At 61.7% G+C, this 56382-nt stretch carries 54 protein-coding genes (1 of these 54 only partly in view); 31 read left to right on the top strand and 23 right to left on the bottom strand.

Annotated features, from left to right (window positions below; genetic code table 11):
- A protein-coding gene (locus HMPREF2807_RS02180; RefSeq protein ID WP_070510159.1) for a DUF1846 domain-containing protein crosses the window boundary here: on the bottom strand, positions 1-160 show its beginning. The gene continues 1337 nt to the left of window position 1, outside the view; only the first 160 of its 1497 coding nucleotides appear in the window; its start codon is at positions 158-160; its stop codon lies off the left edge, out of view.
- A gap of 77 nt (positions 161-237) precedes the next feature.
- Between HMPREF2807_RS02180 and HMPREF2807_RS02175 the strand changes: the two genes are divergently transcribed.
- Positions 238-1053, top strand: coding sequence for an Fpg/Nei family DNA glycosylase (locus tag HMPREF2807_RS02175; RefSeq protein ID WP_070510156.1), 816 nt, complete (start codon positions 238-240; stop codon positions 1051-1053).
- 10 nt (positions 1054-1063) lie between these two features.
- Positions 1064-2665 carry an NAD(P)H-hydrate epimerase gene (locus HMPREF2807_RS02170; protein ID WP_070510154.1) on the top strand — a complete coding sequence of 534 codons (1602 nt, stop codon included), beginning with the start codon at positions 1064-1066 and terminating at the stop codon, positions 2663-2665.
- Positions 2666-2825: 160 nt separating this feature from the next.
- Here the strand turns inward: HMPREF2807_RS02170 and HMPREF2807_RS02165 are convergent, their stop codons facing one another.
- The 3 genes from HMPREF2807_RS02165 to HMPREF2807_RS02155 form a co-directional block, all read right to left on the bottom strand.
- Positions 2826-3602, bottom strand: coding sequence for a YwaF family protein (locus HMPREF2807_RS02165; RefSeq protein WP_232745370.1), 777 nt, complete (start codon positions 3600-3602; stop codon positions 2826-2828).
- Positions 3603-3703: 101 nt separating this feature from the next.
- Positions 3704-4354, bottom strand: a complete 651-nt coding sequence (locus HMPREF2807_RS02160) for an ABC transporter ATP-binding protein (RefSeq protein WP_070510149.1) — start codon at positions 4352-4354, stop codon at positions 3704-3706.
- On the bottom strand, positions 4354-5349 hold the full coding sequence (locus HMPREF2807_RS02155; protein ID WP_046648780.1) for an ABC transporter permease: 996 nt from the start codon (positions 5347-5349) through the stop codon (positions 4354-4356). Before HMPREF2807_RS02155 ends, HMPREF2807_RS02160 begins: the two co-directional genes overlap by 1 nt.
- Positions 5350-5464: 115 nt before the next feature.
- Between HMPREF2807_RS02155 and HMPREF2807_RS02150 the strand changes: the two genes are divergently transcribed.
- Genes HMPREF2807_RS02150 through HMPREF2807_RS02140 form a run of 3 tightly spaced genes read left to right on the top strand, consistent with a single transcriptional unit; the run spans position 5465 to position 8246 of the window.
- Entirely contained in the window at positions 5465-6670 is a 1206-nt protein-coding gene (locus HMPREF2807_RS02150; protein WP_046648779.1) for a histidine kinase, read from the top strand.
- Positions 6606-7226: a response regulator gene (locus HMPREF2807_RS02145; RefSeq protein ID WP_046648778.1), complete on the top strand. Its 621-nt coding sequence runs from the start codon at positions 6606-6608 to the stop codon at positions 7224-7226. Before HMPREF2807_RS02150 ends, HMPREF2807_RS02145 begins: the two co-directional genes overlap by 65 nt.
- Entirely contained in the window at positions 7227-8246 is a 1020-nt protein-coding gene (locus tag HMPREF2807_RS02140; protein WP_070510146.1) for an NAD(P)-binding domain-containing protein, read from the top strand.
- Between the two features lie 3 nt (positions 8247-8249).
- Here HMPREF2807_RS02140 and HMPREF2807_RS02135 read toward each other — a convergent pair whose 3' ends face one another.
- On the bottom strand, positions 8250-8822 hold the full coding sequence (locus tag HMPREF2807_RS02135) for a VanZ family protein (RefSeq protein ID WP_070510144.1): 573 nt from the start codon (positions 8820-8822) through the stop codon (positions 8250-8252).
- 86 nt (positions 8823-8908) lie between these two features.
- Here HMPREF2807_RS02135 and HMPREF2807_RS02130 point away from each other — a divergent pair, with 86 nt between their 5' ends.
- Entirely contained in the window at positions 8909-9874 is a 966-nt protein-coding gene (locus HMPREF2807_RS02130; protein WP_070510141.1) for an MDR family oxidoreductase, read from the top strand.
- 43 nt (positions 9875-9917) lie between these two features.
- Here the strand turns inward: HMPREF2807_RS02130 and metS are convergent, their stop codons facing one another.
- The 5 genes from metS to HMPREF2807_RS02105 form a co-directional block, all read right to left on the bottom strand.
- A complete protein-coding gene (gene metS, locus HMPREF2807_RS02125; protein WP_046648774.1) occupies positions 9918-10085 on the bottom strand; it encodes a methionine/alanine import NSS transporter subunit MetS in 168 nt (55 codons plus the stop codon).
- Positions 10086-10110: 25 nt separating this feature from the next.
- Complete coding sequence (locus tag HMPREF2807_RS02120; protein ID WP_070510139.1) at positions 10111-11730, bottom strand: sodium-dependent transporter; 1620 nt, start codon at positions 11728-11730, stop codon at positions 10111-10113.
- Between the two features lie 248 nt (positions 11731-11978).
- The gene (locus HMPREF2807_RS02115) at positions 11979-13304 is read right to left on the bottom strand and encodes an MFS transporter (RefSeq protein WP_070510136.1); all 1326 of its coding nucleotides are present in this window, start codon (positions 13302-13304) and stop codon (positions 11979-11981) included.
- Positions 13305-13421: 117 nt separating this feature from the next.
- The gene (locus HMPREF2807_RS02110) at positions 13422-14687 is read right to left on the bottom strand and encodes an AMP-binding protein (protein ID WP_369816132.1); all 1266 of its coding nucleotides are present in this window, start codon (positions 14685-14687) and stop codon (positions 13422-13424) included.
- A gap of 367 nt (positions 14688-15054) precedes the next feature.
- Positions 15055-15675 (bottom strand): TetR/AcrR family transcriptional regulator, encoded by a 621-nt coding sequence (locus tag HMPREF2807_RS02105; protein ID WP_232745371.1) that lies wholly within the window; start codon positions 15673-15675, stop codon positions 15055-15057.
- A gap of 112 nt (positions 15676-15787) precedes the next feature.
- Between HMPREF2807_RS02105 and HMPREF2807_RS02100 the strand changes: the two genes are divergently transcribed.
- The 10 genes from HMPREF2807_RS02100 (at position 15788) to HMPREF2807_RS02055 (ending at position 23946) form a co-directional block, all read left to right on the top strand.
- The gene (locus tag HMPREF2807_RS02100; protein ID WP_070510130.1) at positions 15788-16246 is read left to right on the top strand and encodes a hotdog fold thioesterase; all 459 of its coding nucleotides are present in this window, start codon (positions 15788-15790) and stop codon (positions 16244-16246) included.
- A 111-nt stretch (positions 16247-16357) separates the two neighbouring features.
- The gene (paaA, locus tag HMPREF2807_RS02095) at positions 16358-17344 is read left to right on the top strand and encodes a 1,2-phenylacetyl-CoA epoxidase subunit PaaA (RefSeq protein ID WP_070510126.1); all 987 of its coding nucleotides are present in this window, start codon (positions 16358-16360) and stop codon (positions 17342-17344) included.
- Positions 17345-17391: 47 nt separating this feature from the next.
- Positions 17392-17679 carry a 1,2-phenylacetyl-CoA epoxidase subunit PaaB gene (gene paaB / locus HMPREF2807_RS02090; RefSeq protein WP_046648767.1) on the top strand — a complete coding sequence of 96 codons (288 nt, stop codon included), beginning with the start codon at positions 17392-17394 and terminating at the stop codon, positions 17677-17679.
- Positions 17676-18512 carry a 1,2-phenylacetyl-CoA epoxidase subunit PaaC gene (gene paaC / locus HMPREF2807_RS02085; RefSeq protein ID WP_070510123.1) on the top strand — a complete coding sequence of 279 codons (837 nt, stop codon included), beginning with the start codon at positions 17676-17678 and terminating at the stop codon, positions 18510-18512. Before paaB ends, paaC begins: the two co-directional genes overlap by 4 nt.
- 27 nt (positions 18513-18539) lie before the next feature.
- Complete coding sequence (gene paaD / locus HMPREF2807_RS02080) at positions 18540-19079, top strand: 1,2-phenylacetyl-CoA epoxidase subunit PaaD (protein WP_070510120.1); 540 nt, start codon at positions 18540-18542, stop codon at positions 19077-19079.
- A complete protein-coding gene (paaE, locus tag HMPREF2807_RS02075; RefSeq protein WP_070510117.1) occupies positions 19079-20239 on the top strand; it encodes a 1,2-phenylacetyl-CoA epoxidase subunit PaaE in 1161 nt (386 codons plus the stop codon). Before paaD ends, paaE begins: the two co-directional genes overlap by 1 nt.
- An 11-nt stretch (positions 20240-20250) precedes the next feature.
- Complete coding sequence (locus HMPREF2807_RS02070) at positions 20251-21027, top strand: enoyl-CoA hydratase/isomerase family protein (RefSeq protein ID WP_046648764.1); 777 nt, start codon at positions 20251-20253, stop codon at positions 21025-21027.
- A 74-nt stretch (positions 21028-21101) separates the two neighbouring features.
- Positions 21102-22298 carry a thiolase family protein gene (locus HMPREF2807_RS02065; protein WP_070510114.1) on the top strand — a complete coding sequence of 399 codons (1197 nt, stop codon included), beginning with the start codon at positions 21102-21104 and terminating at the stop codon, positions 22296-22298.
- Positions 22299-23066, top strand: coding sequence for an enoyl-CoA hydratase/isomerase family protein (locus HMPREF2807_RS02060; protein ID WP_070510111.1), 768 nt, complete (start codon positions 22299-22301; stop codon positions 23064-23066).
- Between the two features lie 28 nt (positions 23067-23094).
- Entirely contained in the window at positions 23095-23946 is an 852-nt protein-coding gene (locus HMPREF2807_RS02055; RefSeq protein WP_070510108.1) for a 3-hydroxyacyl-CoA dehydrogenase family protein, read from the top strand.
- Here the strand turns inward: HMPREF2807_RS02055 and HMPREF2807_RS02050 are convergent.
- The 7 genes from HMPREF2807_RS02050 to HMPREF2807_RS02020 form a co-directional block, all read right to left on the bottom strand.
- Entirely contained in the window at positions 23934-24671 is a 738-nt protein-coding gene (locus HMPREF2807_RS02050; RefSeq protein ID WP_070510105.1) for a response regulator, read from the bottom strand. The genes HMPREF2807_RS02055 and HMPREF2807_RS02050 overlap by 13 nt on opposite strands.
- The gene (locus HMPREF2807_RS02045) at positions 24668-27265 is read right to left on the bottom strand and encodes an ATP-binding protein (protein ID WP_070510102.1); all 2598 of its coding nucleotides are present in this window, start codon (positions 27263-27265) and stop codon (positions 24668-24670) included. Before HMPREF2807_RS02045 ends, HMPREF2807_RS02050 begins: the two co-directional genes overlap by 4 nt.
- Before the next feature lie 23 nt (positions 27266-27288).
- Positions 27289-27840, bottom strand: a complete 552-nt coding sequence (locus HMPREF2807_RS02040) for a potassium-transporting ATPase subunit C (RefSeq protein ID WP_039672802.1) — start codon at positions 27838-27840, stop codon at positions 27289-27291.
- A 29-nt stretch (positions 27841-27869) separates the two neighbouring features.
- Entirely contained in the window at positions 27870-29939 is a 2070-nt protein-coding gene (gene kdpB, locus HMPREF2807_RS02035) for a potassium-transporting ATPase subunit KdpB (protein WP_070510099.1), read from the bottom strand.
- On the bottom strand, positions 29936-31648 hold the full coding sequence (gene kdpA / locus HMPREF2807_RS02030) for a potassium-transporting ATPase subunit KdpA (protein ID WP_369816131.1): 1713 nt from the start codon (positions 31646-31648) through the stop codon (positions 29936-29938). Before kdpA ends, kdpB begins: the two co-directional genes overlap by 4 nt.
- The gene (gene kdpF / locus HMPREF2807_RS02025) at positions 31648-31743 is read right to left on the bottom strand and encodes a K(+)-transporting ATPase subunit F (protein ID WP_039672809.1); all 96 of its coding nucleotides are present in this window, start codon (positions 31741-31743) and stop codon (positions 31648-31650) included. The genes kdpA and kdpF overlap by 1 nt, the downstream gene beginning before the upstream one ends.
- Positions 31744-32019: 276 nt before the next feature.
- A complete protein-coding gene (locus HMPREF2807_RS02020) occupies positions 32020-32430 on the bottom strand; it encodes a PaaI family thioesterase (RefSeq protein ID WP_070510093.1) in 411 nt (136 codons plus the stop codon).
- A 102-nt stretch (positions 32431-32532) separates the two neighbouring features.
- Between HMPREF2807_RS02020 and paaZ the strand changes: the two genes are divergently transcribed.
- The 3 genes from paaZ to HMPREF2807_RS02005 are packed head-to-tail and all read left to right on the top strand — an operon-like array spanning position 32533 to position 37683.
- The gene (gene paaZ, locus HMPREF2807_RS02015; RefSeq protein WP_070510090.1) at positions 32533-34611 is read left to right on the top strand and encodes a phenylacetic acid degradation bifunctional protein PaaZ; all 2079 of its coding nucleotides are present in this window, start codon (positions 32533-32535) and stop codon (positions 34609-34611) included.
- Between the two features lie 60 nt (positions 34612-34671).
- The gene (locus HMPREF2807_RS02010; protein WP_070510088.1) at positions 34672-36372 is read left to right on the top strand and encodes an FAD-binding dehydrogenase; all 1701 of its coding nucleotides are present in this window, start codon (positions 34672-34674) and stop codon (positions 36370-36372) included.
- A 27-nt stretch (positions 36373-36399) separates the two neighbouring features.
- Positions 36400-37683, top strand: coding sequence for a hypothetical protein (locus HMPREF2807_RS02005; RefSeq protein ID WP_070510085.1), 1284 nt, complete (start codon positions 36400-36402; stop codon positions 37681-37683).
- 414 nt (positions 37684-38097) lie between these two features.
- Here HMPREF2807_RS02005 and leuS read toward each other — a convergent pair whose 3' ends face one another.
- Positions 38098-40947 carry a leucine--tRNA ligase gene (gene leuS / locus HMPREF2807_RS02000; protein ID WP_070510082.1) on the bottom strand — a complete coding sequence of 950 codons (2850 nt, stop codon included), beginning with the start codon at positions 40945-40947 and terminating at the stop codon, positions 38098-38100.
- 199 nt (positions 40948-41146) lie between these two features.
- Between leuS and HMPREF2807_RS01995 the strand changes: the two genes are divergently transcribed.
- Positions 41147-41419 (top strand): type II toxin-antitoxin system Phd/YefM family antitoxin, encoded by a 273-nt coding sequence (locus tag HMPREF2807_RS01995; protein WP_049154824.1) that lies wholly within the window; start codon positions 41147-41149, stop codon positions 41417-41419.
- Positions 41419-41802 (top strand): type II toxin-antitoxin system VapC family toxin, encoded by a 384-nt coding sequence (locus tag HMPREF2807_RS01990; RefSeq protein ID WP_070510079.1) that lies wholly within the window; start codon positions 41419-41421, stop codon positions 41800-41802. Before HMPREF2807_RS01995 ends, HMPREF2807_RS01990 begins: the two co-directional genes overlap by 1 nt.
- 376 nt (positions 41803-42178) lie before the next feature.
- Here the strand turns inward: HMPREF2807_RS01990 and HMPREF2807_RS01985 are convergent, their stop codons facing one another.
- A complete protein-coding gene (locus tag HMPREF2807_RS01985; protein ID WP_049154826.1) occupies positions 42179-42559 on the bottom strand; it encodes a zinc ribbon domain-containing protein YjdM in 381 nt (126 codons plus the stop codon).
- Between the two features lie 115 nt (positions 42560-42674).
- Between HMPREF2807_RS01985 and HMPREF2807_RS01980 the strand changes: the two genes are divergently transcribed.
- On the top strand, positions 42675-43283 hold the full coding sequence (locus HMPREF2807_RS01980) for a CueP family metal-binding protein (protein WP_070510076.1): 609 nt from the start codon (positions 42675-42677) through the stop codon (positions 43281-43283).
- A gap of 416 nt (positions 43284-43699) precedes the next feature.
- On the opposite strand, the gene HMPREF2807_RS01975 is transcribed toward HMPREF2807_RS01980, so the two are convergent.
- A complete protein-coding gene (locus HMPREF2807_RS01975) occupies positions 43700-44413 on the bottom strand; it encodes a Fic family protein (RefSeq protein ID WP_232751598.1) in 714 nt (237 codons plus the stop codon).
- 20 nt (positions 44414-44433) lie between these two features.
- Entirely contained in the window at positions 44434-45153 is a 720-nt protein-coding gene (locus HMPREF2807_RS13350) for a helix-turn-helix domain-containing protein (protein WP_083306662.1), read from the bottom strand.
- Positions 45154-45268: 115 nt separating this feature from the next.
- On the opposite strand from HMPREF2807_RS13350, the gene HMPREF2807_RS01970 reads away from it, so the two are divergent.
- Positions 45269-47797 carry a hypothetical protein gene (locus HMPREF2807_RS01970; RefSeq protein WP_070510069.1) on the top strand — a complete coding sequence of 843 codons (2529 nt, stop codon included), beginning with the start codon at positions 45269-45271 and terminating at the stop codon, positions 47795-47797.
- 29 nt (positions 47798-47826) lie between these two features.
- Positions 47827-48477: an MOSC domain-containing protein gene (locus HMPREF2807_RS01965; RefSeq protein ID WP_070510066.1), complete on the top strand. Its 651-nt coding sequence runs from the start codon at positions 47827-47829 to the stop codon at positions 48475-48477.
- Here the strand turns inward: HMPREF2807_RS01965 and HMPREF2807_RS01960 are convergent.
- Positions 48452-50011 (bottom strand): ATP-binding protein, encoded by a 1560-nt coding sequence (locus HMPREF2807_RS01960; protein WP_070510063.1) that lies wholly within the window; start codon positions 50009-50011, stop codon positions 48452-48454. The two genes, HMPREF2807_RS01965 and HMPREF2807_RS01960, sit on opposite strands and share 26 nt — an antisense overlap.
- Positions 50012-50365: 354 nt before the next feature.
- On the opposite strand from HMPREF2807_RS01960, the gene HMPREF2807_RS14105 reads away from it, so the two are divergent.
- From HMPREF2807_RS14105 to arfB, 4 genes are all read left to right on the top strand, one after another.
- Positions 50366-50716 (top strand): Fic/DOC family N-terminal domain-containing protein, encoded by a 351-nt coding sequence (locus HMPREF2807_RS14105; protein ID WP_083306660.1) that lies wholly within the window; start codon positions 50366-50368, stop codon positions 50714-50716.
- Positions 50716-51102 (top strand): Fic family protein, encoded by a 387-nt coding sequence (locus HMPREF2807_RS14100; protein WP_083306659.1) that lies wholly within the window; start codon positions 50716-50718, stop codon positions 51100-51102. The genes HMPREF2807_RS14105 and HMPREF2807_RS14100 overlap by 1 nt, the downstream gene beginning before the upstream one ends.
- A gap of 77 nt (positions 51103-51179) precedes the next feature.
- Positions 51180-51689 carry a putative glycolipid-binding domain-containing protein gene (locus tag HMPREF2807_RS01950; RefSeq protein ID WP_232751597.1) on the top strand — a complete coding sequence of 170 codons (510 nt, stop codon included), beginning with the start codon at positions 51180-51182 and terminating at the stop codon, positions 51687-51689.
- A 31-nt stretch (positions 51690-51720) separates the two neighbouring features.
- A complete protein-coding gene (gene arfB, locus HMPREF2807_RS01945; RefSeq protein WP_070510056.1) occupies positions 51721-52164 on the top strand; it encodes an alternative ribosome rescue aminoacyl-tRNA hydrolase ArfB in 444 nt (147 codons plus the stop codon).
- Positions 52165-52218: 54 nt separating this feature from the next.
- Here arfB and HMPREF2807_RS01940 read toward each other — a convergent pair whose 3' ends face one another.
- Complete coding sequence (locus HMPREF2807_RS01940) at positions 52219-52527, bottom strand: HigA family addiction module antitoxin (protein WP_029158886.1); 309 nt, start codon at positions 52525-52527, stop codon at positions 52219-52221.
- 490 nt (positions 52528-53017) lie between these two features.
- Here HMPREF2807_RS01940 and HMPREF2807_RS01935 point away from each other — a divergent pair, with 490 nt between their 5' ends.
- From HMPREF2807_RS01935 to HMPREF2807_RS14325, 3 genes are all read left to right on the top strand, one after another.
- Positions 53018-53377: a Cd(II)/Pb(II)-sensing metalloregulatory transcriptional regulator CmtR gene (locus HMPREF2807_RS01935; RefSeq protein ID WP_070510053.1), complete on the top strand. Its 360-nt coding sequence runs from the start codon at positions 53018-53020 to the stop codon at positions 53375-53377.
- Positions 53374-55266, top strand: coding sequence for a heavy metal translocating P-type ATPase (locus HMPREF2807_RS01930; RefSeq protein ID WP_070510049.1), 1893 nt, complete (start codon positions 53374-53376; stop codon positions 55264-55266). The genes HMPREF2807_RS01935 and HMPREF2807_RS01930 overlap by 4 nt, the downstream gene beginning before the upstream one ends.
- 641 nt (positions 55267-55907) lie before the next feature.
- Positions 55908-56261, top strand: a complete 354-nt coding sequence (locus HMPREF2807_RS14325) for a type IIL restriction-modification enzyme MmeI (protein WP_016423158.1) — start codon at positions 55908-55910, stop codon at positions 56259-56261.
- The last annotated feature ends 121 nt before the right edge of the window (positions 56262-56382 follow it).

Raw genomic sequence — 56382 nt, 5'->3', positions numbered from 1 at the left:
GGGTGAAACCGGGCAGCACGCGGGAGGCGTGCATATCGTCGAAAAGCTTGCCGCCCATTTCGAGATAAAGCTTCCCGCCGATTTCTTTGCGCCGAGCGTTGATGTGCTCCGACTGCAGTTCAATGTATTTTTCACGATCAAAACCGAGCGCGCGCCCCATAGTATTTAGGCCCTTCCGTTCAACGGGTAGTACCCGGAAAGTCTACAGCAGCACGGCCCCCGCGTAGACTTCCTGACATGCCTGAGGGACACGTTATTCACCGCCTTGCCCGCACACTCAATGCGGATTTCCGTAACGAGTCACTGGCCGTGAGCAGCCCCCAAGGCAGGTTCGCTGCGGAGGCCGCGCTTGTCGACGCCTCCCGCCTCTCCCTCGCCGAAGCCTTCGGTAAGCACCTCTTTCTGCACTTCGATGCGGATAACCCGCGCCACGTTATCTATATCCATTTAGGCCTCATTGGCTCCCTGCGCTTTGAGCCTTCTGCCGATGTGTGGGGTCAGATCCGTCTACGCATTGATAACGGCACCACGGCCGCGAATTTGCGCGGCCCGCAGTTCTGCACGCTCATCACGGAGGAGGAATACCAGGCCAAGGTGGCGAAGGTGGGCCAAGACCCGCTGCGCAAGGATGCTGACCCGGATGCCCTATGGGCCCGCGTGCATGCCTCGCGGCGTAGTATCGGCGCGATGCTCATGGACCAGGGCCTCTTTGCTGGTGTGGGCAATATCTACCGCGCAGAAGCCCTATTCCGCCAAGGGCTCTCCCCCTTCATCCCGGGCAACCAGCTCGACCGCGCGGAGTTCGATGCCATCTGGTCGGACCTGGTGGAGCTCATGGACTACGGCGTCGAGCACGGCCGCATCGACACCGTCCGCGAAGCCCATACCCCGAAGGCCATGGGCCGCGAGCCCCGCAAGGATGACCACGGCGGCGAGGTCTACGTCTACCGCCGCGCCGGGCAACCCTGCCACGTGTGCGGCACCGAAATCCGGGAGCAGGTCATGCAGGGCCGCAACCTCTTTTGGTGCCCCACCTGCCAACCCGCGCGCTAGGGTGTGGGTTATGCGCCCTGCTTATACCGTTGCCACTGTTCGTGCCGCTGAGAAGCGCCTGCTGGAACAGCAGTCTCATGAGGATCAGCTCATGAAGCTGGCCGCCGCGGCGGTGGCAGAAACCGCGTGGGTGATGCTGGAGCAACAGCCTGGGACGGTGCTCGTTCTCGCTGGCTCCGGTGGCAACGGCGGGGATGGGCTCTTTGCCGGGGCGGAGCTGGCCTCGCGCGGGGTTACGGTCCATGCCCTGGTTCCGGAACGCTGCCACGAGGAGGCTCTCACTGCGTTCCGTGCCGCCGGTGGCACGGTCCTTCCTGCCGACGCGCTGCCCTCAGGCAGCACGCCCTTAGGCAGCGCGCTGCTTATTGACGCCATCGCCGGCCTCGGCTCCGCCCGGGGCTTAAGCGGCACCGCGCTCTCGCTTTACCGCGAAGCCACCGCTGCCGGGGCTGCAGTCTTAGCCGTCGACATGCCCACCGGCGTCGACGCCGACACGGGAGTGTGTGCTGCGGATGCCGTTAACGCCGATGTCACCGTCACCTTCGGCTCGCCGCGCCTGGGCCACGCGCTGGCCGCCGAATGCGGGCAGGTTGTGGTTTCCGATCTCTTCTTGCCCGGCGCGTCCTCCTTTGCCGAGACCCTCGCCGAACTGGATGAACCAGCGGCCTTCATCGCACACGAGCCCTCCGTTCCGACGGCCTTTGCGTGGCAATCGGGCGAACTCGATCTGCCGGGCGGGCGCGCTTCCCGCCCCTGGCCGGTTGGCTGCACCGGCCCCATCGTTGATCCCACACCAGGCGCGCGCTCGGATAAGTATTCCGGGGGCGTCGTTGCCCTGGCTGCCGGCAGCGATACCTACCCGGGTGCGGGGATCCTCTGCGCCACCGCAGCGGTGCGCGCCACGCCCTCGATGGTGCGCTTCATCGGCGATAACTCGATTACTTCCCTTCTCCCCGAGCTGGTCTGCCATTCCGACGTGGCCTCCTCCGGACAAGCCCAGGCCTGGATCGTGGGCCCCGGCCGCGGTACCGATGCAGCGGCGGCCACCGAACTGCGAAAGGTACTGGCGCAGGGACTTGCCACCGTTCTTGATGCCGACGCCCTCACGCTTCTGGCGCGCAACACCTCCTTGCGCCAGAAAGTCACCGAGCACCCGCTGACCATCCTCACCCCGCATGAAGGCGAGTTCCGCCGCCTCTACGAGGCTGCTTTCGGCTCTGCTCCCGATGCGGCTACCGGCTGGAGCCGTGCCCTCCACGAGCTAGCCAAGGAGCTAAACAGCATCATCCTGCTCAAGGGCCGCCTGACCCGCATCACCGCGCCGGGCCAGCCTTTGTATTCCTTCAACGCCGGTCACTCTTTTGCCGCGACCCCCGGCTCCGGAGACGTGCTCTCCGGTATCCTCGGCGCGGTCATGGCCCAGCTCTTCGCCAGCGCTCCCGCCGCGTCACCTGCCGGGGTCATCGCCGAGGTCCTCCACGCCGGTGCCATCCACGCGCACGCGGCGGCCATCGCGGCCGAAACCCCCGAGGGCTTCGCGCCCTGTTCGGCCTCCCAGATCGCTGCGGCTATCCCGCGGGCCATCGCGCGGCTCCTCAACGCCGAGCGCTAGCTCCTTGGCCCGGCGCTAGCTCCGCCGCTAAGTACGTTTCGATCAAATAGCGCCCAGAAATTTGAAAATCTGGGACCTTGTTTGATCGATCCGTACCTGGCCGCCACCACCTTGGTACGTTTTCGCAACGAAGCCCTAGAATTTCGCGATTTTCGGGCCACTATTTACGAAAACGTACCTTGGCCCGGCGCAGTGTCCCGGACGCGGTACCCACAGACTTGCGCATGAGCCCGCGCGGGCCCACCGCCACCGTGCCGCGGCGCAGCGAGGTGTTCTCCCACGGCCACGTCATCCCGGCCCATGCTGCTGCGACGGCGAGGGTCTCGGCCGCGATGTAGCCCGGCCAGGGTCCCAGCAGGTTGATGATGGAGGGGCTTCCCGGCGCGTGGTTGAGGAAGCCATAGTTGCCGTCGGTCTTCGCGTTGACTGCCATCGCGATAGCCATCCACAGCGGCGTGACCTTCACGGCGAAGCGATAGCCCTTCCACGTCGGCCGGTAACCCAAGCCAAAGGTCAGCGCCAGCGGCACAGCGAGGGCCACGATGTGGAAGAACCAATAGGTGCCAAACCGCAGCCAGCGCGGGGAGAAGTAGTAGATGACGTCCGGGGTGATGATGGCCTGCGGGTTAAGGATGATGCCCCAAAAGTAAGACAGGGTCAGGGCATGCTCATTGCCGGTGATAAGGCCCAGCGCCAGGATCGGACGCAGCACATCGCACAGGTGCAAAGGCAAAGACTCGCGGATATCGAATTGCTTAGGGTCCAGGGAGATGACCGTCCACGCAGTACCCGCCACCAGCAAGGCCCAGCCCACCATCCGCCGGATGAAGGTTTCGCGGGAGGTTCCCTTGATCCTGCGGGCAGCGACGATAAAGACCCCGCAGGCCACCACGGTGATGCTCAACATGAGCGCATGCAGCGCAGTCCACTGCTGCATGCGCGGGTAGTCAGTTGGGCTTACTCGGGGCTTGCGGGGTCGTATCATAACGGGGTATTAATTTACCCCTTTGTATGAACACGTGAGAGATGAGAGGGTTTTTACGCGGCTAGCTCGGAGTATTCGGAGAGCTTTCCGTCCTTGACTTCGACCACAGTGTCGGCATAGTCGAGCAAGCTGCGGTCGTGGGTAATGAACAGGGTTGCGGTATCGAAGTCCTCGGTGACACCGCGCAGGAGCTTGGCAATGTCGCGCGAAAGCTTGGAATCGAGGGCGGAGGTGGGCTCATCCGCAAGCAACACGGAAGGCTGGCCCATGAGTGCGCGGGCAATATTGACGCGCTGGCGCTGGCCGCCAGAAAGCTGGTTCATGCGGCGGTTCCCAAAGCCCTCCAAGCCCACGAAACTGAGCAGCTCATCGGCACGATCCTGGCGCGGCTTGCGGCCCTCCATGTGGTCAATGATGAGCAGCTGTTCGCGCGCGGTCAGGGCGGCCAGCAGGTTGGCCTGCTGGAAGATGAGCCCGCGGGAGCCGGTTCGCTCCACGCTGCCGGAGTCCGGCTCGATGAGGCCGGCGGCTACGGACAGCAGGGTGGACTTGCCGGACCCGGATTCGCCGATGACGGCGGTGAGCTCGCCGGGTTTGACGTCCAAGCTGACGCCGTCGAGTGCAGTGGTGCGGGACTGGCCGTCTGGGTAGGTCACCACGATGTCGCGAAGGGACAGTGCAGGGGAAGAAGCGGTGGTAGTCATTAGGCGTTGCCTCCTAGGGCGTCGAGCGGGTTGATCTTGGAAACGCGGCGGGTGGCCAGGAAAGCACCAGCGATGCCGAGCAGCCAGATACCGAGCGCGGGGACGATGACGGTCATGGCGGAGACCTCGAAGGGCACGGCACCTTGGGCGGCAAGGCCCAGCAACCAGCCGACGAGCGCGCCGACCCCTACGCCAATCGCGAGGATGATGGCAGCCTGCGCGATGGCGTCCTTGAGCAGGTACTTCACGCTGGCGCCAAGGGCACGCAGGATGGACAGGTCACGGGTGCGCTGGATGGTCCAGATGCTCAGGAAAGCGATGGTGACCAGCGCGGAGATTCCGTAGAGGAAGGCCTGCATGGTCAGCAGGGAGCCGCGCTCCGAGCTATAAGCCGGCAGGCCGGACAGGGCCTTGCCCATGGACACGGAGGTGTCGGTCGGCTCGTGGGACAGCACGGCCACACCCACCATGTCTTCGGGGGAATGGGAGACCTTCTGCCAAGTTGCGGTGGAGACCCACACCACCGGGGAGTGGGAATAGTACTCATCCTCAACCACCGCGTTCACGTCCAGGTCCACGCCGCCGAGGGTGCCCCGGGATGGCGCGTTCAGGGCGTCGTCGATGGATTGGCTCAAGACCATGCCCTCCTCCGGAATCACGGTGCTGGAGCCAGGGATCTGGGTACCTTCGGGCAGGCCGAAGACCGCCACGCCGCCGTGGCCCTCAAGCTTGGTCTGCGAAGTACCGAGCGGAATGCCAGAAGCGGGGACATCCTCGGCGAAGATCTCCGACTCGGTGAAGGACGGGTCTTCCGTCGAGAAGGTCACATAAGGAGTCTGCTCCCCGAGTGCCTCGAGTGCGGAAGTATTTTGCTTGGACAGGCCTTGGGTCAGGCCGGACAACATAACGAGCAACAACGTAATTAGAGCCACGACGCCGCCGATCAGGAAGAACCGACCGCGGGCGGTGACTATCTCTCTCAATGCCAGGAACATACTATTAATCCTGCTGTGGCCAGCGCAGAAAGTAATCGAGTAGCCAGTTGAACCTCCACTCAACCAGTTGGTTGATTCCCCCTCGTCCAGCCAGAGGATAAGCTGGAGCGCCGTGATGATGAGCAATAAACTGTGGACCGTGGGACTGCACGCCATGTTTGGCTTTCTCCTCGTCTTCGGCGTGCTCCGCGCGTGGGCCGATGACCGCCTTGACGCCCGCGCTCTCGGCCTCTCCATCGCACTCGCAGTGGTCTACACGGGGTTTGCCATCTTCGGCTCCCGCACCATCACCCGCCCCGTCCCCACCACGCTGTGGCTCGCCGCCCTGTGCCTGCTGTGGATCGGGCTTATGGTGCACGCCCAAGACTTCATGTGGCTCGAGTTCCCGCTGGTCTTCGTCTTTATCCATGCGCTTCCCTTCTGGCCGGGAATCGTCGCCAGCGTGGTGCTGTGGGCCGTCGCCGCCTTCGTCCCCGCATGGATCCACCCGCAATTCTGGACCGCGGCCGCAGCCATCGGGCCGTTCATCGGCACCTGCTTTGCCGTGGGCGTCTACCACGCCGCCCGCCGGGTTCAGGCGGAGGCGGCGCACCACGCGGCCGTCGCCAAGCAACTGCGTGAGACCCAGGAGGAGCTAGCGGCCAGCGAGCACCAAGCCGGGCGCCTCGAGGAGAGGGAGCGGCTCTCCCGCGAGATTCATGACACCGTGGCGCAGGGGCTGTCCTCCATCGTCCTGCTCAGCCGCGCCGCCAAGAACACCTCCGCTCAACAGGATGTCACCGAGCAGCTCGCGCTCATTGAAAAAGTGGCCCAGGACAACCTGGCGGAGGCCCGGCGCTTCGTCAAAGAGCTGGCGGCGCCTGCCTCCTCCATCGACGCGGAACTGCGCACACTTGTGGATGAGCTCCAAGCCCAGGCTAAGGGCCTGGGGCTGCGCACCCGCTTCGGGCTCAAGCTCACCGGCAGTGCCGACGTCCCCACCGAGTTTTCCCACGTCATCCTGCGCGCCGCGCGCGAAGGTCTCACCAATGTCATGAAACACGCCGACGCCGACCGCGCCGTGGTCACTCTGGGCTCTTTCGAGGATGGAATCATCCTCGATGTCGTCGATGACGGCCGCGGCATCGAAGGACCACGGGGCTTCGGGCTGACCGGCCTGGAGCAGCGTGTTCGCAGCGTTGGCGGCAGCGTCCAGGTAGAATCTTCACCCGCCGGCACCGCACTCGCGGTGCGAATCCCAACAGGAAGCAGCAGCAATGGTCAACGTGATGCTCATCGACGATCACCCCGTAGTCCGCGCCGGGCTGCGCGCGATTCTTAACGCCTTCCCCGACATCGTGGTGGTGTTGGAAGGCTCCGATGGCTCGGCCGTCGAAAAGCTGGCGGATGCTGATGTTCCCCATATCGATGTGGTCGTCTGCGATATCCAGATGCCGGACGTCGACGGCATCGCCGCCACTCGGCGCGTGCGCGAGCTCGACGGTCCACCGGTGCTCATTCTCACCACCTATGACACGCAGGCGGATATCCTGGCCGCCGTGGAGGCGGGCGCGCTGGGTTACCTGCTCAAGGACGCCCCCGAGGAAACCCTGCACGCCGCGGTGCTCGACACGGCCGCGGGAAAGCGGACCTTGGCGCCTGAGGTCACCAACCTCTTAGCGGAGCGCTTGGCACAGCCGGAGACTGCACTTTCACCGCGCGAGCTGGAGATCCTGCAGGCGCTGTCAACGGGAGATTCCAACAAGCAGATTGCCCAGCGGCTCTTCATCTCCGAGGCCACGGTCAAGACCCACCTCATCCACGTCTATCAAAAGCTCGGCGTGGAAACCCGCACGGCGGCCGTCTCCGCGGCCCGCGAGCGAAAGCTCATCCAATAGATGCATACCTACGATTGCATCGTGGTGGGTGGCGGCCAATCCGGCCTGGCCACCAGCTATTACTTGCGCCGTCAGAAGCTCGATTTCCTCATCCTCGACGCCAACTCCTCCCCCGGCGGGGCCTGGCAGCACGTGTGGGATTCACTCACGCTCTTTAGCGATGCCCACTCCTCCACGCTGCCCGGCTGGCCCATGCCTTCTTACCCGGGTTTCCCGCCGGCTTCCCATGTGGTGGACTACCTCACCCGCTATGAGCAGCGCTATGACCTGCCGGTCCGGCACGGGGTGGCGGTGGAGCGCGTGCTTGACGACGATCCCCGCTTCCGCCTTCTCACCACTCACGGTGAGTTCCGATCCCGGACCGTCGTGGCGGCGACGGGCACCTGGTCCGCGCCGTTCATCCCCTTCTACCCCGGTGAGTTTCAGGGGCGCCAGTGGCACACGGCAAGCTACCCGGGGCCGAATCCTTTCTTAACCAGCACCAGCAGCGGCCATACCAGCCGTGTGGCCGTTGTCGGCGCGGGCAACTCCGGTGCCCAGATCGCCGCCGAGCTAGCCCTCGCCGGTGTGGACACCACGTGGTTCACCTCGCACCCGCCGCGCTGGATGCCGGATGATGTGGATGGGCGCGTGCTCTTTAGCCGCAACCGTCAGCGCATGCTGGCGAAGCTTCGCGGCGAACCGGACCCAGGCCCCGAAACAGAACTGGGGGATATCGTCATGGTCCCGCCGGTGCTCAAGGCCCGCGATAGTGGGCTGCTGCGCGCCACCGACATGTTTTCCTCGCTCGATGAATTGGACCGCGAAGGCTTCAGCGACCTCATCTGGGCCACCGGCTTCCGCCCAGCGTTGCGCCCGTTCCCCGGGCTGTTGGCAGAAGGAAAGCCCACGGTGGAAGGCTTCTTCCCCGTGGGCTATGGCTCGTGGACTGGTCCGGGCTCGGCCACGATTACCGGTGTGTCACCCTATGCACGGCAGGTGGCGGCGGACGTCGCCAAGCTCGTTCGCTCTTCCCGCTAGGCGCTAGAGCGCAACCATGGCGAGGAGCACCACCGCTGCCAGCGCAAGCAGGAATCCCAGGCGACGCAGAATCTTCATCTGCTCCTCGCGCCCCACGCGCGCCATGAGTGCGGCGCCGAGGACAGAGCCCACGGTGTTGTACAGAAGATCATCAATGTCGCTAAAGCCCAGGGCAAAGATGTACTGGGCGCTTTCTATGCACAGGCTAACCACGAGGCCGATGAGCATCGCCCCGCCCAAGCCCCAGCGGATCCTGGCACGGTTGCGCCCGGCCACGTAAATCGCCGCTCCCAGCGGCATGAAGAGAGCAATATTCCCCAGGAGATCGGTCCACCCGCCGTACCACACGGAGGCGTTCTCAAAACCGCCAAAGAGCTGCAGGTTGACCCTTCGCACCGCGTGCGCGGAACCATCCACCACGCCGGGGATGTCCATGAAGGGCTTGCCCACCGTCGCCAACACCACGACCACTAGGGACAGGGCCGCGACAAGGAGGGAATCACGAAGCAGGTGGCGATACGGATCCGGCGCGGGCCGCAGCCGATTGCGCGAGCGTTGAGCTTCTATCCCAGTCATGCGCCTCACCCTAGTGGTTTTCGCTGGCAATCGGCTGAAGCAGAAGCCAGAAAACACTGCTTCACATCCTCTGTACGATAGTGTCCATGAACACACTGATTGTCACTCGCACGGATTCCGGAGTAACGCACTCATTCCAAGAGCAGCCCCTGCTCGGGGAAGGTGACACGGTCGTGGATGTGCAGTTTTCCTCCCTCAATTACAAAGACGCCATGGCCTTGGAGGGCGATAAAGGTGTCATGCGCATCGATCCGCTCGTCCCCGGCATCGATGTGGTGGGCACCGTGGCGGAGACTTCTGATTCTCGCCTGGACCCCGGCCAGCTTGTCGTCTCCTGCGGCGATGGCCTGGGCGAGTTCCGCCATGGCGGCTATACCACCCGCCAGCGCGTCAACGGTGAAGCCACCATCCCTGTACCCCAGCGTTTCAGCGCGCACGATGCCGCCGCAATTGGTACGGCCGGATACACCGCCGCTATCTGCGTGAACCAGCTGCGCACGCACGGCACGACGAAGGGCCATATCCTCGTCACCGGGGCCACCGGCGGCGTGGGATCCATCGCGGTCCAGCTGCTCAAGTCTTCCGGCTACGAGGTTACCGCCGTCACCGGCCGCGTGGAATCCCAGTCGGAGTACCTCACCTCACTCGGCGCGGATCACGTGCTCGACCGCACAGCGTTGTCTGAGACCGGCCGCCCGCTGCAGAAGGCGCTGTACGACGGCGCCATTGACACCGCCGGTTCCACCGTCTTGGCCAACGTGCTGGCGCAGGTGCGCTGGGGCGGCGTGGTGGCGGCCACCGGTATGGCGGCTGGTCCGGATCTTCCTGCCTCGGTGCTGCCGTTCATCCTGCGCGGCATCGTGCTGGCCGGCGGTAACTCCGTCGATGCACCCCGCGAGGTGCGTGAGGCCGCCTGGCAGCTTCTCGACGAACACCTCGACCTCAACATGCTGAACTCTATTACTGAAACGGTGCCGCTGGCCGATGTCGCCACTGCCGCTCAAGAGCTGCGCGCCGGCTCCCGCCATGGGCGCACGGTCGTCGAGATATAGGCAGGGCAGGTGTGAGCGGGCAGCCTTATACTGCCCGGCCCCTTTAGTGGTGCACGCGGTGCGATAGCGATTCGTCGTCGGTGCCGGGGGCATTACCCAGCTCGCCGGTGAATTCATCGTCGCTGCGCGCCAACCAGATGGAGGACACCACCAGTCCGCCCCAGATGACGACGACGAAGAGGATAAAGAGCAGGATTGCGCTTGTAGTCATTGTTATTCTCCTTTCCTTATAGCCGCTACTTGTCGTCCGTGTTCGGTGCGGCGGCGTTGCCTGCGGCAAGTGGGTTCGGAGTACCGGCCGGGCGGCCGCCCACTGGGACGCCGTAATCAGACGTCTCGATGCCGTCCAGGTACTTGTTTCCGCGGAAGTCCACCAGCGGCATGATGAAGCTGGCGAGCAGAATGACGCCCAGCACGGTCCAGCCATAAAGACCAATCTGGGTGGAGGAGTAGCCCTCATAACCTTCGCGGACAATCGTGATGATCTCGTTGACCAGGAAGTAGACGAGCAGCAGCGGGGTGGCGATGAAGGTCAGGAACTGCCAGAAGCCACCGACCTTGAACTGCGACACGGCGTTGAGGTGCTGCTGGATCTCGCGGCGGCGGCCAGTAACCCAGCCGACGACCACCAGGGCGCAGATGGCACCGAAGACGATGCCCAGGTTGTTGGTGAACTTATCCATGATGTCCAGGGTGACCAGGCCCGAGGAGGTGGAAAACAGGAAGCAGGACAGAACCCCCATCGCGCCGCCGACGGTGATGGCGGAAACGCGGCGAGAGATGTTGAACTTATCTGCCACGGCGGAGACAACGACCTCCATGATGGAAATCAACGAGGTCACACCGGCCAGGAACAGGGAGCCGAAGAAGAGAACTCCGAACAATCCGCCGAGCGGCATGAGGTTGATGATGGTCGGGAAAGCGATGAAGGCCAGACCGATACCAGACTTAGCCACCTCATCCACAGACACACCCTGCTGGGCGGCCATGTAGCCCAGAGTGGCGAAGACTCCGATGCCGGCGAGAACCTCGAAGGAGGAGTTAGCAAAGGCGGTCACCAGACCCGTGTTGGTGAGGTTGGTACGCGGCTTGAGGTAGGAGGCGTAGGTGATCATGATGCCGAAGCCGATGGACAGAGAGAAGAAGATCTGTCCGTAGGCGGCGATCCACACCGATGCGTTGCTCAGCACGGACCAGTCCGGGGTGAAGAAAGCGTTGAGGCCCTCGGCGGCGCCGTCGAGGAAGAAGGCGCGGATGACCAAGATGATGAACATGACGGCCAGGACCGGCAGGAAGATGGAGGTCAGTTTACCGATGCCCTTGTTGATGCTCGTGGCCAGCGTGGCGATGCAGACAACCCATACGAGGATCATGACGCCCAGAATGGCGGGGACGACGTGGCCCGAGTAGGTTGCCTCTGGGTCCGCCTGGAGGAAGTCAACCATGAAATAGTCCGCGGGAGCTTCTCCCCACGCCTGGTTCACGGACTTGATGGTGTAGAGCGCCGCCCACGCAATGATGGCAGCGTAGTAGATGGCAATGAAGAAGTTCACGCCGACTTTGAACCAGCCGATTCCTTCCCAGCGGCTGCTGATACGGCGAAATGCCAGCGGTGCAGAACCGCGGAAGCGGTGACCAATGGCGAGGTCGAACCACAGGATGGGAATACCGGCGGTCAGCAAGGCCACCATGTACGGGATGAGGAAGGCACCGCCACCGTTTTCATAGGCAACGTAGGGGAAGCGCCAGATATTACCCAGGCCGACGGCGGAGCCGATGGCGGCCATGAGGAAGACGAAGCGCGTATTAAAAGTATCGCGTGTAGAGCGAGTCTTATGCGGGGTTGTTGTGGTCATGAGAGAACTTTCTTCTTGAGCAAATATCGCGCACCGCAAGACCGTAGGAATTGTTTATACGGACCGCGTACGGCGAGTATTAGCGAGAAGCTTAGCCTAACTGCCAACCTATAGGTACCGTTTTGAATATTTATTTACCCCCACAACACCACACCCCCTTTAGGGCCTGACCCTCCAACCGGAACAAAAGCCAGCGGAGAAAGGGGTAAGCGCTAAAGGGGGTGGCGAGCGAACAACACTCGAGGCGATTAAACGTGCAGATCGCGGTCCTGGATACCCTTCGGGACGGTGAGCACACCAATGAGGGACACGACCGAAATCGCGATGCCGTAGGCGGCGATGGCCATCGAAGTCTCGTACCGCGTGTACAGCATCTCTGCAATCATCGGGGCAAAGGCACCACCAATGATGGAGCCGAAAGCGTAGCCGATGGACACGCCCGACAGGCGCACCCGCACCGGGAACATCTCCGCGTACATCGCTGACTGCGGGCCATAGGTCGCACCCAGGATGACGCCTAGGAGGAACACGGCCACGCCGAAGAACATGACGTTGCCCGAGTCAACCGCCCAGAACACCGGGGTGATATACAGCGCCAAGACGATGTAGCCGCCAATAAACGTTGTGCGGCGCCCCAACCGGTCAGACAGGTGGCCGAAGTACAGCGTGCCGATAAACCAACCAATCGACGCGATCAGGGCTACCCCAAGGGCCTGGGGGCGGGTATAGCCCACAACCTTCGTGCCATAAGCGGTGAAGTAAGCGATGACGAAGTAGCCAATCGCGTTGTTGGCGGCGAAGATAACTGCGCACTTGATGACGGTTCCCAGGTGCCCCTTGAACAGGACCGCGAGCGGTGCGGTGGACTTTTCCTTCAGTTGCTCCATTTCCGCAAAAGCCGGAGACTCTTCCACCGCCCGGCGGATCAGGTAGCCCAAGAGAATGAGCACGACTGAGGACAGGAACGGGATACGCCAGCCCCAGGCGAGGAACTGCTCCGGAGTCAGGACGGCGGAGAGCACCAGCATAAAGATGGTGGCCAGGAACATGCCGAGGGGTACTCCTACCTGCGGGAACGCACCAAACAGTCCGCGCTTGCCGTGCGGGGCGTGCTCAACGGCCAGCATCGCTGCACCGCCCCATTCACCGCCGGCGGAGAGGCCCTGAAGGATGCGCAAGACCACCAACAAGATAGGTGCTGCCATGCCGATGGAGGCGTACGTCGGCAGCACACCCATCAACATGGTGGCCAGGCCCATGCCGACCAACGTGACCACGAGGACCGGCTTGCGTCCGAGCCGGTCACCCAAGTGGCCGGCCAAAATTGCCCCGAGAGGACGGAAAAGGAAGGAAATACCCAGCGACGCCCAGGCAATGATCTGTGCGAGGGAGGCGCTTTCGTTGGAGACCGGATCGAAGTACTGGGTAGCGAAGATCAGGCCGGCGGCCTGAGCGTAGATGAAGAAGTCGAACCACTCAATGGTGGTGCCGACCATCGAACCGGCGAGCACGCGCTTGTGCTCTGTAGTGATTCCCGGCCCTTGGGCAGGCTGTTGGGTGACTGGTGCAGACATAGTGGGAGTCTTTTCTCTATGGGTGCAGAAGCACGGTGGATACAGTTAAAGCCAGTGAACGAAAGGGGCAATGAGTGAGGCGGGGCGTGCCGAAGAAGCCGAGAACGCTGCAGTGTTTTACTGATCGCGGTTGTCGACGATCCTCTTGGCCTTGCCCTCACCGCAATCGACGTGGTCAGTAATCTCGACGCCAACGGTGACGCCGATGCGCTCCTTAATCTGTTTCTTCAGCCACGCGGCGGAGGCATCGATCTGATCAGGAGTAGCCTCCGAGGAGTGCTCAACCACCAGGGTGAGGTGGTCCATACGGCCACGCTTGCTCAGCACGCACTGGTAGCGCGGGCGAAGCAGGCGGTCCTCGGTGATGATCTCCTCGAACTGCGACGGGAAGCAGTTCACGCCACGCAGGATGATCATGTCATCGTTGCGAGCGGAGATGCGGTCGATGCGGCGCATCGAACGCGCAGTGCCCGGGAGCAGGCGGGTGATGTCGTGGGTGCGGTAACGAATGATCGGGAAGGCCTCCTTGGTGAGGGAGGAGATGACCAACTCGCCGTACTCGCCGTCTGGAACCGGCTGCATGGTCTCCGGATCGATGATCTCTGGGTAGAAGTGGTCCTCCCAGACGGTCAGGCCATCCTTGGTCTCGACACATTCTTGGGCCACGCCAGGGCCCATTACCTCGGAGAGGCCGTAGATATCGGTGGCCGTAATGCCGAAGCCTTCTTCGAGTTCGCGGCGCATTCCCTCGCTCCACGGCTCGGCGCCAAAGACGCCGGCGCGCAGGGAGGATTCGCGCGGATCCAGGCCTTCCTTGCGCATGCGGTCAAGGAGGTTGAGCACGTAAGACGGCGTACCCAGAATTGCGTCCGGCTGGAAGTCCTGCATGATCTGGATCTGGCGCTCCGTCTGACCACCGGAGGTCGGAATCGCCGTGGCTCCTAGGGCCTCAACGCCATAGTGAGCGCCCAGGCCGCCGGTAAAGAGGCCATAGCCGAACGTAATCTGCACCTTATCGCTCTTGCGCAGGCCGCCTGCCCGCAGCGAACGGGCTACGAGCTCGGCCCAAATACGCACGTCATTCTCGGTGTATCCCACGACGGTCGGGCGACCCGTGGTGCCGGAAGAAGCGTGGATGCGGGAGATTTGGTTCTGGCCAACAGCAAACATCCCGAAGGGGTACTCCGCGCGAAGGGTTTCCTTGTCGGTGAACGGGAACAGCGCAAAGTCCGAGAGTTCCTTGAAGTCATCCGGGTGAACGCCCTTCTCATCGAACGCACGGCGGTAGTGCGGGACGTTGTAGTACGCGTGGCGAAGCTCGTTCTTCGCGCGCGCGGTCTGCAGCGCAATGATTTCATCGCGGGAGGCGTACTCAATGCCCATCTGGGGGCCGTGGTGGTCAGAGAAGATATCAAACGTTGCGGTCACGTCATTTGCCTTTCATTTCGAGGAGAGGGGAAATACCACACCCTTTAAGCTCCCTCGAAAGTGCTGCAAGAAGTTGGTTAGCTGGGACAACGCACAAAAGTACGTTAATTACTTACCGTTCGGTTGGGTAAGTCTTGTGACGTACACTACAGGCCGTTGTCGTGATAGACAACACAATTAGTCCAAGTTTTTGAAGCGCAACACATCATCGCAGGCCACGACGGTTTCACCGACAAAAGAAGCCCCCACCCCCATATGGAGCCCCAACGGCGGAGCGAAACGCTCGCCCCCGACTAGCTGATCAACTACTTGCCCATCGCGACTAGCCCGTCGCTTGCGGAGCTAGGCCGCCAAACACAACACTCTCAAAAGCACTGGCCAGCTCCTCGGCACCAAGTCGACCCTCCGGCTCGTACCAATCAGACGTCGAGTTAATCATTCCGAAAATCATGCGGGTCAACAGCGGAGCCTCAATATCGGAGCGAATAGCACCCTCCTCCTGAGCAGCCTCCACCAGCGGAACCACGGAACGCGTCAGCGTACGGCGGCGCTCCAACGCGCTCCGCTCCACCTCGGAGTTTCCACGCAAACGGAGCAAGAGCGCGACAGACTTCGGGTCGGAGCACAGCACCTCAATCGAGCCACGCAACAGCCCGCGCACCCTCTCCCCCGCCGACACATCGGCCGCGGCCATCTCTTCCGCAACCGCTTCCAAACGGCTCAGTGCCTGCACTACCGTGAGCTCCAAAATCTCTTCTTTGGAAGAGATGTGGTGATAGAGCGCGGACTTAGAAATCCCCAATTCGCTCGCCACATTATCCATCGACGTGGCGTCGTAGCCGCGGGCTGTAAAAGCACGGACAGCTGCACGAATGACATCTTCACGGGAGTAGCCGGGGCGGCCACGTGCCGCGCCCTGGACAGTGGATTTCTCATTCTTCACGCAGTCCATTCAAGCAGAGAGCCCCGAGCACCGTTAGACTAGTGAGCCACCACACCCCTTTTCGCTCCCTCGGCAGCACTGCGGAAACCCCTTACCTCAAGGAGGAATTCCCATGAGCACCGAGCACCCCATCCTCGCCCCCGGCGTCGCCGAAAGCCCCGAGTTCACCCACGTGCGCACCATGTTCGACGATGACCGTGCCACCGCGGAGATTGGCGCGAAGATTACCGCGCTAGACGTCGGCAAGTGCGAAGGCCACTTCACCGTCCGCCCGGAGATGTGCAATGGACATGGCACGGCACAGGGTGGCTATTTATACATGTTTGCCGATTCCATCTTCGCCGGCGTTTGCAACTCCGGTGGCGACTTGGCCGTGGCCGCGCACAACTCGATTCACTACATCGCCCCCGCCTTCGAAGGGGATGTCGTTGACGGGGTTGGGGTGACCCGCCAAGCCTGGGGCCGCAACGGCGTTGTCGACGTCACCCTCAGCATCAAGGGTAAGCCCATCGCCGAATTCCGCGGCACATACCGCGTGCCGCCCGCCAAGCCCCAGAACCGCAACAAGTAGGGCGCAGCTCACAAACTTGGTTGACATAGCTCACACATGCCCCATATACTGACCAACCAGTCAGTAAGTATCACCGAGCCGACACTGAGCAGAGAGGGAACGATTCCTCCCATGACCCCATCAGAGAAAACACTCGCCGCCGTCCCGGCCGCGGATGAAGCACAAGCACAGCAGCGCTTCGACGAGCTCATCGCCGAAGACTCCCGCATCGAGCCCACCGACTGGATGCCGGCTGCCTACCGCAAGACCTTGACGCGTCAGATTTCCCAGCACGCGCACTCCGAAATCATCGGCATGCAGCCGGAGGCCAACTGGATCAGCCGCGCGCCTTCGCTCAAGCGCAAGGCCATCCTCATGGCCAAGGTGCAGGATGAGGCCGGCCACGGCCTCTACCTCTACTCCGCTGCGGAGACCTTGGGCACCTCGCGCGACGAACTGGTGCATCAGCTTCTCGACGGCACCGCCAAATACTCCTCCATCTTCAACTACCCGGCGCGCACGTGGGCCGACATCGGAGCCATCGGCTGGTTGGTGGATGGCGCCGCCATCTGCAACCAGGTCCCGCTCTGCCGTGCTTCCTACGCACCCTATGGCCGCGCCATGGTGCGCATCTGTAAGGAAGAGTCCTTCCACCAGCGCCAAGGTTGGGAGATCCTCTACGAGCTGTCCCACGGAACGCCCGAGCAGAAGCAGATGGCGCAGGAAGCCATCAACCGTTTCTACGGACCCGCACTCCAGATGTTCGGCCCGCCGGATGATGACTCCCCCAACTCCAAGCAGTCCATGGCGTGGAACATCAAGCGCTTCTCCAACGACGAACTGCGCCAGCGCTTCGTGGACATGATTGTCCCGCAGGCCGAAGCCCTTGGCCTGCACTTCGAGGACCCGGACCTGAAATGGAACGAAGAGCGCGGCCACTACGACTTCGGCGAGCTCGACTGGTCCGAGTTCAAGGCCGTCATCAAGGGCGAAGGCCCCTGCAACGTGCAGAGGATGCAGCGACGTCGCCAAGCGCATGCCGACGGCGCGTGGGTCCGTGAGGCTGCCGCAGCCTACGCCGAGAAGCACCACTCGGCTGACACCTCGCTTATCGCCTAAGCCCAAGCACACTGCCCAACCAGCCACGACACTTTAAGGAAGATTCCATGTCCAGCTCCACCTGGCCCATGTGGGAGGTCTTCGTACGCTCCTCCCGCGGCCTTTCCCACGTTCACGCCGGCTCGCTCCACGCACCGGATGCCACCATGGCCCTGCGCAATGCCCGTGACCTTTACACCCGCCGCAACGAGGGAACCTCCGTCTGGGTTGTGCCCAGCGAAGCCATTGCCTCCTCCGACCCGGACTCCAAGGGCGGATTCTTCGAATCCCCGCAGGGCAAGAGCTACCGCCACGCCACGTACTACGACAAGTCGGAAGGAGTGCCGCACCTGTGACCGGATTTGCAGCCGCCGATTCTGCGACCAAGCAATCGCAGGGCAACGGCATCACCGCAGAAGACATCGCCGCCTCCGGCGCAGTGGCCCCCGAGGACACGGCTCGCTATGCGCTCATGCTGGGCGATGACGCCCTCATCCTGGCCCAGCGCCTGGGCTGGTGGATTTCCCGCGCGCCGGAGATGGAAGAGGACATCGCACTGGGCAACATCGCCCTCGATCTCATCGGGCACGCCCGCTTCCTACTGACCTACGCCGGTACCGCATGGGGCAAGACCGAGGATGACTTGGCTTACTTCCGTAACGAGGAGGAGTTCCGCTCCGCGCGCTTGGTCGAGCAGGAGAACGGGGACTTCGGCTACACCATCGCCCGCCAGCTGCTCTTCTCCTACTACCAGTACGGGCTCTACACGGCCTTGCTGGAGTCGCAGGATGAAACCATTGCGGCGATCGCGGCGAAGGCCATCAAGGAAGTCGAGTACCACGTCGACCACGCCAACCAGTGGATTCTTCGTCTGGGCCAAGGCACCGAGGAGTCCCACCGCCGAATCACGGAGGGCCTGATGTACATGTGGCCCTACCTTGACGAGCTCTTCGAAGACCTCCCGATCCACGAGAAGCTGGCGGCAGAAGGCATCGCAGTTCTGCCCTCGAGCCTGCGCGCGCAGTTCGATGAGCGCATCGCCTACGTCCTAGACAAGGCAGGTCTGGCCATCCCGGACGTCAAGCAAGCCCGCTCCGGGCAGCGCACCGGGCGTTTCTCCGAGCACCGCGGTTTCATCCTCGCGGAGATGCAGTCCTTGGCGCGCCAACACCCCGGCGCGACCTGGTAAAGACAAGGAAAGGACCAAGGTTTCATCGTGTCCATCACAGATAAATCCCACCCGCTGCGCCCCACGCAGCCTGACGACGCCCACGTGTGGGACGTCGCCGCCGAGGTGCCCGATCCGGAGATCCCCGTGATCTCTATCGCCGACCTTGGAATTCTTCGGGACGCTCGCCTAGATGGCGATACCGCGGTGGCCACGATTACCCCCACCTACTCCGGCTGCCCCGCCATGGAACACATCACGGCGGACATCACCACAGCGCTGACCGATGCCGGCTACGCGAAGGTGCGCGTCGATCTCGTGCTCCACCCGGCGTGGACCACCGACTGGATGACGGAGACCGGCCGGCAAAACCTCAAGGACTACGGCATTGCCCCGCCCAGCGGTAAAACCCGGGCCACGCCGGAAGGTCCTATCCCGCTCACACTCGAACCGCCGCCGGCCATCGAATGCCCCCACTGTGGCTCCCGCCGCACACGTAAGCTTGCCCAATTCGGTTCCACCTCCTGCAAAGCTCTCTACAACTGCCAGGATTGCTTGGAGCCCTTCGACTACTTCAAGGTGCACTAATGACCACGACCCCGTCTGCCCCCACAAAGAAGAAGGCCACGTTCAACACCCTGACCGTGTCCGAGGTGCGCGCCCTGACTTCAGACTCCGTGGAGGTTTCCTTCGCTATCCCTCCGGAGCTCCAGGACGACTATGACTACATCCCCGGCCAGTACGTTGCACTGCGGGCAACCATCGACGGCCAGGAAGTCCGCCGCTCCTATTCCATCTGCGATGTGCCTCGCGACGGCGTGCTGCGCGTCGCCATCAAGCGCGACCGCGGCGGCGTGTTCTCCACGTGGGCCAATGACACCCTGCAGCCCGGCGACACCATGGACGTGATGAACCCGCAGGGCGCGTTCACCTCGAAGACCCACCTGACCGGGCTTAACAACCCGGAAGCCGTGCGCGCGGAGCTGGAGAAGCTCGAAAACCCGCACCTCGTGGCCATCGCCGCCGGTTCCGGCATCACGCCGATCATGGCGATCGCCCAGACCGTGCTCCACACCTCCCCCGACACCACTTTTGAGCTCATCTTTGCCAACAAGGGTGGTGGCGACGTCATGTTCGCCGAAGAGATCGGTGACCTCAAGGACAAATTCCCCACGCGCTTTGCCGTGCACCACGTCCTCTCCCGCGAGCAGCGCGTCAACCCGCTGTTCTCCGGGCGCATCGATGCCGAAAAACTCCAGACCCTGCTGGATAACGTCGTGCGCACGGACGCTGTCGACGAGTGGTTCCTCTGCGGTCCCTTCGATTTGGTGCAGCTGGTGCGCGATGAGCTGGCCAGCCGCGATGTCGGTGAGAAGGACGTGCGCTACGAGCTGTTCACCACCGGTAAGCCCTCTGGGGATCAGAACCAGGCCGGGCGCCACGTCGAGGTGGATCCGGAAGGCGATAACGTCAGCATCAACTTCCAGCTCGATGGCCTTTCCGGCTCCGTGGAGTCCCCGGTTTCTGCCAACGAATCCCTGCTCAACGCCGCCCTGCGCGTGCGCTCCGACGTCCCCTTCGCCTGCGCCGGCGGCGTGTGCGGCACCTGCCGCGCCAAGCTGGTCGAGGGCGAGGTCGACATGGCGGAGAACTACGCGCTGGAGGCCGATGAGGTCAAGGCTGGCTACATCCTGACCTGCCAGTCGCGCCCCACCACGCCCACCATCGTCCTCGACTTCGACGCCTAGGAGAAACATCCATGATCGACCTGCACCACGACGCCGAAGCCGGGGTCGTTGAGCTCGTGCTCAACAACCCAAAGGCCATCAATTCCCTAGCAGAAGAAGATCTCGCCGAGCTCTCCCGCGCGCTCGATGAGGCCGCGCAGCTTAGCCCCCGCGCGCTCATCTTGCGGGGCGAAGGTAAGGGTTTCTGCGCCGGCCGCAACATCAAGGGGCTCAACCCGCGCGAAGACGACGCCACCGCATACCTCGCAGGCGTGGTTACCCCGGTGCTCAAGAAGATCGATAACTTCCCCGCCCCCACCTTTGCCGCCGTGCACGGGCCCTGCCTCGGCGTGGGCCTTGGCCTCGCCTTGGCCTGTGACGTCGTCTACGTCGCCGAAGACGCCAAGTTCGGCTCCCCGTTTGCCAACCTGGGCGCCACCCTGGATTCGGGCGGGCACTCCCTCTTCGTCGAACGCCTCGGCACACACCGCGCGATGGACCTCATCATCACCGGCGAACTCATCTCCGGTGCGGAAGCGGTGCGCGCTGGCCTCTTCTCCCGCGCGCTACCAGCAGAGGAGCTGCTGGAGTTTACCCGGGGCGTCGCCCAGCGCGCAGCCCGCGGCGCCACCCAAGCTTTTCTCACCAGCCGCACCCTGGTCCAGGACATCCGTGACAACGGCACCGGTTTGTGGGCCAGCGTCGATGCCGAGAACATCGCCCAAGGAAAACTCTGCGATACCGAGGACTACTACGAAGGCTTCGCCGCTTTTAACGAGAAGCGTCCGCCGGTCTTCCACGGACGCTAAAACCTCCAGACCTTCTAGAACGCATACCGCGCAGTTCACACAGCGCAGTACACACACAATAGTTAAGGAATCATATGACTGCATACCTGGTATCCGGCTTCCGCACCCCCGTGGGCCGCTACGGCGGCGCACTGTCCTCGGTTCGTCCAGATGACCTCATGGCCACCGCCATCAAGAAGACGGTGGAGGAGGCCGGACTCGATCCCTCCGCGGTGGATGAAGTCATCATCGGCAACGCCAACGGCGCCGGCGAGGAGAACCGCAACGTCGCCCGTATGTCCTGGCTGCTCGCCGGGTTCCCGGACACCGTTCCCGGGATGACGGTCAACCGTCTGTGTGCTTCGGGCATGTCCTCGATTGCCCTGGCCACCGCCCTCGTGGAGTCCGGCCAGGCGGATATTGTCATCGCCGGTGGCGTCGAATCCATGTCCCGCGCGCCCTGGGTCATGGAGAAGCCAAGCAAGCCTTTTGCCAAGCCAGGCCAGGTTTTTGATACCTCCATTGGCTGGCGTTTTGCCAACCCAAAGTTCGCGGAGCAGGAGAAGATGACCTACTCCATGCCGGAGACCGCCGAAGAGGTGGCCAACGTCTTCGGCATTAGCCGCGAGGAAGCCGACGCCTTCGCCGTGCGTTCCCAGGAGCGCGCGCTCGCCGCGATTGAGGCCGGCAAGTTCGCCAGGGAGATCGTGCCCATCGAGGTCACCGACCGCAAGGGCAACGTCACCGTCGTCGACACCGACGAAGGCCCCCGCCCGGGCACCACGATGGAGGTTCTGGCCAAGCTGCGCCCGGTGACCTCCCTGGGAGATGTCACCACGGCGGGCAACGCCTCCTCGCTCAACGACGGCGCCTCCTGCGTCATTGTCGCCTCCGAGGAAGCCCTCAAGAAGCACAACTTGACCGCCCGCGCCCGCGTGGTGGCCAACTCCGCGCGTGGTGTGCGCCCGGAGATCATGGGCACGGGCCCCATCCCGGCGACCCGCGACGTGCTCGAGCGCGCCGGCTGGGAGCTCGACAGCGTGGACGCCGTCGAGCTCAACGAGGCCTTCGCATCACAGTCCATCGCCTGCATCCGCGAGCTGGGCTTGGATGAGGACAAGGTTAATGCCTGGGGCGGCGCCATTGCGCTGGGCCACCCGCTGGGTTCTTCCGGTTCCCGTATCACCTTGACCCTGCTCAACCGCCTGGAAACCGATGGGCTGAGCCGCGGCATCGCCACTATGTGCGTGGGCGTGGGCCAGGGCACCGCAATCGCGATTGAGAGGGTGTAAATGACGACTGCCATTGAGATTTCAACGCGCGGCGAGAACGACGAGATTGTCGTCGCCAAGCTCAACCGCCCCGAGGTGCGCAACGCCATCGATGAGCAGATGGTGGCGGAGCTCCACGAGCTGTGCGCGCAGCTCGAGTCCGATCCCCGCATCCTCATCATCACCGGCTGCACCGTAGATACGTCCAAGGGCCCCCGCGGGATCTTCGCCTCTGGGGCGGACATCGCGCAGCTTCGTGAGCGCCGCCGCGAGGATGCCCTCCGCGGCATCAACTCCGGCATCTTCCACCGCATCGCTTCTCTTCCTTCCCCCGTCATCGCAGCGGTGGATGGCTACGCCCTCGGCGGCGGATTGGAGCTGGCCCTAGCCGCTGACTTCCGCGTGTCCACTCCTTTTGCCAAGTTTGGCCAGCCTGAAGCCGGCCTGGGTATCGCCGCAGCCGCTGGTGCCACCTGGCGCCTCAAGGAGTGCGTGGGTACCCCGCTGGCGAAGGAGATTCTGCTGGCCGGGCGCATCCTCAACGGCGAGGAGGCACTGGCCAACCACCTGGTCAGCGAGCTACACGAGCCGAATGCGCTGGTCGACGGCGCCCTAGCACTAGCCGGGCGCATCGCCCAGCAAGACCCTCTGGCCGTGCGTTTGACCAAGCAGCTCATCTCTATGCCTGATGCAGCGCACCCGGCGGTAGACAACATCGCCCAGGCCGTGCTTTTTGAGTCCCCCGCTAAGTTTGAGCGGATGCAGGCATTCCTGGACCGCAAGAAATAAACCTTCCACTCACAAGGAGAGTCAACTCATGTCCCCAGTACTGCAGGTTCCTGCCAAGGTTGGTGTGCTCGGCGGCGGCCGCATGGGCGCCGGCATTGCCCACGCCTTCCTCGCCTCCGGCGCGTCCGTGACCGTGGTGGATATCAACGAGGATGCCGTGGCGGCCGCCCGCGAGCGCGTACACAAGGCCATCCGCGGCTCCCTCGAACGCGGGGCGGAGGGCACCTTCGAATCCTGGGATGAGCGTCTCAGCTTTTCCACCGCAGCCTCCGTCTTTGCCGGTTTCGACCTCGTGGTTGAGGCCGTTCCGGAATCAATGGATCTCAAGGTGGCCGCTTTCCGGGACATCGCCGAAGCGGCCCCAGAGGCCGTCGTCGCCACCAATACCTCCTCGCTGTCGGTATCGCAGCTGGCGGAAAGCATCCCCAACGATGTCATCGGCCTACACTTCTTCAACCCGGTTCCGGCCTCCAAGCTGGTGGAAGTGGTTGTTGCCGAGTCCACCCCGGAAGCGCTCGTGGAGACAGCCAAAGGCTGGGTCGAGGGCCTGGGCAAGACCGCGGTGGTGGTCAAGGATGCCCCTGGCTTCGCTTCCTCCCGCCTGGGCGTAGCCATTGCGCTTGAGGCCATCCGCATGGTGGAGGAAGGCGTGGCCTCCCCGCGCGATATCGACAACGCCATGGTGCTGGGCTATAAGTTCCCCATCGGCCCGCTGGAGCTGACCGATATCGTGGGCCTGGATGTGCGCCTCGGCATCGCCGAATACCTTGAATCCCAGCTGGGTGAGCGCTTTAGCCCGCCGCAGCTCATGCGCGACATGGTCGCGCGCGGCGAGCTGGGCCGCAAGTCCGGCAAGGGCTTCTACGACTACTCCGAGTAGCCACTCCCTCCCACACCCGGCTCTGGCACCACGAAGCGGTACCCCAAGCCGGGCTCGGTGAGGAGGAAGGCGGGATTGGCTGGGTCATCCTCTAGCTTGCGGCGCAACTGGGAGGTGTAAATACGCAGGTAGTGCCCCTGCCCCTCAAAGCCTGGACCCCAGATTTCAGAAAGCAGATCCTCTTTGCGTACCAAGCCGCCGTGGGCGCGAAGCAACGTGGTGAGCACGCCCCACTCGGTGGGGGTCAGGTGCAGCGGCTCACCGTCTTTAGTGATGGAATGGCGCGGAACGTCGATCACAACGTCCCCGGCGCGTACCACAGCGGTCTCAGTGCGCCTCACTGGACTCTGTGGGCTACCATGTCTTAGCGCCACGCGCACGCGGGCCAAAAGCTCCTCCATAGAGAAGGGCTTGGTGACGTAGTCGTCCGCGCCGCGGTCGAGAGCTGCGGCGCTGAACAGCGGATCAGAGCGTGCCGTCAAGATGATCACCGGTACTGCAGACCATCCGCGGATTCCTTCCAACACGACGGTTCCGTCCATATCCGGCAACCCCATGTCCAAGATGACTACGTCTGGCTGCTGCTGTGACACCACCTGCAGTGCCTCAGCACCTGTACGTGCTGGGTGAACCTCGTAGCCCCGAGCCTTGAAATTAATGCTCAGTGTGTTGAGCAGACGCGGGTCATCGTCCACGATGGCGATGCTAGTTTTCTTCGTCGTCATTTTTGTTCTCCTCCCGCGACGGGAAACCGCAAAATAAAGGTTGCGCCCAGGGTGGTAGCTACCTCGATGCTACCGCCCATGGCCTCCACAAAGCCTTGAACAACAGAAAGGCCAAGGCCCACTCCGTTGTCGTTGCTGGTATCACCCAAACGCTGAAACGCCTGGAACAGTTCCTTCTGTTTCTCCGGCGGGATACCCGGTCCTTCATCGCCGACAATCAGTTCCACCTGTTCGGCGATGGTCTGAGCACTCATCGTCACCTGGCCAGTCGGCGCATAACGCAGGGCGTTATCAAAGAGATTGGCCAAGACACGCTCCATGAGGGCTGCATCCGCGCAGCACGTAACTCCACGCACAGTAGGGTCCAGATGGATGCGCCCGATTTGCTCCGGGGAATGCCCAAAGGCGCAGGAAGCGATGGCACGATGAGCCACCTCTGCCACCTCGACAATGTCGTGGCGAGCGGTGATTGCTCCAGCGGTAAGCCGGGAGTAATCCAACAAATTGGTGACCAACCCGGTTAGTTCCTCGATGCTCGCCGCAGTTTCTGCCAAAAGCATATCTTGGTCCTCGGGAGTGAATTCAATGTCGGCATTACGCAATGACGACACCGCCAACTTGGCCGTTGCCAACGGAGTACGCAGATCGTGGCTCACACTCGACAGCAGCGCTCGTCGCAGCTCGTCTGCAGCGGCTATCGCATCAGCGCGCGCGGCCTCAGCAGAAAGCTTTTCGCGGCGAACAATACCCGCCAGATAGCCCGCGACCACGGTGACAAGGCCACGATCCCGGGCAGACAGAGTCGGACCCGCAAGACGAAGCTGAACTGTGCCATCTTCGCTCGCCACAACGGTGTCCACTGTCTGTTCATGGCGCACTTTCTCGGGAATATGAAGGTGCTTCGAAGTGCGCTCGGGGCTAACTGCGCGCCAGGTGGCAAGGACGTCACCGTTGTCATCCAGCAGCTCCGCTCGACGACAATTGAATGCCTCCCCCACCTTGCGCATCACGGCATCTTTCGGGGAAGAATCTGCACGGCGATTCAACGCGGCACGGGAAAACACCGTAAGCAGCTCAGCATCACGCGCAGCCACAGCTGCATTCGCCCGCTCAATCTTGGCGCGGCGCACAAGAATGCCAACTGCCAGAGCGATAGCCACCATGACCACGGCGATGACAGCGTTAGCGGGATCGGCGATGTCAAAGGTATGGATTGGCTCGGTGAAAAACCAATTGACCGCCAAACCGGAAGCCACCGCCACCACCACGGCCGGCCACAGGCCACCCACCAAACTGACAAGCAGAATGAGTGCAAAGTAGAACGCAGAACAGGTACCTGTTCCCAAGTCCTGGCCGTCAGCCTGCACTAACAACGCAGTGAGTCCGACGAAGGCCAACGCTGAACTAAGCCACGCGATTGCACGCTGCGGGAAGGGCCGGAAAGGATGCAGCATACGTGTGAGCGGAAGCGGCTTTTCCGGGGGAAGATTGACAAGGTGGCAGTCAATCGAGCCGGATTCGCGCAGTACTGTCTCTGCTACCGTGCTGTGCCAGTGCACGCCGAAACGCCGCCGCGGCGACACCCCGACAACAAGCTGGGTAGCGTTGACGCTTCGCGCAAAGTTGAGCAGAGCTTCCGGCACGGAGTCCCCAGTAACCTGGTGCAGCCGCGCACCCACATCGTGGGCCAGGGTCTGCAGCCGGGCAAGTTGTTGCGCCGATCCCGCCACCGAAGAGGAACGCGACGTGAAGGAATCACCAAAAACGACGTGGACCACATGCAGTTCCGCCGAAGATTTCGTCGCGATGCGCCGCCCGCGCCGGATCAGGGTCTCAGCATGGGCAACGTTTTGGATGGCCACAACTACCCGCTCACGTGCTTCCCACGTATCGGTGATTTTTTGATCCGAGCGATACGTAATGAGTGCTTCATCAACCTGATCTGCCAGCCAGAGCAGTGCCAACTCGCGCAACGCGGTGAGGTTTCCCACGCGGAAGTAATTGTTGAGTGCAGGTTCGATGCGTGCTTCGCGGTACACGTGTCCGTCGCTAAGCCGGGTGCGCAGAAGCTGCGGGGAGACGTCGACCAGCTCGATTTCATTCGCAGCACGCACTACCTCATCCGGCACGGTTTCCTGCGGTGCGATGCCAGTAATCTGCTTAACAACATCGTTGAGGCTCTCCAGATGCTGGATATTGAGAGTCGAGATGACGTCAATTCCGGCATCCAGAATCTCTTCGATGTCTTCCCACCGCTTCTCGTGCTCTTCGTCGCGAGGATTGGAGTGGGCAAACTCATCGACGAGGACTATGTCAGGCTTGCGCTCGATGACTGCGGCGGTATCCAGCTCCCCGGCGGACAGACCGTCAACGGTGCGCCGCGGAATGATCTCCAAACCCTCGCACAAGGCTTTCGTATATGCGCGACCGTGGTCTTCCACAATGCCGACGACAACGTCACGGCCTTGGTTAATCAGCGTGTGCGCCTCACTAAGCATGGCGCAGGTTTTGCCCGCGCCGGGAGCGGCGCCCAACAAAATCTTCAAGGTGCCGCGTTTGGTGCGCGAGGACGGCGCAGTTGCTTCGGTCAACATTGCTTCATCTTATGAGCTGATCTTTATGGGCAGGGAGTAGGCGTGGGCAACGACATATTGAGAGTTGTCACATTGACCGTGTCTTCGCCTAGAAACCCGAGGCTGGCATGCTCCGTGTTCTCGGCGATGAGCTTTTCCATCTCTTCCTCGCTAATGCCCTGCTCCCGAGCCACACGCGGAGCTTGCAGCTCGGCGTACTCGGGGCTGATTCCGGAATCCACTCCGGAACCGGAGCCCGTGACGGCGTCGGCAGGCACACGGTCTTCGCTTACGCCTTCCCGTTGGGCAATAGCGGCGCGGCGTTCCTGGATGTTCTTCTCCAGCTCCGTGCTGCTCGTACCGTAGTTACTCATTCCCTCGGCGCGAGGGAAGAAGTAGGGGCCCTCGCTCACCCCGTCTTGGATTTGGGTAGAGCCCACGAGGCACTCTCCTTGGTAGATGAGATTGCCGTCGGCGGACTGCGGTGTGATGCGGGAAATGGCCCACACAGCCGCCGGATAGACCATGCCGAGTGCTACGACGCAGAGCAGCACGGCGACAAAACCGGCAATGAGGTTACGCAGATAAACACGCATTGTTCTTCCTTTTTCTTTGCAGGTTCTCTTTAGAGGCCTGGGAGGAGGGAGACGACCTGGTCAATGAGCCAGATGCCAATGAACGGGGTAATCACGCCGCCTAGTCCCCAAATACCGAGGTTGCGGCGCAACAGGGAGGACGCGGAGGCTGGCTTATACGACACGCCCTTGAGCGCCAAGGGGATGAGCGCGACGATGATGAGCGCGTTAAAGATCACCGCAGACACGATGGCGGACTCAGGCGAATGCAGGTGCATGATGTTGAGGCGTTCCAAGTGCGGCAACTGCGCGGAGAAGAGCGCCGGCAGGATGGCGAAGTACTTTGCCAAGTCGTTGGCCAAGGAGAAGGTGGTCAACGCACCACGGGTGATCAGCAGCTGCTTACCAATGCGAACGACGTCGATAAGCTTCGTCGGATCAGAGTCCAGGTCCACCATGTTGGCGGCTTCCTTCGCCGCGGAGGTACCAGTGTTCATGGCTACTCCCACATCCGCCTGCGCCAGGGCCGGGGCGTCGTTGGTGCCGTCACCGGTCATGGCCACCATGCGGCCTTGCGCCTGCTCTTCGCGGATGCGGGCGAGCTTATCTTCCGGGGTGGCCTCGGCGATGTAGTCATCGACACCGGCTTCCTTAGCAATGGCCGCGGCGGTCAGCGGGTTGTCGCCGGTGACCATGATGGTTTTGATACCCATCTGGCGCAGCTCGGCGAAACGCTCGGCCATGCCGGGCTTGACGACGTCACTCAGCTGCACCACCGCGATCACCTTGCGGCTGCCATCGGATTCTTCCACGGCAACTGGCAGCGGGGTACCGCCGTCTTGCGCAATCTGGGTTACTGAATCCTCGATCTCTTGCGGCCACGCGCCGCCTGCCTCAGTTACCCACTTTCGCACGGCGTCGCCCGCGCCCTTGCGCAGCTTTCTGTTAGCCAGGTCGAGACCAGACATCCTGGTAGAAGCGCTGAACGGGATGACTTCAGCCTTCCGAGCTTCCGCGTCGCCCTCGCTAGACAGAGAGTAGTTCTCCGTCAACCAGGAGACGATGGAGCGGCCCTCCGGGGTTTCATCCGCCAGGGAAGAAATGCGTGCAATCTCTGCAGCTTCACGTTCGTTCACACCCGAAGCCACGATCAGGCCCGTGGCCTGGCGGTTGCCGTACGTGATGGTGCCGGTCTTATCCATAAGAAGCGTGGCGACGTCACCGGCTGCTTCCACCGCACGGCCGGAAGTGGCCAGAACGTTGTGGCGAACGAGGCGGTTCATGCCGGCGATACCCACGGCGGATAACAGTGCGGCGATGGTCGTCGGGATGAGGCATACCAGCAGCGCGACGAGGGACAGCGGGGACAACTCAGCGCCGGTGAACAAACCCATGGGAGCCAAAGCCGTCACGGCGATGAGGAAGAGGATAGTCAGCGTGGAAAGAAGGATGCTCAGCGCAATCTCATTCGGAGTCTTGCGGCGCTCGGCTCCTTCCACCAGAGCAATCATCGTGTCCACAAAAGTGGAACCCGGTTCAGAGGTGATCTTGACCTTGATGGAGTCAGAGAGCACCACGGTGCCGCCAGTCACGGCGCAGCGGTCACCGCCGGCCTCGCGGACGACGGGAGCCGATTCACCCGTGATAGCAGACTCGTCGACGGTAGCGGCACCTTCGATGACGTCACCGTCACCCGGGATGGTCTCCCCGGCTTCCACTCGCACGATAGAGCCTCTCGTGAGCTCAGACGCAGGGACCACCTCAATGCCGGAGTCCGTTATTAGGTTGGCAGTGGCATCATCACGCACAGAGCGCAGGCTGTCGGCCTGGGCCTTTCCGCGGCCTTCGGCATAAGCCTCCGCAAAGGCCGCGAAGGCGATAGTGAACCACAGCCATATAGTCACGACCCATCCATAGAAGCTGGGGTTGATGATGGACCACACCGTAGTCAGTGCGGCGCCGACCCACACGACGAACATCACGGGGTTGCGTGCTTGGGCAAGCGGGGACATTTTGCTCGGCAGCGCCTTCAGCGCCGCAGCGGCAAGACCGCTGTTTTTGTCCGCAGTCTTTGTGCGAGGAGCCTTGACCTGCTCAGCGGTCATGGTAGGGGTTGTCATGATAGTGCCTCCGAAATGGGACCCAGGGTGAGGACGGGGAAGAAGGTGAGTGCTGCGACCAGCAGGATGACGCCGATGGTCAACAGGGAGAAGGTGATGCCGGACGTGGGCAAGCTGCCGGTAGTGGTGGCCTGGCGCTTCTGCCCTGCCAGGCTTCCGGCTAGGTATAGGGCGAAGACGATGGGCAAGAAGCGGCCCAACAGCATGGCCAAGCCCAACGTGATCTGCCACCAGGGCTCAGTCACCGTGAGACCTGCAAAAGCCGAGCCATTGTTGTTGGCCGCGGAGGTAAACGCGTAAAGCACTTCAGAGAGGCCGTGCGCATTGTCCGCTGTGCCCGGCGCGCCGAAGTTGGTTGCAGAAAGCTCAACCAGCTTGCGCTGCGCCACGGAGGCTCCGACGCCCACGAGGACTAGAACCGGCATGGTGAGGATGTAGAGGCTGACTGCCGAAATTTCCTTGCGTCCAATCTTGTTGCCCATAAACTCCGGTGTGCGGCCGACCAGGAGACCGCCGATGAACACTGCTAGGATGGCCACAATCAAGAGGCCATAGAGGCCAGTGCCCACACCGCCTGGAGCGATCTCACCCAGCAGCATGTTGAGGATGAGCAAGCCGCCGCCCAGCGGGGAATAGCTATCGTGCATGGAGTCCACCGCACCCGTCGAGGTACCCGTGGTGGACACGGCGAACAATGCCGAAGCGTCAATGCCAAGGCGCTGTTCGATACCTTCCATGTTGGCGCCTGCCAACTGGGAAGCACCGCCGACGAGGGTGTGCTGTGCCCAGGTCACTAGGACAACCATCACGGTCCACAGACCACCGGCAACGCCGAGCAGCGTCCACGCGTGCTTCTGCGATTTAAGCATCACGCCGTACGTGCGAATCATGCAGAAAGAGATGACGAGCAGGGAGAAGATCTCCACCAGGTTGGTAAAGCCCGTTGGATTCTCAAACGGGTGCGCCGAGTTAGCTCCGAAGATGCCACCACCGTTGGTGCCCAGCAGCTTAATAGCTTCTTGGCTGGCCACAGGAGCACGGGAGATATCCACGCCAGAGTCAGTGACCAGGTTGGATCCAAAGGTTTGCATGGTTCCGCCAAGGATGAGCACGGTGGAGATAATGAGTGACAGGGGAAGCAGGATGCGAACCAGACCACGGGTGAGGTCCACCCAGAAGTTACCTATGAGCTTCTGGCCATCCTGCGTTGCCGCCACGTCGCGCTGGTAACCCAGGTGGCCGATGCCACGGATCAACGCAACAGCCACGCACATGCCCACAGCAGCCGAGGCAAAGTTTTGTACGGTCAGGCCCAGCATCTGCGAAGCATTGGTCAGGGTGTCTTCGCCGGAATAGGACTGCCAGTTGGTGTTGGAAGTAAAGGAGGCCGCAGTGTTGAAGGCCATCCACGGCTCCACTGCGTCTTCGCGGGCGTTGCCAAAGCTTGGCAGCACTGCTTGGAGCCGCTGCACTGCGTAAAGAACCAAGACGGAGGCCAGGCTGAAGCCCAGCAGCGCACGAGTGTAGTTCTTGGCGTTATGGCCCCGGTTGGGGTCAACCCGCAAAATTCTGTATATGAGGCGCTCGACAGCCCAGTCTTTTTCAGAGGTATAGGTACGAGCCATCCAGTTACCAAGCGGCACATAAGCCGCCGCTAGAAGGGCAAAGAGGGCGAGGTACTGCGGTGCTACCGCCACAATGCTGGCGATCATGCGAAACGCTCCGGGTCAATAAGAGAAATGATGAGATAGGCCACGAGCGCGACAACAATAATGAGCCCGATAACCGCTGTGATGGTGTTCATGATTTACGCGTCTCCGTCCATAAACTCGTTGATGGCGGAGGGAGCGCTAAATGTAAGGACCACGATCACGATGACCAGAATGTCCAACATGTGGGAGAGACCCCCTTGGGTGAAAGCAATACAAGGTGTGCCCGGTGCCCCAGAGCATCGAGCGCCGGTGCTGGTGAGCACCTGCCGAGCATTGACGTTAGGCCCGCTCCCCCCTAGACCTACGGGTTATTTGCGGCATCTTTACACCCCTTGACCCCGATTTTTACGCTTTATTTACGGACTCCCTTACTTCCCTTCCGCTTTAGGGGAAATCAACGCATTCGTGATACGCGCCGTGCACAGTCTCCTCCCCTCGTCATCTGTAATGACGATCTCGTGGGAGCACAGCGTCTTACCCAGCTTGATAGCGGTGGCCGTCGCCGTGACCTGACCCGAGCGCCCGGAGGCGTGGTGCGTCGCGTTGATGTCCACGCCGACAGCGACCTTGCCCAGCGTCGAGGCGTGAATCACCGCCGCCCAGCTGCCGACGGCCTCAGCGATACAGGCCATCGCGCCGCCGTGAAGCAGCCCGAAGGATTGGGTGTTGCCCTCAACCGGCATGGTGGCCACCACCCGCTCGGCTGACTCTTCCAGGATTTCTACGCCCATCTTCTTGTCCAGCTCACCCAACTGAATCTTCCATACCTCTGCGGCCATGCCGTGCTCCTTACTTAATCCTAGAAATGTGACGCAGACTATACTAGCCTGTATTTACTGACCAACCGTTCGGAAACTAATGGAAAGGCCAAACTTTTCGCTATGACTGAAGCCCTCGTCCCCAGCTATCTCTCCGGCCAGTGGCTCACCCCGGACAACCCTTCGCGCGTTGCGGACGTGCACGACGCCTCCACCGGGGATGTCGTCGCCCTAGTTAGCGCCGAAGGCCTCGACATCGCCGGCGCCATCGATTACGCCCGCAGCACCGGGCGCGAAGGGCTACAGAAGCTCACCTTCCACGAGCGCGCCCTCAAGCTCAAGGAGCTGGCGATCTATCTCCAAGATCACCGCGAAGAGCTCTACGAACTGGCCAACAAGGCCGGCGCTAACAAGCGCGATAATTTCGTCGATATCGACGGCGGCATTTCCACCATGTTCACCTTCTCCTCGAAGGGCCGCCGCGAGATGCCCAACTGCACCGTCATGCCGGATGGTGAGGCGGAGGTCTTTTCCAAGGACGGCTCCTTCATTGGCCGCCACATTTACACCTCGATCCCTGGCGTTGCGGTGCAGATCAACGCCTTCAACTTCCCCGTCTGGGGCATGCTGGAGAAGTTCGCCCCGGCCTTCATCGCGGGCGTGCCCTCCATTGTTAAGCCAGCGACACCGACCGGCTACATCACCGCGGCGTGTGTTCGCCTCATGATTGATTCCGGAATCCTGCCGGAGGGCAGCTTGCAGCTCATCTCCGGCTCCGCCCGCGACCTGTTGGATCACCTGGACTATCGCGATCACGTGGCCTTTACTGGCTCTGCTGATACTGCGAATACCCTGCGCGCACACCGCAACGTCATCGAGGGCGGCATCCAGTTCAGCGCGGAGGCGGACTCCCTCAACGCCGCCATTCTGGGCACCGATGTCACCGCGGATTCCCCGGAGTTCGACGCCTTCGTCAAGGCAGTCTTCGGCGAGATGACCTCGAAGGCGGGTCAGAAGTGCACCGCCATCCGCCGCGCCATCGTCCCGCACGCGCTTGTCGACGCCACCATTGACGCCCTCAGCACACGCCTTAGCGACAAGGTGGTCGTGGGCGATCCGCGCGATGCTTCCGCCACCATGGGCCCACTGGTCTCTGCGGATCAGAAAGCTGACGTCGCAGAAGCCGTCGAAAAGCTCAAGGCCGGCGGCGGCGAGATTGTCTACGGCGGCGAGGAGGCCGAGGGCGCGTTCTTCAACCCCACCATCCTGCGCTTTGCCGATAACCGCGCCCCAGCGGTCCACGACACCGAGGCCTTCGGCCCCGTCGTCTCCTTCCTGGGTTACGACTCCCCCGCCGAGGCCATCGAGCTCGCCGCCTTGGGCTCTGGCTCGCTGGTTGCCTCCGTTATTACGCATGACCCGCAGCTGGCACGCGAGTATGCACTCGGCATCGCCGCCCATCACGGCCGCCTGCACTTCCTCGACCGCGATGATGCGAAGACGTCTACCGGCCACGGCTCTCCCCTCCCGCACCTCGTCCACGGCGGCCCGGGCCGCGCCGGCGGCGGCGAAGAACTGGGTGGTGTGCGCGGCATCCTGCACTACATGCAGCGCACCGCTATTCAGGGCACCCCGGATCACCTCACCGCCATCACGGACCAGTGGCACCGCGGCGCGGCCGTGCAGCGCGTGACCCGCGCCGACGTTGAAAATGGCCAGGGTACCCACCCCTTCCGCAAGGACCTGGCCACGCTGCAGATTGGTGACCAGTTCGCCTCCGATCTGCGCCACGTCTCCCTCGAGGAAATCCTCGAGTTCGCGGAGAAGACCGGCGATACCTTCTACGCCCACACCGATGAGGAAGCCGCCACCGCTAACCCCTTCTTCCCGCGCCGCGTCGCACACGGTTACCTGCTGGTCTCCTGGGCCGCTGGCCTCTTCGTGGAGCCCGCACCGGGCCCGGTTCTGGCCAACTACGGTCTGGAAAACCTGCGCTTCATCACGCCGGTCACCTATGACGATTCCATCCGCGTGGAGCTCACCGCCAAGCGCATCACCCCGCGCGTCACCGATGACTACGGCGAGGTCTGCTGGGATGCCGTGCTCTACAACCAGGAGGACGAGATTGTGGCGACCTACGATGTCCTCACCCTCGTGGAGAAGGTGAACACCACCTATGCCGAGGCCACAACCTCGGCATAAAGATGATGCTGTGCGAGCCAAGTCACACATCGAAGGTTGGTTTCTTTTATCATTACTGTCATGAAAGAAACTACCTCAGTCACTGGCTCCGTCATCATCGTCGGCAGCGGCCTCGCCGGCATGGTCGCCGGCTACGAGGCCCTCAAGGGCGGCAAGCACGTCATCTTCCTCGAACAAGAAAACCGCAATAACCTAGGCGGCCAGGCCTTCTGGTCCCTCGGCGGGCTGTTTTATGTCGACTCCCCCGAGCAGAAGATGATGCGGGTCAAGGACTCCGAAGAATTGGCCTGGCGCGACTGGGCCAACTCTGCCGACTATGACCCAGTGACCGAGGAAGACCGGCACGATTTTTGGGGCGCAAAATGGGGCCGCGAATACGTACGCTTCGCCGCTAATGAAAAGCGCGGCTACCTCAAGTCCTTGGGCCTCAACGTCCTACCCACCATCGGATGGGCCGAGCGCGGTTCGGGCGATGCCTCCGGCCACGGTAACTCCGTGCCGCGCTTCCACCTCACCTGGGGCACGGGCCCAGAAGTCGTGCGCGTGTTCCGCGAACCACTCCTTAAAGCAGAGGAACAAGGCCAGGTCGAATTCCATTTCCGCCACCGCGTGGACGAGCTCGTCGTCGACAAGGACGACGCTGGTAGCCCGTGCGTCGTCGGCGTGCGCGGCAGCGTCCTCTCCCCCACCAGCCAGGCGCGTGGTGAGGCAAGCTCGAGGGACGTGGTCAAGCACTTTGAGCTTCACGGCTCCGCCGTGGTCATCGCCACCGGTGGCATCGGCGGCAACCTGGAGAAGGTTCGCAAGATGTGGCCCACTGAGCGCTGGGGCGAGTGCCCGGAGGAACTGGTCACGGGCGTTCCCGCGCATGTCGACGGCCGCGGCATCGACATCGCCCAGCAAGCCGGCGCCTCCGTGGTCAACACCGACCGCATGTGGGCCTACACCGAGGGCATGACCAACTGGAATTCCATCTGGCCCGGCCACGGCATCCGCATCATCCCGGGCCCGTCAGCGCTGTGGCTCGACGCCGAAGGCAACCGCCTGCCCACCAACCTCTTCCCCGGCACCGATAACCTGGCAGCCTTGACCCACATAGGCCAGACCGGTCACGGCTATTCCTGGTTCGTGCTCAACCAGGCCATCGTGGACAAGGAGTTCATCTTCTCCGGCTCGGAGCAGAACCCGGACCTGACGGACAAGGAATTCAAGAAGCTCGCCGGCAAGCTAGGCCCCGGCACCCACGTGGCCGTCAAGGCATTCATGGACAACGGAATCGACTGGGTCGTGGAAGACAACCTGGAGGATCTCGTCGCCGGAATGAACCGCATTGCACCAGAGGGTTCCCCCACCATAGATGTGGCCCACCTTAGGACAGTCCTAGAGGATCGGGATTCGCAGCTGGATAACCCCTTTAGCAAGGACGCCCAAGTCAACTACATTCGCGTAGCCCGCGGCTTCCTCGGCGACAAGCTCATCCGCGTTGCTCCCCCACACCGCATCCTCGATGAAACCAAGGGCCCACTCATCGCGGTGCGCCTGAAGTTCCTCACCCGCAAGACACTCGGCGGCCTGGAAACCAACCTGGATGGCCAGTGCCTGAACCCCGATGGAACAGTTCTTCCTGGGCTGTACGCCTGCGGCGAGGCCTCCGGTTTTGGCGGCGGCGGTATGCACGGCAAGAATGCGCTGGAAGGCACCTTCCTGGGTGGTTGTATCCACTCGGGCAAGCGCGTGGGCGAAGCGTTGGCGCGCGAATAGCACGGTTTTCTAATACTGTCGGGCACTATGAACCTCGCTAGGAACGTCCGCATCGACGTGGAGAATCCCTTCTTCACCACGTCCCGCTTCGTCGCTGCCCCCGCCGAACTCACCGTGGGCGAAATGATGATCATCGTCCACGCCGCGCTCGGCCTCGAACCCTCCCATCCGGGCATCCTCGTGGGTGAGGAAGGCACGCCGATCGACGTCCTCAGCATCATTGACCAGGACTTTTTCGAGACTTTCCGGGAAGTAGCGCACTACCACCCCTCGGACGGCGCCTGGAATATCAGCATCAGCGTGGCCGATAGCTCGCGCGTCGTCATGGGCCTTCCCGCGCTTATCGCTGGTGAGGGCCCCGATCTGATGAGTGAGCTGGGCAGCGCCGAGGCGATGTTCAAGGTGGTCCTCGATGTCCAGGCCACCATGGCCTACATGGCCGTACCCACGGATAGTATGGAGCGCATCTTCGCGCTCTTCCCCAATTACACGCTGGACCAAATCCACCAACGCCTCACCACGTTCTTCCCGCCAGCAGTGGCGCAGCGCCTGGCCACCATGGGCACGGAGGCCGCCAACCTCGAGGGCGGCACCAAGCCCGCGCTGCCTGGGGATCTCCCGCTCGATCCCTTCCGCTCCACACCCTTCGAAGACATCCCCGTGCCCTCCCCGGAGCTGCTGAAACAATGGCGCGCGGACATCCACGAGGCTTACCCGGAGCTGCGCCCCGACTATGAGCTGCCGGCGCTTGACGACGCCACCGCCGCCCACGTAGGCCAGCGTATACGCGAATACCTCGAGGTCATCGAGGAATTCCCACGCCTGACCGGGGCCGGCTACCTCAAGCAGGCGGCCGTCGCGCGCCTCAAGGAGGGACTGAATAGCCCCAATGATTTTGATGAGGTCAAGCGCGAAGACTACCACCAGCCGTTGCTGAACTTGCGGGGTTTCTTGACGGACTTGGATTGGATCAAGACCACGACGACGGATATCAAGCTCACCAAGTATGGCCGCAAGGCCATGAGCGATCCGCTCTGGGCAACGCAGGTCGTCCTGAACAACATCCCCTATGCCTACGCCGAACCGGAGGGCATTCCTCAACTGTCCTTCGAACTAGTCCATTTATTCCGCGGCGAGTGGGAGTTCAACCCGGAATACGATTACACGCACGCCATCACCCGCGATTTGTTATTCACGCTGGGCGTCCTTGAGGATGACTCCACGTTTCCCATGATTACCGATGGCTGCGAGGGCTTCCTCGGCGCGATCATCACCAAGGTGCGCGAGGAGCTGAACCAAGAGCTGGATTAGCTCCAAGCCGCGACCATGTAGACGACACTCATAACACTGCTCCCTGGTGTTGTTCGGCGGTGAGGTGGGATTGTTGCGCACTAAATCCGCCTAGGTCAGGAAGGCGTCCTGCAAAAGGCATCTGGTAAAAGGCATCTTTGGGTCTAAAAACGCCATCTGCACTGAGTAAATGGCGTTTTTGGTCGCGAAAACGCCATTTGACTGATGCCTTTTGTAAGACGCCTTTTGTCAGTTGCCTCCTGCATATCAGTGGAGGCACGCAGACGTTGCGCGCTGCGAGGGGAGTGACGAAGGTACACGCCTCGGCGCAAAACTGCCCTAACTGACAATTTTCCCCACGATCCTTCGCTGGAAGGGCGCTGGTTTCGTCAACTAGGGCAGTTGGGGCCCCGACTTATCGGGGCCCCGGTGGTTTTATTTGACCACCAGGTTGACCATGCGGCCCGGAACGTAAATCTCCTTGACCACGTTCTTGCCAGCGGTGAGTTCCGCAATGCGCTCATCGTCCTTGGCAATGCCCACGACGGTGGCTTGGTCGGCGTCGGCAGGCACCATGACGCGGGCCTTGACCTTGCCGTTGATCTGCACCGGAACCTCAATCTCGTCGTCGACGAGGTACTTCTCATCGAACTCCGGGAAGGCCTCGTAGGTCACGGTCTCATCGTGACCAAAGCGCTTCCACAGTTCCTCCGCGATGTGCGGGGCAACAGGGGAGACCAGCTGGGCCAAGGGCTCCACAGCGGCGCGCGGAGCGCCCTTCGGGTAGGCCTTGGTCAGGTAGTTCACGTACTCGATGAGCTTGGCCACCACGGTGTTCAGGCGCAGGTTCTCGTAGTCATCGCGTACGCCGGCGATGGTGCGGTTGAGGTGCTTCAGGTCATCGTCGGAAAGCTCCGCGTCCGTCGTGCACAGCTCGCCGGAGTTCTCATCGATAGCCAGGCGCCACAGGCGCTGGAGGAAGCGCTGCGCACCGACGACGTCCTTTGTTGCCCACGGGCGGGAGGTATCCAGCGGGCCCATCGACATCTCGTAAACACGCAGGGTATCGGCACCGTACTCGTTGCAGATGTCATCCGGGGCCACGGCGTTCTTCAGGGACTTGCCCATCTTTCCGTACTCCTGGTTAACCTCTTCGCCGTTGTAGAAGAACTTGCCATCCTTCTCCTCAACCTCGGCGGCTGGGACGTAGACGCCACGGGAATCGGTGTAAGCGTAGGCCTGGATGTAGCCCTGGTTGTAGAGGCGGCGGTAGGGCTCCTTGGAGCTCACGTAGCCCAGATCGAAGAGGACCTTGTGCCAGAAGCGCGAGTAGAGCAGGTGCAGCACGGCGTGCTCAACGCCACCGACGTAGAGGTCAACGCCACCCGGGTCGTTGGCACCGTGCTCGTCTGGGCGCGGGCCCGTCCAGTAGCGCTCGTTCTCAATATTGCAGAAGATCTCGTCATTCGTCGGATCGATGTAGCGCAGCTGGTACCAGGAAGAACCTGCCCACTGCGGCATGACGTTGGTATCGCGGTAGTAGGTCTTGGGGCCATCGCCCAGGCCCAGGTCCAGTTCCACCTCAACCCACTCGCGGGCCTTGGCCAGCGGCGGCTGCGGGGAGGAATCGGCATCATCCGGGTCGAAGGACACCGGCTTGTAGTCTTCTACCTCTGGCAGCTCGATGGGCAGCATCGACTCCGGCAGCGGGTAGGCCTGGCCGGCCTCGTCGTAGACGATGGGGAAGGGCTCGCCCCAGTAGCGCTGGCGGGCAAACAGCCAGTCACGCAGCTTGTACTGGATCTTCTCGCGGCCCACGCCCTGTTCCTCCAGCCACGGGATGATGGCGGCGATGGCCTCGTCCTTGGACATGCCGTTGATGTCCAGGGAATCGTTGGCGGAGTTCACGGCCTTGCCGGACTCGGTATAGGCCTCCTTGGTGATGTCGCCGCCAGCGACGACCTCCGTAATGGGCAGGCCAAAGACGGTGGCGAACTCGTAGTCACGGGTATCGTGCGCCGGGACCGCCATGATGGCGCCGGTGCCGTAGCCGGTCAGGACGTAGTCCGCGATGAAGATCGGGACCTTCTTGCCGTTGACCGGGTTGGTGGCATAAGTGCCCAGGAAGACGCCGGTCTTTTCCTTGTTCTCCTGGCGCTCCAAATCGGACTTCGCGGCGATGGACGCGCGGTAGGCCTCCACGGCCTCCTTCGGATCATCGTGGCCGAAGGTCCAGCGCTCGTCGACATCATCCTCGTAGGGGATGGGGGAGAGGAGGGCGTCGACAAGCTCGTGCTCCGGGGCCAGCACCACGTACTCCGCGCCGAAGAGGGTATCCGGGCGGGTGGTGAAGACGTCGATGTTGTAGCCCTCAGCGTGGAAGGTGACCTCCGCGCCGCGGGAGCGGCCAATCCAGTTGCGCTGCATGGACTTGACCTTCTCCGGCCAATCCAGAAGCTCCAGGTCATCGAGCAGGCGGTCGGAGTAGGCGGTAATGCGCATCATCCACTGGCGCAGGTTCTTGCGGAAGACCGGGAAATTACCGCGCTCGGACTTGCCCTCCGCGGTGACCTCCTCGTTGGCCAACACCGTGCCCAGGCCCGGGCACCAGTTCACGGTGGAGTTGGACAGGTACACCAGGCGGAATTCGTCGAGCGCGTGGCGCTGCTCTTCCTTGGTCAGATCCGCGTAGTAGCGACCATCCTTGGTGGTGCGCTTGCCCACCTCAAGTTCCTTGATGAGCTCAGAAATCGGGCGTGCCTTCTGCTGCTCCTCATCAAACCAGGAGTTATAGATCTGCAGGAAGATCCACTGCGTCCACTTATAAAACTCCGGGTCAGTCGAGGCCACCGAGCGGCGCGGATCGTGGCCCAGACCCAGCATGCCCAGCTGGCGGCGCATATTGTTGATATTCGCCTCCGTGGTGGTGCGCGGGTGCGTACCAGTCTGGATGGCGTACTGCTCCGCTGGCAGGCCAAAGGCGTCATAACCCAGCGTGTGCAGGACGTTCTTGCCCAGCATGCGGTTAAAGCGGGCATAAGTATCCGTGGCGATATAACCCAGCGGGTGGCCCACGTGCAGACCCGCGCCAGACGGGTAGGGGAACATGTCCTGGATGTTCATCTTCTCCGCGGGAAGTTCCTTACCGTCCTCCGCGAGCGGCCCAACTGGGTTCGGCGCATTAAAGGTGCCGTTATCCTTCCAGTACTGCTGCCAGGCACTTTCAATCTGCGCGGCGAGCTCCGGCGTGTAGCGGTGGGTGGTGTTATCGCTCGGGTTAGTCATGGTTAGACAGTGTAGTCACCGCACGGACATCTCCCCAGTTAGACCCAGCTAGGCCGCAATTCCGTTCCGCAGCGCGGCCACGCAACTGACGACGCCCCCCTTGTCCCCTCTAAGCTCTGCCACTAAAATCACCATTGTTCTACTGTTCTACATTTAACTTTTTACAGTCACCAGCCAATAAGGAAAGGCGGTTGGAGCAATGACCAACATTTCTTTGCGCGAACTCAACCAGCGTTCTGGCCACATCGTTCGCGAAGTTGCCGCTACAGGTCAAAGCGTGGTCATCACCGACCGCAATCGGCCCATTGCTCGCGTTGTTCCCATTTCATCTCTAGATAGCCCCGTGGAGCAGTTAGTAGCTGCCGGAATCCTGAGCCACAACCCGAAGCCTTACTCACAGCCAAGCACCACAGACTATCTGCCTTCCGGGACAGACGTTGTATCGCTACTGGATAGGGAAGACCGCTTGTGATGATCTACGTCGACACTTCGGCACTAGCGAAGTTGGCCTTGCCCGAGCGCGAAAGCTCCGAAGTCGCTGCACTCCTTGAAGGCCAGCAACTGTTTTCTTCTGCACTCATTGACATCGAGTTATCTAAAGTGTGGCAGCGCAGTGGCCTCACCGGCGCCGGTTACCGGAAGTTCACGGAGGGGGTCTCCAAAGTTGGCATCAGCGATGAGGTCATTCGTCGAGCTTGCTCGCTGACCGGCGTTCGCTCCCTGGATGCCATCCACCTGGCGAGCGCCTGTCTTCTCCGCGACGCTGGCCTCACCCTGACCTTTTTCACCTACGACAAACAGCTCCACGCCGCTGCCCAGTCTCAAGGTTTTGCTGTCTTTCCCTCGCCACAGTGACGACCACCAATACAAGTCTTGGGGGTACCTCTACGTCGTCTTCACTACCAACCCGACTTAGGCCAAATTGGTGCGGAACAACTCCACCCCGCCGTCGAAAAATGCAAGGTAGCAGCGTCAAGAGTGACGTTGCGGCACCTGCCCGATGACCTAAGTCGGGACACAACGACCGTTCCCGTAGAACACTGTACGCATCTTCGCGAAGCGGATTACCTTCTTTGCTCCCCTCGCAGCGCGCAACGTCTGCGCGCCTCCATCGACCTGCAGGAGGCGTCTGACAAAAGGCAGCGGTCTCAAGCAAGTCGGTGCTCACCCACCCCATGACCCAAGTCGGGACCAGTAAAAGTCCTGGGGTAGCCCTACATCGTCTTCACTACTAAACCTTCTTCACCACAGCAGGCTTCAGCTTCATCGCGCCAAAACCATCAATCCGGCAATCAATGTTGTGGTCTTCCTGGCCGGTGCCGGCGTCGAAGTTCAGGCGGATGCCGCGCACCTTCGTGCCGGCCTTCAGCGGCTGCTGCGCGCCCTTGACCTTAAGGGTTTTGGTGATGGTGACCGTGTCGCCGTCAGCAAGCGCGTTGCCCACGGAGTCGACGATGGTCGGTTCGCTTCCTTCCGAGGCCGAAGCATCAGCAGAGTCGGCGGAGAACTCGTGCGCACACTCCGGGCAGACGATAAGCGGCGGCATCTCGTAGGTGTACTCAGAGGAGCATTCGGGGCAGGGCGGCAGAGTTGCGGCCGAAGTATCAGACATAGGGGAGAGTTTAACCTGCGTAGCACGAAAAGATGATCCTTCTCTCATTCCATTGATAGATACCCGGGTGGGGTATAGGCTTGAGTAAACACAATCGGACCCATTCGGAAGACTTATGAAACGCCTCATCGCCCTCACCACTGCCTGCGCCGCAGCCATCACCCTGTCCTCTTGCTCTACTGACAGCCCCGTACCGAGTGAAGCCTCGAAGAGCGCCGCTGCCACCACCGAGGTCCAGCAGGTCTCCGCCGAGGAGATCCAGGCCGGGTTCGATCTCGAAGGGTTGGATGGCCAGGAAATCGTGGACAAGCTGGACCGCCAGTCCAAGGACGAGCGCAATAGCGATCTCCTCGCATCCGTGCGCCCGAACGAGCTCATCCTCGCTACTGAACAGGGTCAGGCCTCCCTGCCGCTGCCGGAGGACAAGTTCTACCTCTCTATTGCGCCGTACCTCTCCCGTACGCACGACTGCTTCAACCACTCCCTGACCACCTGCACCGGTGAGCTCAGCCAGGAAGACATCCACGTCACCATCACGGATGACGAAGGAAATGAGCTAGTCAACGAAGACACCACGACGTTCGACAACGGCTTCATTGGCTACTGGCTGCCGGCCGACAAGAAGGGCACCATCACCATCGAGCAGGACGGCAAGACCGGCGAGGTTCCCCTGGATACCTCTGACGAAGGCGGTACCTGCGTGACCACGCTGCAGATGGCATAATCTGCCCACTCACTCACCACGGTGAATCCCACCTCCTGGGGTTCACCGTTTGTCGTTTTATGGTGTCCACGCAGTGCTTGCCGACGTCAACAGTGTTCTGGGCAAGTCCCCATACGGCCACTCCCTGAAGAAATCTCCGAGCAGGCAATTGACCACAACAAGTCCGCTGGTGTCGTCAACTCTGTTCCTTTTAGCCACGCCACCCCGTCGGCGCCGGCTTCTTGGGCGCAGGCGTTGTGGCTGCCCTGCTCGGCGCCATCGCCGCATTCCTGCAGTCTGTCGGCGTGGTCAAGGCTGACTTCTCCGCTCTGCAGAAGATGTTCCGCTAAGCACTACAGCACTATGCACTAAAGGATGCGCTGAGCATTCAGCCCCCACGTAGGCCCTCCGCTTCGGAAGCGGAGGGCCTACTGCGCTTACTGGGAGGACTCCTCTAGGCAGTCATACAGGAAGTCCATCAAGGTCGTAGCGTCATCGGATCGGAACAGTTCATCGAGGGCAAGGTTGAACTCCAGCCGCCGCGCGTGAGGGATATTCAATGCGCTGTATCCATGACTCAGCAAGAGGCCGGACGCCACTAGCCTGGCGGTCCGCTTATTCCCATCGAAATAGAACTGGCTGCGTGTTGCAGAACAGAAATAGGCCAACGCTTGCTCGACGGGGTCACCACTTCCCTGAAGGGAAGCCAACAGATCAGCATGGGCTTCGCCCAACTCTTCAGCAGGGTCGAAGGGGATGAACCCGCCGTCCATGAGCCGCACGCCACCGCCGTCTCCCTCCACGTGGCCTTCACCACGGAAAAGGCCGGCATCGAGAGCCTCGTTCCTTGCAAGGACAGCATGAAGCGCGTCACTGGTGGCTTTGTCCACCGCAAATTCTTGTTGGATGACCAGCTCATGGAGCAGGTTGAACGCTTCTGACAAGTCCAAGATCTGTTGCTGCTCAGCAAGTGCCTTCCCACCCACAGTGACGCCATCGAGCAGAGTGCGGACTTCCGGGAGAGTGAACGTGTTTCCTTCCAGCGCGGCGGCATTCCACACCAAGTCAGGAAGTTGCTTGGTTAGTCGAAACAGCGCACGCTTGGTCCCCAACTCCGCAATGAGAGGTCGCTCATGGTGCTCCCAGCTCACTCGGCTCGTCGCTCTTCTCATCACCTATGCCCTCCCACATAGTTTTCTGCGCACGCATCGATAGCAAGCTGGTGCGGTGACACGTAGTGTATTCCTGATTCTTTTGTTGCGCCCGTTAGCTCTTCACCAGCAACTGGCACGAGCGTGATCCCTCCAGATACGGGCTCAGAACTGGCACGGATCCGAGTGGGCAATGAAGACACGATGTCTGCTGGATTTGTGCACCAGATCAATGTTGATTGAGGTTCTTCTTCACCTGCGATCTGCCCCGCGACTCGTTGCGCTGCAAAAGCACCCGACATCGCCCAAGTTTGCCCACTCGCATCAACCGCTGAAGCAATCGTTATGGGATTTGACGGTAAGAAGTGGAGAGCCCCGTGGCGGCCATATGGGTTGGAGGCCCACGCGGCCCGTTCAATGAGAGCCTGGCAGCTACCGCCGCCGGCCGGGGTGTCACCCCACTGCACGAAGCGGTCAATCCAGGCTTTAACGTCTGGCTCCTCACTTGCGAGTTCCCCAAGAAGCACTCTGGCGGCTGTCGCGGCCGCGGCATCACTCATGCGGTGTACCTGTACGGAAACCTCGTATCCGAGCACGCGCATTACCTTGGCCAACCCGGTCAAGCTCGGTTGAGCTGTCCCACGCAACCACAGATTGAGCGTATTTCGCGACACTCCCGAGCGCCGCGAGATTTCGCTCAGGCTCAGCGGGCTTTTCTTGAGGAGTTGTACTGGGTCCATGGCCCTACTATAGCCAACTGTCCTATCAATAGGACACCTGTCCTACGGATAGGACAGTCAGGCCGCCTACCAGCGACATGGCAACACCACCCCGCCGTGTCCTATGATGAAGCAAATGAGCGCGGAGATTTATTCACTTCCCACAACGCCGTTGGTCACCACTGACCTCACCGAACAGGGTCCCCGGATTTCACTGCGCCGGGGGAGCAACATTCTCATGCTGGAGCTGCCGGCTACCTATCCTGAGGCAGATCTGTCTGATCCTCGGTGGGTGGTCAAGTCTCACTTCATCGATCGCCCCCATTCGGTGCGCGAATTCGCCACCGAAGAACCGCTGGAAGTCGGCATCCCCGGGCCTTTTACCCGCATCGAGGTAACCCTGCGCGATGGCGATGAGGACCTCATCGAGACCGTCACCTTCACCGGCATCACCGATGAAGCACCCTTCATCGTCTATGACCGCACCACCCTCATCGCGCCGCAGGGCACGCTCGAGGATGCCGAGCCGCTGGGCATCTGGGCCGGCTGGGAAGTGGGCCCGCTGCCGGAGCAGGTCCGAGTGCCGCAGAGGGAACCGGTGGACGTCGCCAAGCACGGCGATTTCGAGTGGGACTTCGACGTCGCCACCCTGCCCAACGCCCGGGGCCTCGATAACGAGCCCGTGTTCACCAAGTCGCCGCGCGTGCACCTCATTGCGGAAGGGGAGTGGCGCATCGATCTCACCTACGCGCCCCTCGGGGGCGAGCAGGAGGAGATTTCGGAGCAGACCTTCGACGCAGGCATCGCCGAGCCTTTCCCGGGTGACCTCTACGAAGACCCGTGGGTGGGCCGCTACAAGGTGTCGCTGTGGCACGACGAGCAGCTTGTCGACGTCCGCTTCATCTCCCTCGCCGAGGGCCTCCACATGCGCGCCACCAACGACGGTCCGCGCGGCATGGATTTCCGCATCATCGATGCTCTCGGCGCGCACTCGGCCTTCAGCTACACGTTAGCCTCCCCGCCGAAGAAACCCATCGCGTTGGAGAAGGGCCTGCGCACCTTCGAGGACACCGAGGTCTCGCGCCGCGAGGTCGTGGCCAGCGAGGCCGGCTATGAACTGGAATTCGATGTCTGGCCCGAGGCCCTGTTCAGCCGCGTCAAGCGCATCGGCCTGGAGCCCACCGAGCACTCCGATAAGCCGGTGATTTTTGCCGGCCAGCTCGATCAGGACGATATGTTCACCGTCCACTCGCCGCGCCCACTGCCGCTGGCGAAGTTCGTCACCATCGACGGCCGGCAGAAAATCAAGGAACTGGCGCGCACCTCAAAGACGACGCAGGCGGTCACCAGCCTCGCCGTCCCCAACGCCGCGCTGGCCAACGCCGTGCGCAAGCAACCAACGGCTGAGCTCTTCCTCATGTGGTCCACACTGTCCTACGAAGATTACCTGGACTCCCTCCCGGCGGGGGAGCGCGAGGCTCACCAGGCCCGCAGCTTGGAGCGGCGCATCGTCGAGTACGAAGCTTCCGCATCCACCAGCCTGATCTATGCGGCGCTGGCCACTGTCCGAAAGTCCCCGTTCGTCAGCCGCGGCCTGCTCAACGGCGATGAGATTATCATTGAGCAGAACGCAGAACCGCAGGCAGATTTAGTAGGCTGGGCCTGGCCATTGGCCGAGCCCACCGTAGCGCCCACCCAACTCACGCCCACCGAAGAGGGGTTTGAACTGCCCGCGGAGCTTGCTGAGCATGGCTCGCTGCTTGTCGACGTCCGCGAACTCCGCGCCTCCTCCAACCTCGCCGCCCCTGCACGCCCCTCCAGCGCCTCTATTGTGATCACGCCGGAAGGCTCACCGGCGGCGCTCGCCTCAAAGGACTGGACCCCGGAGCAGCTCTGGGACACCTTCCGCGCGCTTCACGTGCTCTCACAGCGCAGCCCCAACCCGAAGCTGCAGGCGATGTTCGACAGCACCATCGATCGCCTGCGCGCCCAACCGGAGGCTGCGGTCCACGCCCTAGCGCGGACCGGCGTCAGCGTGAACCAGCAGGCCCGCTCGCTTGCGCGCACGCGCTTGTTCCACTCGCCGCTGGAGCCCACTGCCGAGTCCAGCTCCGATAGCTACCTGGATCTTCTCCTCGATCCTTCAGCCAGCGAGAACCCCGAGCTCACCGCCGTGCGCGAGACCGGCGCCGATGGCCTGACCCGCCCGATGCTGCTCAATGCTGCGACCATTCACAGCCCCACACCGCCCGTCGATGACCTGATGGGGGAGGCCGGCCGCGTCGCCGCGCTGCGCGAGTGCTTTGCCAACAACGGCGCCCTCGATGCGCTGGGCACCATCGAGCACCTGCGCAAGGACGCCACGGCACTGGCCTCGCTGGTGCAAAACGCGGGCGTTGACATGTCCGTCAACCACACCCTCATCGCGTTGGGCGCCTTTGCCAGCGGAAACACCGCCGACGAGCTCAATGCAGCGGCCTGGATGCCCTATATTTCCTATGCCTTCGCCCTAGCCTCCCGCGCTGCGGCGAATGACATCATCATGGAAAGCCCCCTGCTCAAGGAGGACATGCCCATGCTTGCCGACGTCCTCCCGCTCGCCCCCCGCCTCTTCTTCTACGACCTCGTGACTGCGGAGGCGCTCTTCCACGATCGCGACCTGTAAGCCCGTGAGGTGTGCCACAATGGGTGAGCATGAAGGTTATCTCCACGAACGTCGCTGTCCGCCGCCCCGAGCCGCACGGGCGGCACGAGTACACGGGCATCGATAAGCAGCCACGCCCCTTCCTGGACCTGGAGATACCCGGGCCCAACTACGGTGACGGCTCCGGCGTAGTGGGGGATTCCATCGGTGACCACGCCCACCACGGTGGTGCCGAGAAGGCCGTGTATGCCGTGGCCCGTGAGGAGCTCGATTACTGGGAGGGCACGCTCAACCGCGTGCTGCGTGATGGCTACTTCGGGGAGAACCTCACCACAGAAGGGATTTCCTGGCCGAATATGCTGATCAACCAGCGCATTCAGGTGGGGGAGTGCGTGCTCGAAGTGTCTATCCCGCGCACGCCCTGCGCCACTTTCTCCGGCTGGATGGACGAGCCCGGTTGGCTCAAGTCCTTCACGGAGCGCGGCGATTGTGGCTCCTACCTGCGCATCATCGAACCCGGCCGCATCAACCCTGGCGATGAAATTTCGCTTATCGGCCGCCCCGACCATGACATCACCATGGGCATGGCCTTCGCCGCCAAGATGGGGGACAAGGAGCTGGCCCGGCGCGTCGTCGACGCCGGCTGCCTCGCTCCCGTTCATCACGACCAGCTGGTTAAGAGCCTGCAATCCCGCGGTTAGCTAGCCATTCATAGGTTGTCGCTTGTGAGCCGCGCGTACCATCCATACGCACGAATCGTGCCTTCACCAGTGACTTCAGCGCATATCGGACCTGCGCTCGAGTGAGGTTTGTGGCTGTTTCTATTTCGCCGATAGACAGCGGTTGTGCCGCCGTACGCAGCGCCTCCGCTACGCGCGGGGCGTTAACACCCAGGCGTTCCAAGGTCACTGGTGCATCCACTCGTCGTTCCGGGCCGGTGCCTGATTCCTCCTTGCGTAGTGGCTCCCAGATACGGGCCTCTCCACGAGTGTCCGGCCGCCACATCTTCACCGTAAATTGCACGCCAGAATCTATCAGGTCAGGCTCCGGTAGTCCTTGCTCTCGCGCGGCATCCAGCATGAGCTGCACGCCGCCGCCTTCGCCCTCAATAACAAAAGAGCCATCGTCTGCTTTGAGATATCGGCACAGTCTATAGAGCCGCTGGTTAATCTCCTGGCGCGCCAGATCTCTCGACTTGAGCTGTTCAACCGTCAGATCCCGTAGGCCTCCTGGACTGGAGATAACCATCTTGTCCGGTAATAGGCGGACATCAATCGATTTACCCGCACCCAACGTATTTGGCCCAAGATCACGGTGCACCAATGCATTAGCCACGGCCTCTCGAATGGCCGGAAGGGGAAGTTCAGGAACTTCCACCATTGATCCGTCCTCTCGATATCGCCGTACGGCGGCTAAACGTTGCCTTACCCATCCCATTACCGAGTTCAACAGCACCGGAACGGGCCCCTCAAAGGTCTCCAACCCCAACACTCGCCCGTGCTTCGAACCATTTGGTAGCCTTTGCGCCACCGTTACTGCTAAGGAGGGAAAATGCCCTTGGGGATAGAAACCCAGCGCATACAGGCCAGCAAGCGTCAGCTCTCCAGTCGCGGTCGTCACCGCTAGCGCCCGTAAGACGTCCTCATCTTGAGTAAGTCCCGATAGTCGCCGATTCTTTTTCCGCGCCTGAACCAAGAAATCTTGCACCACGTCGCTATCTAGGTCTGCAAGGCTCGTGCCTTCCACAATCGTCGTGTCATAGGACACTGCCTCTTCGGCATGCAGCTTTGCCACGTCCATCATGCGCAGCTCCGAGGCACTCATACGGTAGTCCCCATCAGCCATTCGAAGATACGCTTCTCCCCTGTAGATAGCAGGCTTATCAATAATCGGAAGACCCGTAACCTCCGCAATCACGACATGCGTGCCATCTATTGCCACACTGTCGGTATGCACTGTGACTGGAGGGGTGATGGCATGACGCGCCTGCGAGGCCAGAGCAGCCTCCATCTCCGAAGGATTCTCAATGCCAGTGACAATGAATCCTTCCTTCTCATTGACACCGAGAATGATAAGGCCGCCACTCGGCATGTTTGCGAACGCGCACAATGTCTGCGGTAGAGAGTCCGGAGTGCCCCCTTGAGCGGTTTTGACCTCGACTGTTGTTGAATCACCGCCGCGCAACTCAAGCTCAGCCAATAGCTCTCTCAGCTGATTCTCGGACCAATTGTTCACGATGAATACCCGCCCTCAATGTTAACAATGACGGCTCAATGCTAACTTCATTCCTCTTCAATGACAAGAGTTCTCATTGATCTTCCCATTGAGGTGTCATTGACATTCTCATTGAGGCCAAATTATGGCCCTGAAACCCCGTATGTTTAAGCTTTATCTAGCGCATAAACCGCAATGAGTGGTTGGATAAGAGTTATCCAACCACTCATTTGCTGTCTGACGAATGGATAGCCTCTACAAGCCTCACTACGTTACCGAGAGCTGGATCCCCGAATCAGGCTCCGGCACTCCCCGGCGCGATAAGGCCGGAGGCCCTTTTTAGGTCTATGTCCCTGACCATCTTGTAAGTAAGGCATGGAGTTTTCCCCAGAGCTCACCAGCCGGGCAGCACGTATCGAGCGAGAGATCTTGGATCTCAACCGTCATGCTGCTTCTGGCCAGTTGAAGTCTGTGGCCCGCTTACTCATGCGTTCTGAGGCGATTTCTTCCTCACGCATTGAAGGTATTGCGCCCAACGTCGACAAGGTTGTCCTCGCGGAACTCGCCCAAAAGGAGGAAGTCCGCGGCTTTAAGGAAGTCCGCGGCTTTAAGGAAAGCGCGGAAGAGGTTGCGCGTAACCTCACCGTTCTGTGTTCCATTGAGAAGAGCTTTGCCACCGAACCAACATCTCCATCGGCCTTCTTGAAAAGCTCCAAAGAGAGTTGATGGGGGAGAAGGGCTCTATCCCCACTGGTCTTCGCACTATTCAGAACTGGATTGGTGGAAGTAACCACACACCCATTGGGGCCGAGTTCATCCCAGCGCCCCCAGGCCTAGTCCATGACCTCGTGGACGACTTATGTCTTTACCTCGATGGCGCTTCGCACGGTGCTCTCATCCAGGCCGCAATTGCTCACGCTCAGTTTGAAACGATTCATCCCTTTGCAGACGGCAACGGGCACGTTGGCCGTGCTCTCATTCATGGGATTCTTCTGCGTCGCGGACTTACTGAATACACCATTCTGCCGGTATGCCTCGTCCTCGGTACGTGGTCCAAATCGAAAGCTACCTGCCTTTTCGCACCATCAAGCGTGGGAAAATCCTCACCATGAAGCGCACGTATAAGTGGGAGCATGTCGAGATTCCCCTCATCCGGAACTAGGCCGCAGTTCATTTTTTAAGAGCCGGTTTGACCGCTTCCGGAGTGCAATACGGCGATGGATACGAGGCCACGTGGGAGCTGCGCGCCGCGGAGAACTGGGTGACCGAACGTGTGACGGTGAACGTTGAAGGCGACGGATGGGGGCGAAGCCTCGAGCTGTTTAGGTCCGAGCAAGGCGTGTGGTCGGCGGAAACCAATGAAGAGGGTGCCCAGCCTGAAGATCTGCCCTCCCCCGGTATCGTCCAGTCAGCCGACCTGAAAGCCGCACTCGATTGCGATCTCGGTCTGTGCCCTCTCACCAACACAATGCCTATTCGTCGCTTGACGCTGCTTGAGACTCAGGTTCCGAAAACGCAACTGATCATGGCTTGGATTGATATACCGTCCCTCCAGGTGATCGCATCAGACCAGTACTACAGCTCCGTCGATTCTGAAACTGTCCGATATGAAAGCGGAACACGGGGAGTCGACGTCGAGTTGGAGGTCGACGGTGGCGGCGTGGTCGTACACTACCCTGATCTCGCACGGCGGGTCTGATCCGGAAGCAACTCTAACTAAGCTGGGCGGTATGAACGACCTGACCATCGCGCCTGGCCCAGGGATCCCCGGGGGTCTGGTCATCGTCGCCGCCGACCTGACGGAGCGGTTCGCGAAGTCGTCGGGACCAGGTGGCCAAGGCGTCAATACTACGGACAGCAAAGTGCAGCTTTCCGTCGATATCGCTACGTGCTCATCGCTTTCCGACGCCCTGCGTCGCCGCGTCCTTCACAACCTCGAACACCGCCTGGACGGCACAGTGCTCACCGTGAGCGCGTCGACGCAGCGCTCGCAGGTCCGTAACCGCACCGAGGCGCGAGAGCGCATGGCCGCCCTCTTGCGTGAGGCGCTCGCTCCGCTTCCTCCTCCGCGGCGCAGGACCAAGCCGACGCAGAGCTCGGTGCGACGCCGTCTCGAAGCGAAAAAGCGGCGCTCGGAACTCAAGTCCACGCGACGGCGGCCCCAAATTCCCTAGTTCGAACCATCCGCATGCATATCCTCACGCTGACGGACCTGGTTCGGGTAACCGCTACGCTGAGACAGCTTGGACCGGTTGAATCCGCTCGATTTCTGAGAGGATCTTGTCTTCCGCCACGTCCAAGTCATATTGAGCCTGTAACCCGAGCCAGAACTGGGGGCTCATCTCGAAAAACTTCGCTAGACGAAGGGCCGTGTCAGCGGTTACAGCGCGCTTACCGTGAACAATTTCGTTGATCCGGCGGGGCGGAACGCCGATGGAGACGGCGAGCTTGTGCTGGGTGATCCCCATTCCTTTGAGGAAGTCCTCCATGAGGATCTCACCGGGGTGAACCGGAGGGAGCTTGTCAGTGGTAGTCAACGATCTCAACCTCCTCTGGCCCCGCCGATCACCTTTCAACGCCTCGAGCCGGTTTCCCGGGGGAATCCGCTCTCGATTCCACAGACGCTCAGTGTCCTTGTCAGCGAACGACTGGATCATGCTTCACCTTATCCCCCATAACGCGAAGCGTCAATAACGCTGCGCGTTAAATTTGAACTCCACGGCATGTAGTTGCAAAGTTACTTTCTCGTTAGCCTGCAACAATCAGAAAACTGTAATTACGTCAGCACACAGAGAACATATGGGCGCATGGAAACACGTAAAGGTTGTGCGGGATGGCGTGGACGTCAACGTGAAGATTCTGGAGAACCTCGCCGCGCACGTCGCTCCCGCGTTGGGTGGCAGCCGAACCACAAAGGACCAGTCATCTGCTATCCCATCGACTAATTCCTGCAGGTCGCAGGACCTTCGCGTAACCGTCAGTTCAGTGCATTTTGAATAGTTCAGCACACGTTGTACTGTTCAGCACATGCTGACTATTGCTTCACGCCTCGACGTTATGAACCGGCTCGGCCGGGCCATGGCTGATCCGACGCGTTCCCGAATCCTGATGACCCTACTCGACGGTCCGGGCTACCCGGCCGAGATTTCGCAAAGCTTGGATCTGACTCGCTCGAACGTCTCGAACCACCTGTCCTGCCTACGCGATTGCGGCATCGTCGTCGCTGAGCCGGAGGGCCGTAAGACCCGCTACGAAATTGCCGATCCGCACCTCGCGGCGGCGCTCGAAGCGCTGGTCAACGCGACGCTGGCCGTCGACGAGAATGCCCCCTGCATCGACAATGAGTGCTCGGTGCCCGGCTGCGGCGAGAAAGGAACGGACGCATGAGTTCAGCATGTGGATGCGAACACGAACCCGCCACGGAGATCGAAGAGCTCGATCGGCCATGGTGGAAGGACCCCGAGCTACTGCTACCGATCTTCTCCGGCGTAGCCCTCATTACAGGACTGGCGCTGGACTGGTCCGACTTGGAGACGCCCGCAACGGTACTGTATTGGCTTGGCCTGCTGTTAGGCGCTTACACGTTCGCACCTGGAGCGATCCGGAACCTTGTCACGAAGCGCAAGCTCGGCATTGGTTTGCTTATGACGATCAGCGCGGTCGGCGCGGTGATCCTTGGTTTCGTCGGAGAGGCCGCGGCGCTGGCGTTCCTGTACTCGATCGCCGAGGCGCTGGAAGACAAGGCGATGGACCGGGCCCAAGGCGGACTGCGGGCACTATTGAAGCTGGTACCGCAAACCGCGACCGTGCTGCGCGACGGTACGACGGCCGAGATCACTGCGAAGGACCTTGAGGTTGGCGAGCTAATGGTCGTACGCCCCGGGGAGCGGATCGCCACGGACGGCATCATTCGGTCCGGACGCTCCAGCCTTGACACCTCAGCGATCACCGGAGAATCCATTCCGGAGGAGGTTGCGCCCGGCGACGAGGTACCCGCGGGAGCGATCAACTCCGCCGGTGTGCTGGAGGTCGAGACGACCGCAGCTGGAACGGACAACTCGCTGACCACACTCGTCGACCTCGTCGAGCAGGCGCAGGCGGAGAAGGGTGACCGCGCCCGGATCGCCGACCGGATTGCCCGACCTCTCGTGCCCGGGGTGATGATCCTGGCGGTGCTGGTCGGCGTGATCGGCTCGCTGTTGGGCGACCCCGAGACTTGGATCACCCGTGCGCTGGTGGTCCTGGTCGCAGCGTCGCCGTGCGCGCTGGCAATCTCCGTGCCGCTGACGGTCGTGGCCGCGATCGGCGCGGCCAGCCAGTTCGGAGTAGTCATCAAGTCCGGCGCGGCGTTCGAGCGACTCGGCGGCATCCGTCACCTAGCGGTAGACAAAACCGGAACCCTTACCCGCAACCAGCCCGAGGTTACCGGAGTGGTCCCGGCAGACGGATTCGATCGGGCGCAGGTGCTTTCCTTCGCGGCGGCGGTTGAGCAGCAATCGACGCACCCCCTCGCCGCGGCGATCGTGGCAACGGAGCCCGAAGCGCCCACCGCCTTGGATATCAGCGAGGAAGCCGGTCAAGGCATCGGCGGCACCGTCGAAGGCCGACGGGTGCTGGTCGGCAGCCCCCGATGGATCGACGCCGGGCCACTGAAGGCGGACGTTGAGCGCATGGAGTCCGAAGGCCAGACCTGCGTCCTAGTCACCGTCGATGACGCTCTCGCCGGGGCGATCGGGGTGCGCGACGAGTTGCGGCCCGAGGTGCCCGATGCCGTGCAGTCCCTGCACGACAACGACGTGGAAGTGAGCATGCTCACCGGCGATAACACTCGCACCGCCCGGGCGCTGGCTGAAATCGCCGGAATCGACGACGTGCGCGCCGAGCTGCGACCGGAGGACAAGGCAAGCATCGTCGCCGAACTCTCCTCCAAGACGCCGACGGCGATGATCGGCGACGGCATCAACGACGCGCCGGCACTGGCGGGCGCAACGGTGGGCATTGCGATGGGAGCAACCGGCTCTGACGCCGCGATCGAGTCCGCTGACGTCGCCTTCACTGGCCACGACCTCCGGCTGATCCCGCAGGCGCTGCAGCACGCCCGCCGAGGCAGCAGGATCATCAACCAAAACATCGTGCTGTCTCTGGCCATCATCATCGTGTTGATGCCACTGGCGATCAGCGGTGTACTGGGCTTGGCCGCCGTCGTGTTGGTACACGAAGTCGCCGAAGTCATCGTGATCTTGAACGGCCTGCGGGCTGCACGAGCGAAACGCTGAGGCTGTGACCGGCAAGTCTTATAAGGGTTAAACCACGCGCCGAGCGCACACACGTTGGACCAGGCGAGTCATTCGAGTTCACCACCTGGTCCTTCTCGATGCGTGCAGGCACGGGAACTGTGGGGGAACCTAATAGTTCAACGGTTCGATACCGCTTGCAGATTCTTCACACGAGGTAGCGGAATGGACCGAGGCCGAACGAAAACCCGAGTTAGAGACAGCGCTCTTCAACCTACCCCCAATAACGCGAAACGTCATTAACGCCTCGCGTTACACGTTGAACTTGAACTCGACGGAGTGTCGTCGATAAATAACCATTTGATGCGCGCGTGCGGAATTAACAACGAAATACCGCTAAAACAGACAACATATGGGGTGCACAGAAACACATATAAGTTCTGCGGAAAACCTATAGGGTGCGTCGCTAAAAACCGCTGTGCGCGAAAAACATAAAGGGTTTACGGACCCGGTCCCAGACCCCTCAATACTCTGAGCCGGAAGAATGGAAAGTGGAAGGTTGATGTATCCCCACTATTTATTTTTTCCGTTTTTCGGAGTACATCGGGAGCTACAACTGCGGACCAGCTCTGTGTGAACTAGATGAGAAGGCGCAGCAGCGAATCATCGACGCTGGACAGTTGGTGCTGCGGGCACGCGAGCGGCACCCCCAGCGGTCACTCGCGGAGCACTACAACCCGTTATCGATGGACCCAATTCTGCTCAAGGCTCACAACAACTTGGACCGGGAAGTCGATAAGGCTTTCGATGTGGCACGCAAACTCACCAACGAGCGCCAGCGCCAGGAGCTACTGTTCGCCAGCTACGGGGAGTTGGCGAGGGGCTATGTCTCCTCGCTTTCATCAAAATCGAAACCACCAGCAGGGTCGTTCCCCGTGCGGGTGATTTTGATCGGTCCCGCTGCTGGGTGTAGAACCCTGTCGCTGGCAACGCCGGGAACTATGACTGTGCCCGACGAGAACACGTCACTGCCATAACGCGGCTCACGGTAGACGAACATGGGTCGTTCACTACTACTGGTGGATTTCGGTTTTGGTGGTGGGGGGATTACCGCCGCCGGCCTCGATTTTTCCGTTGAGGAGGTCGTTGACTACTTCC

This window comes from Corynebacterium sp. HMSC074A09 (assembly GCF_001811545.1).
Taxonomy (GTDB): Bacteria; Actinomycetota; Actinomycetes; order Mycobacteriales; family Mycobacteriaceae; genus Corynebacterium; species Corynebacterium hiratae.
Note: the sequence above shows the minus strand (reverse complement) of the source record. Positions and strands in the feature narration are given on the sequence as shown.

Bases quoted from the DNA above. Each gene is read 5' to 3' on its own strand.
- HMPREF2807_RS01965 (WP_070510066.1), top strand. From the start codon at position 47,827: ATGAAGGTTATCTCCACGAACGTCGCTGTCCGCCGCCCCGAGCCGCAC.
- HMPREF2807_RS01995 (WP_049154824.1), top strand. From the start codon at position 41,147: ATGACCAACATTTCTTTGCGCGAACTCAACCAGCGTTCTGGCCACATC.
- HMPREF2807_RS02005 (WP_070510085.1), top strand. From the start codon at position 36,400: ATGAACCTCGCTAGGAACGTCCGCATCGACGTGGAGAATCCCTTCTTC.
- HMPREF2807_RS02055 (WP_070510108.1), top strand. From the start codon at position 23,095: ATGTCCCCAGTACTGCAGGTTCCTGCCAAGGTTGGTGTGCTCGGCGGC.
- kdpF (WP_039672809.1), bottom strand. From the start codon at position 31,743: ATGAACACCATCACAGCGGTTATCGGGCTCATTATTGTTGTCGCGCTC.
- HMPREF2807_RS02175 (WP_070510156.1), top strand. From the start codon at position 238: ATGCCTGAGGGACACGTTATTCACCGCCTTGCCCGCACACTCAATGCG.
- HMPREF2807_RS02145 (WP_046648778.1), top strand. From the start codon at position 6,606: ATGGTCAACGTGATGCTCATCGACGATCACCCCGTAGTCCGCGCCGGG.
- HMPREF2807_RS02120 (WP_070510139.1), bottom strand. From the start codon at position 11,730: ATGACCACAACAACCCCGCATAAGACTCGCTCTACACGCGATACTTTT.
- HMPREF2807_RS02060 (WP_070510111.1), top strand. From the start codon at position 22,299: ATGACGACTGCCATTGAGATTTCAACGCGCGGCGAGAACGACGAGATT.
- HMPREF2807_RS02155 (WP_046648780.1), bottom strand. From the start codon at position 5,349: ATGTTCCTGGCATTGAGAGAGATAGTCACCGCCCGCGGTCGGTTCTTC.
- HMPREF2807_RS02115 (WP_070510136.1), bottom strand. From the start codon at position 13,304: ATGTCTGCACCAGTCACCCAACAGCCTGCCCAAGGGCCGGGAATCACT.
- HMPREF2807_RS01935 (WP_070510053.1), top strand. From the start codon at position 53,018: ATGCTGACTATTGCTTCACGCCTCGACGTTATGAACCGGCTCGGCCGG.
- HMPREF2807_RS02150 (WP_046648779.1), top strand. From the start codon at position 5,465: ATGATGAGCAATAAACTGTGGACCGTGGGACTGCACGCCATGTTTGGC.
- HMPREF2807_RS02050 (WP_070510105.1), bottom strand. From the start codon at position 24,671: ATGACGACGAAGAAAACTAGCATCGCCATCGTGGACGATGACCCGCGT.
- HMPREF2807_RS01990 (WP_070510079.1), top strand. From the start codon at position 41,419: ATGATCTACGTCGACACTTCGGCACTAGCGAAGTTGGCCTTGCCCGAG.
- HMPREF2807_RS02170 (WP_070510154.1), top strand. From the start codon at position 1,064: ATGCGCCCTGCTTATACCGTTGCCACTGTTCGTGCCGCTGAGAAGCGC.
- HMPREF2807_RS02040 (WP_039672802.1), bottom strand. From the start codon at position 27,840: ATGCGTGTTTATCTGCGTAACCTCATTGCCGGTTTTGTCGCCGTGCTG.
- HMPREF2807_RS02160 (WP_070510149.1), bottom strand. From the start codon at position 4,354: ATGACTACCACCGCTTCTTCCCCTGCACTGTCCCTTCGCGACATCGTG.
- HMPREF2807_RS02070 (WP_046648764.1), top strand. From the start codon at position 20,251: ATGATCGACCTGCACCACGACGCCGAAGCCGGGGTCGTTGAGCTCGTG.
- HMPREF2807_RS13350 (WP_083306662.1), bottom strand. From the start codon at position 45,153: ATGGACCCAGTACAACTCCTCAAGAAAAGCCCGCTGAGCCTGAGCGAA.
- paaZ (WP_070510090.1), top strand. From the start codon at position 32,533: ATGACTGAAGCCCTCGTCCCCAGCTATCTCTCCGGCCAGTGGCTCACC.
- leuS (WP_070510082.1), bottom strand. From the start codon at position 40,947: ATGACTAACCCGAGCGATAACACCACCCACCGCTACACGCCGGAGCTC.
- HMPREF2807_RS02135 (WP_070510144.1), bottom strand. From the start codon at position 8,822: ATGACTGGGATAGAAGCTCAACGCTCGCGCAATCGGCTGCGGCCCGCG.
- HMPREF2807_RS02065 (WP_070510114.1), top strand. From the start codon at position 21,102: ATGACTGCATACCTGGTATCCGGCTTCCGCACCCCCGTGGGCCGCTAC.
- HMPREF2807_RS02130 (WP_070510141.1), top strand. From the start codon at position 8,909: ATGAACACACTGATTGTCACTCGCACGGATTCCGGAGTAACGCACTCA.
- HMPREF2807_RS02020 (WP_070510093.1), bottom strand. From the start codon at position 32,430: ATGGCCGCAGAGGTATGGAAGATTCAGTTGGGTGAGCTGGACAAGAAG.
- arfB (WP_070510056.1), top strand. From the start codon at position 51,721: ATGAACGACCTGACCATCGCGCCTGGCCCAGGGATCCCCGGGGGTCTG.
- HMPREF2807_RS02045 (WP_070510102.1), bottom strand. From the start codon at position 27,265: ATGTTGACCGAAGCAACTGCGCCGTCCTCGCGCACCAAACGCGGCACC.
- HMPREF2807_RS02140 (WP_070510146.1), top strand. From the start codon at position 7,227: ATGCATACCTACGATTGCATCGTGGTGGGTGGCGGCCAATCCGGCCTG.
- HMPREF2807_RS02110 (WP_369816132.1), bottom strand. From the start codon at position 14,687: ATGGGCATTGAGTACGCCTCCCGCGATGAAATCATTGCGCTGCAGACC.
- HMPREF2807_RS02010 (WP_070510088.1), top strand. From the start codon at position 34,672: ATGAAAGAAACTACCTCAGTCACTGGCTCCGTCATCATCGTCGGCAGC.
- HMPREF2807_RS01985 (WP_049154826.1), bottom strand. From the start codon at position 42,559: ATGTCTGATACTTCGGCCGCAACTCTGCCGCCCTGCCCCGAATGCTCC.
- metS (WP_046648774.1), bottom strand. From the start codon at position 10,085: ATGACTACAAGCGCAATCCTGCTCTTTATCCTCTTCGTCGTCGTCATC.
- HMPREF2807_RS14100 (WP_083306659.1), top strand. From the start codon at position 50,716: ATGGGGGAGAAGGGCTCTATCCCCACTGGTCTTCGCACTATTCAGAAC.
- HMPREF2807_RS14105 (WP_083306660.1), top strand. From the start codon at position 50,366: ATGGAGTTTTCCCCAGAGCTCACCAGCCGGGCAGCACGTATCGAGCGA.
- HMPREF2807_RS01970 (WP_070510069.1), top strand. From the start codon at position 45,269: ATGAGCGCGGAGATTTATTCACTTCCCACAACGCCGTTGGTCACCACT.
- kdpB (WP_070510099.1), bottom strand. From the start codon at position 29,939: ATGACAACCCCTACCATGACCGCTGAGCAGGTCAAGGCTCCTCGCACA.
- paaA (WP_070510126.1), top strand. From the start codon at position 16,358: ATGACCCCATCAGAGAAAACACTCGCCGCCGTCCCGGCCGCGGATGAA.
- paaB (WP_046648767.1), top strand. From the start codon at position 17,392: ATGTCCAGCTCCACCTGGCCCATGTGGGAGGTCTTCGTACGCTCCTCC.
- HMPREF2807_RS02100 (WP_070510130.1), top strand. From the start codon at position 15,788: ATGAGCACCGAGCACCCCATCCTCGCCCCCGGCGTCGCCGAAAGCCCC.
- HMPREF2807_RS01930 (WP_070510049.1), top strand. From the start codon at position 53,374: ATGAGTTCAGCATGTGGATGCGAACACGAACCCGCCACGGAGATCGAA.
- HMPREF2807_RS01980 (WP_070510076.1), top strand. From the start codon at position 42,675: ATGAAACGCCTCATCGCCCTCACCACTGCCTGCGCCGCAGCCATCACC.
- paaE (WP_070510117.1), top strand. From the start codon at position 19,079: ATGACCACGACCCCGTCTGCCCCCACAAAGAAGAAGGCCACGTTCAAC.
- HMPREF2807_RS02165 (WP_232745370.1), bottom strand. From the start codon at position 3,602: ATGCAGCAGTGGACTGCGCTGCATGCGCTCATGTTGAGCATCACCGTG.